General features: G+C 70.1%; 38 protein-coding genes and 2 tRNA genes (1 of these 40 running past the window's edge). 12 read left to right on the top strand and 28 right to left on the bottom strand.

Annotated features, from left to right (window positions below; translation table 11 throughout):
- The 4 genes from D7X12_RS02020 to D7X12_RS44910 form a co-directional block, all read right to left on the bottom strand.
- Positions 1–969, bottom strand: a 969-nt coding sequence (locus D7X12_RS02020; protein ID WP_120623579.1) for an efflux RND transporter periplasmic adaptor subunit, incomplete at its 3' end; no start/stop codon positions are given.
- A gap of 105 nt (positions 970–1,074) precedes the next feature.
- Complete coding sequence (locus D7X12_RS02025) at positions 1,075–1,350, bottom strand: hypothetical protein (RefSeq protein WP_147443486.1); 276 nt, start codon at positions 1,348–1,350, stop codon at positions 1,075–1,077.
- Positions 1,351–1,358: 8 nt separating this feature from the next.
- Positions 1,359–3,893 (bottom strand): cation-translocating P-type ATPase, encoded by a 2,535-nt coding sequence (locus D7X12_RS02030; RefSeq protein WP_120623581.1) that lies wholly within the window; start codon positions 3,891–3,893, stop codon positions 1,359–1,361.
- 63 nt (positions 3,894–3,956) lie between these two features.
- Positions 3,957–4,091, bottom strand: a complete 135-nt coding sequence (locus tag D7X12_RS44910) for a hypothetical protein (RefSeq protein WP_279637125.1) — start codon at positions 4,089–4,091, stop codon at positions 3,957–3,959.
- A 424-nt stretch (positions 4,092–4,515) separates the two neighbouring features.
- Here D7X12_RS44910 and D7X12_RS02040 point away from each other — a divergent pair, with 424 nt between their 5' ends.
- The 5 genes from D7X12_RS02040 to D7X12_RS02060 all read left to right on the top strand — a co-directional run bounded on the left by D7X12_RS02040 (position 4,516) and on the right by D7X12_RS02060 (position 24,818).
- Positions 4,516–14,691 (top strand): Tc toxin subunit A-related protein, encoded by a 10,176-nt coding sequence (locus tag D7X12_RS02040; protein WP_147443487.1) that lies wholly within the window; start codon positions 4,516–4,518, stop codon positions 14,689–14,691.
- 50 nt (positions 14,692–14,741) lie between these two features.
- Positions 14,742–15,737 carry a hypothetical protein gene (locus tag D7X12_RS02045; RefSeq protein ID WP_120623583.1) on the top strand — a complete coding sequence of 332 codons (996 nt, stop codon included), beginning with the start codon at positions 14,742–14,744 and terminating at the stop codon, positions 15,735–15,737.
- Positions 15,715–16,689 (top strand): methyltransferase domain-containing protein, encoded by a 975-nt coding sequence (locus tag D7X12_RS02050; RefSeq protein WP_120623584.1) that lies wholly within the window; start codon positions 15,715–15,717, stop codon positions 16,687–16,689. Before D7X12_RS02045 ends, D7X12_RS02050 begins: the two co-directional genes overlap by 23 nt.
- A 144-nt stretch (positions 16,690–16,833) precedes the next feature.
- Entirely contained in the window at positions 16,834–24,081 is a 7,248-nt protein-coding gene (locus tag D7X12_RS02055) for a SpvB/TcaC N-terminal domain-containing protein (RefSeq protein WP_158619925.1), read from the top strand.
- An 8-nt stretch (positions 24,082–24,089) separates the two neighbouring features.
- Complete coding sequence (locus tag D7X12_RS02060; RefSeq protein WP_120623586.1) at positions 24,090–24,818, top strand: hypothetical protein; 729 nt, start codon at positions 24,090–24,092, stop codon at positions 24,816–24,818.
- Between the two features lie 85 nt (positions 24,819–24,903).
- Here D7X12_RS02060 and D7X12_RS02065 read toward each other — a convergent pair.
- The 15 genes from D7X12_RS02065 to D7X12_RS02135 all read right to left on the bottom strand — a co-directional run bounded on the left by D7X12_RS02065 (position 24,904) and on the right by D7X12_RS02135 (position 37,828).
- Positions 24,904–24,980: transfer RNA gene (locus D7X12_RS02065), tRNA-Pro, on the bottom strand.
- 85 nt (positions 24,981–25,065) lie between these two features.
- Positions 25,066–25,452, bottom strand: a complete 387-nt coding sequence (locus tag D7X12_RS02070; protein WP_120613048.1) for an integration host factor subunit alpha — start codon at positions 25,450–25,452, stop codon at positions 25,066–25,068.
- A gap of 93 nt (positions 25,453–25,545) precedes the next feature.
- The gene (pheT, locus tag D7X12_RS02075; RefSeq protein WP_120623587.1) at positions 25,546–27,957 is read right to left on the bottom strand and encodes a phenylalanine--tRNA ligase subunit beta; all 2,412 of its coding nucleotides are present in this window, start codon (positions 27,955–27,957) and stop codon (positions 25,546–25,548) included.
- A gap of 30 nt (positions 27,958–27,987) precedes the next feature.
- Positions 27,988–29,037 (bottom strand): phenylalanine--tRNA ligase subunit alpha, encoded by a 1,050-nt coding sequence (pheS, locus tag D7X12_RS02080; RefSeq protein WP_120623588.1) that lies wholly within the window; start codon positions 29,035–29,037, stop codon positions 27,988–27,990.
- Between the two features lie 126 nt (positions 29,038–29,163).
- Entirely contained in the window at positions 29,164–29,511 is a 348-nt protein-coding gene (rplT, locus tag D7X12_RS02085) for a 50S ribosomal protein L20 (protein ID WP_120623589.1), read from the bottom strand.
- 92 nt (positions 29,512–29,603) lie between these two features.
- Entirely contained in the window at positions 29,604–29,810 is a 207-nt protein-coding gene (rpmI, locus tag D7X12_RS02090; protein ID WP_120543405.1) for a 50S ribosomal protein L35, read from the bottom strand.
- A gap of 196 nt (positions 29,811–30,006) precedes the next feature.
- On the bottom strand, positions 30,007–31,935 hold the full coding sequence (thrS, locus tag D7X12_RS02095; protein WP_120623590.1) for a threonine--tRNA ligase: 1,929 nt from the start codon (positions 31,933–31,935) through the stop codon (positions 30,007–30,009).
- Positions 31,936–32,021: 86 nt separating this feature from the next.
- A tRNA-Val gene (locus tag D7X12_RS02100) sits at positions 32,022–32,093 on the bottom strand.
- 98 nt (positions 32,094–32,191) lie between these two features.
- Positions 32,192–32,878, bottom strand: coding sequence for a uracil-DNA glycosylase (locus D7X12_RS02105; RefSeq protein ID WP_120623591.1), 687 nt, complete (start codon positions 32,876–32,878; stop codon positions 32,192–32,194).
- On the bottom strand, positions 32,875–34,026 hold the full coding sequence (locus tag D7X12_RS02110; protein WP_439329341.1) for an AI-2E family transporter: 1,152 nt from the start codon (positions 34,024–34,026) through the stop codon (positions 32,875–32,877). The genes D7X12_RS02105 and D7X12_RS02110 overlap by 4 nt, the downstream gene beginning before the upstream one ends.
- Positions 34,027–34,116: 90 nt before the next feature.
- Positions 34,117–34,866: a FecR family protein gene (locus tag D7X12_RS02115; RefSeq protein WP_158619926.1), complete on the bottom strand. Its 750-nt coding sequence runs from the start codon at positions 34,864–34,866 to the stop codon at positions 34,117–34,119.
- Complete coding sequence (locus D7X12_RS02120; RefSeq protein ID WP_120623594.1) at positions 34,863–35,249, bottom strand: PEGA domain-containing protein; 387 nt, start codon at positions 35,247–35,249, stop codon at positions 34,863–34,865. Before D7X12_RS02120 ends, D7X12_RS02115 begins: the two co-directional genes overlap by 4 nt.
- Positions 35,249–36,466 carry a hypothetical protein gene (locus D7X12_RS02125; RefSeq protein WP_120623595.1) on the bottom strand — a complete coding sequence of 406 codons (1,218 nt, stop codon included), beginning with the start codon at positions 36,464–36,466 and terminating at the stop codon, positions 35,249–35,251. The genes D7X12_RS02120 and D7X12_RS02125 overlap by 1 nt, the downstream gene beginning before the upstream one ends.
- A 22-nt stretch (positions 36,467–36,488) precedes the next feature.
- A complete protein-coding gene (locus D7X12_RS02130) occupies positions 36,489–37,307 on the bottom strand; it encodes an LPP20 family lipoprotein (RefSeq protein WP_120623596.1) in 819 nt (272 codons plus the stop codon).
- A 188-nt stretch (positions 37,308–37,495) separates the two neighbouring features.
- Positions 37,496–37,828 (bottom strand): PilZ domain-containing protein, encoded by a 333-nt coding sequence (locus tag D7X12_RS02135; protein WP_120610833.1) that lies wholly within the window; start codon positions 37,826–37,828, stop codon positions 37,496–37,498.
- Between the two features lie 238 nt (positions 37,829–38,066).
- On the opposite strand from D7X12_RS02135, the gene D7X12_RS02140 reads away from it, so the two are divergent.
- Positions 38,067–38,795 (top strand): FKBP-type peptidyl-prolyl cis-trans isomerase, encoded by a 729-nt coding sequence (locus D7X12_RS02140; RefSeq protein WP_120623624.1) that lies wholly within the window; start codon positions 38,067–38,069, stop codon positions 38,793–38,795.
- A gap of 51 nt (positions 38,796–38,846) precedes the next feature.
- Here the strand turns inward: D7X12_RS02140 and D7X12_RS02145 are convergent, their stop codons facing one another.
- The 6 genes from D7X12_RS02145 to D7X12_RS02170 all read right to left on the bottom strand — a co-directional run bounded on the left by D7X12_RS02145 (position 38,847) and on the right by D7X12_RS02170 (position 44,624).
- Positions 38,847–39,092, bottom strand: coding sequence for a hypothetical protein (locus D7X12_RS02145; protein ID WP_120623597.1), 246 nt, complete (start codon positions 39,090–39,092; stop codon positions 38,847–38,849).
- A complete protein-coding gene (locus tag D7X12_RS02150; RefSeq protein ID WP_120623598.1) occupies positions 39,089–39,730 on the bottom strand; it encodes a hypothetical protein in 642 nt (213 codons plus the stop codon). Before D7X12_RS02150 ends, D7X12_RS02145 begins: the two co-directional genes overlap by 4 nt.
- A gap of 36 nt (positions 39,731–39,766) precedes the next feature.
- Positions 39,767–41,884 carry a gluzincin family metallopeptidase gene (locus tag D7X12_RS02155; RefSeq protein WP_120623599.1) on the bottom strand — a complete coding sequence of 706 codons (2,118 nt, stop codon included), beginning with the start codon at positions 41,882–41,884 and terminating at the stop codon, positions 39,767–39,769.
- An 89-nt stretch (positions 41,885–41,973) separates the two neighbouring features.
- Positions 41,974–42,177: a cold-shock protein gene (locus D7X12_RS02160; protein ID WP_120610828.1), complete on the bottom strand. Its 204-nt coding sequence runs from the start codon at positions 42,175–42,177 to the stop codon at positions 41,974–41,976.
- A 246-nt stretch (positions 42,178–42,423) separates the two neighbouring features.
- Entirely contained in the window at positions 42,424–42,627 is a 204-nt protein-coding gene (locus D7X12_RS02165) for a cold-shock protein (RefSeq protein WP_120610827.1), read from the bottom strand.
- A gap of 125 nt (positions 42,628–42,752) precedes the next feature.
- Positions 42,753–44,624, bottom strand: a complete 1,872-nt coding sequence (locus tag D7X12_RS02170; protein ID WP_120623600.1) for a M2 family metallopeptidase — start codon at positions 44,622–44,624, stop codon at positions 42,753–42,755.
- Between the two features lie 417 nt (positions 44,625–45,041).
- Between D7X12_RS02170 and D7X12_RS02180 the strand changes: the two genes are divergently transcribed.
- The 4 genes from D7X12_RS02180 to D7X12_RS02195 all read left to right on the top strand — a co-directional run bounded on the left by D7X12_RS02180 (position 45,042) and on the right by D7X12_RS02195 (position 49,847).
- Positions 45,042–46,106 carry a hypothetical protein gene (locus tag D7X12_RS02180; protein ID WP_244224299.1) on the top strand — a complete coding sequence of 355 codons (1,065 nt, stop codon included), beginning with the start codon at positions 45,042–45,044 and terminating at the stop codon, positions 46,104–46,106.
- Between the two features lie 30 nt (positions 46,107–46,136).
- Complete coding sequence (locus tag D7X12_RS02185; RefSeq protein WP_244224300.1) at positions 46,137–46,685, top strand: thioredoxin-like domain-containing protein; 549 nt, start codon at positions 46,137–46,139, stop codon at positions 46,683–46,685.
- Between the two features lie 102 nt (positions 46,686–46,787).
- Entirely contained in the window at positions 46,788–48,656 is a 1,869-nt protein-coding gene (locus D7X12_RS02190; protein WP_120623603.1) for a hypothetical protein, read from the top strand.
- Between the two features lie 66 nt (positions 48,657–48,722).
- Positions 48,723–49,847 (top strand): heparan-alpha-glucosaminide N-acetyltransferase domain-containing protein, encoded by a 1,125-nt coding sequence (locus D7X12_RS02195; RefSeq protein ID WP_120623604.1) that lies wholly within the window; start codon positions 48,723–48,725, stop codon positions 49,845–49,847.
- On the opposite strand, the gene D7X12_RS02200 is transcribed toward D7X12_RS02195, so the two are convergent.
- Positions 49,807–50,295, bottom strand: a complete 489-nt coding sequence (locus D7X12_RS02200) for a VOC family protein (RefSeq protein WP_120623605.1) — start codon at positions 50,293–50,295, stop codon at positions 49,807–49,809. The two genes, D7X12_RS02195 and D7X12_RS02200, sit on opposite strands and share 41 nt — an antisense overlap.
- Before the next feature lie 140 nt (positions 50,296–50,435).
- On the opposite strand from D7X12_RS02200, the gene D7X12_RS02205 reads away from it, so the two are divergent.
- A complete protein-coding gene (locus D7X12_RS02205; RefSeq protein WP_120623606.1) occupies positions 50,436–52,280 on the top strand; it encodes a vWA domain-containing protein in 1,845 nt (614 codons plus the stop codon).
- Between the two features lie 90 nt (positions 52,281–52,370).
- On the opposite strand, the gene D7X12_RS02210 is transcribed toward D7X12_RS02205, so the two are convergent.
- Positions 52,371–52,973 carry a hypothetical protein gene (locus tag D7X12_RS02210; RefSeq protein ID WP_120623607.1) on the bottom strand — a complete coding sequence of 201 codons (603 nt, stop codon included), beginning with the start codon at positions 52,971–52,973 and terminating at the stop codon, positions 52,371–52,373.
- Between the two features lie 115 nt (positions 52,974–53,088).
- Between D7X12_RS02210 and D7X12_RS02215 the strand changes: the two genes are divergently transcribed.
- Complete coding sequence (locus tag D7X12_RS02215; protein ID WP_208718779.1) at positions 53,089–53,784, top strand: expansin EXLX1 family cellulose-binding protein; 696 nt, start codon at positions 53,089–53,091, stop codon at positions 53,782–53,784.
- A gap of 30 nt (positions 53,785–53,814) precedes the next feature.
- Here the strand turns inward: D7X12_RS02215 and D7X12_RS02220 are convergent, their stop codons facing one another.
- Positions 53,815–57,671 carry the 3' portion of a DNA repair ATPase gene (locus D7X12_RS02220; RefSeq protein ID WP_120623609.1) on the bottom strand. Its footprint extends 1,681 nt past the window's final position, so 3,857 of the gene's 5,538 nt are visible here — the last part of the coding sequence; its start codon lies off the right edge, out of view; its stop codon occupies positions 53,815–53,817.

The raw sequence follows: 57,671 nt of genomic DNA on the forward strand, positions 1-57,671 counted from the left end.
GGTGCCGTCGAAGGGCGCGCGCACCACGGTGTGCGACAGCTGGAGGCGGGCCCCCTCGAGGACGCGCCGGGCGACGACGAGCTGCGCCCGGGCGAGGTTGAGCGCCTCCAGGGCAGCCCGGCCTGCGAAGGCGCGCTTCGGGAAGGCGTCCAGGAAGATGAGGGCGGGCTGGTCCGCGTGGATGCGCGACAGCTGCTCCTCGCTGACCTCGGCTTCGACCTCCAGGGCGGTGAGGTCCACCAGTTCAACGATGCCGCCCAGGTTGGTGCCGGAGAGCGCCGCCGGCGCGAGCACCGCGCCCTCGTCCGCGAGCTTGCGCGCCACGGTGCCGTCGAAGGGCGCGCGCACCACGGTGTGCGACAGCTGGAGGCGGGCCCCCTCGAGGACGCGCCGGGCGACGACGAGCTGCGCCCGGGCGAGGTTGAGCGCCTCCAGGGCAGCGCGGCCTGCGGTCTCCACGTCGAGCAGCTGGGCCCGGGAGACCGCGCCCTGCCTCGCGAGGGTGCGCGTGCGCTCGGTGGTGCGCTCGGCGTTGAAGCCCTGGGCACGGGAGGCGGCGAGCCGGGCCTCGGCGGCCCGCACCTCCGCCTCGACGCGGTCCAGCACCACGCGGGCGTCCCGGTCATCCAGACGGGCAATCACCTGGCCCTGCTCCACGGGCTCGCCCTCCTCGACGGCGACCTCCACGAGCTGGCCGGCGATCATCGGCGCGATGACCGAGCGGCGCCGCGAGTCGACGTAGCCGGAGGCGGACAGCTCCGTCTGCTGCTCTCCGGGAAGCGGCTCGCGCACCTCCGCGACGCGCACGGTCAGAGCGCGGCGCGCCACGGAGACGCCCAGCAGGACGAGCACCGCGAACAGGAGCGCCGCGGGGATGAGCCAGCGCAGCCTGCGGCGGCGCTTCAGGGGAGCGGCGGAGCGGTCGATGCGCAGCGCGTTCAGCGCGGTCTGGGTCTGTGCGTCGGTCACGGCTCGCCCTTGAAGAAGACCCTGGGGCCCCCAGAATTGAGGGTAGGAAGGCGAAAGGCGGGGTGCCACGGGTCCCGTCTCCCGGGGAACCTGCGCATCCGTGGCTCAATCGGAGGGACGCAGGGGAGGCAGGAGGCACTCCAGACGCTGCCGGGCATCGTCCAGTTCCTCCTCTTCCGGTCCTCCGCGCATGGAGCGTCCCTGGGAGAGGAGCAGGGTGCTGGCGGTCAGCGCCCGCTGGTACTTCAAGGCCGCGGCGCCCTGCAACATGGCGAGCACGCGGCCCGTGGAACCCGGCGCGGTGGGCCGGCTGCGGGGGCGAGGGGACGTCCTCTTCCGTGCGGTGTGACGGAAGAGCTTCCGGACCCTGGAGGTCTTCATCAACGCCGTCATCGGCCCCCATCAAGACGGCCACACCCATACGCCCGACGACGCGGTGACGGCCGTGCAGGTGGAGCCTGCCTGAGCGGGAGCACCAGCGGCACCAGGGCGACGGCCACGCCCACGACGACCCGCGCCCAGTCATCCACGTGCAGCGGGTGCAGCCCCACCAGGGACGCCAGCGGCCGCACCTGGATGAGCAGCACCGAGGCCCCCAGGGACACCGCGCAGATCCACCGGGCCGGGCGCGTGCGCAGCCGGGTGAGCACGGCCGCGAAGCTGGCGCTCGCGAGCGTGAGCGCCGCCAGCGCCACGGCGCGCCCATGCTCCACGTCGCGGCCCGCCCCCAGGCTCCGGTCGTAGCTCCAGACGAGCCCCACCGTCATCAGCCCCCCCACTAGTGCGAGGGTGAGCCACTGCGCCGGGGAGAAGAAGCGCGCGGGCCCCTGGCGCCGGCTCCGCACCGTCCCCAGCCGCCCTGGATGCGCCGCCGCCTGGAAGGCCAGCATCGCCGTGGGGTGGATGATGAGCTCCAGCCAGACGATGTGGATGGGCAGGTACAGGAGCGGATAGCCCGCCAGCGGAAGCAGCGCCGCGGTGGTCACCAGCGGGATGTGGATGAGCAGCAGGTACATGAAGCAGCGCCGGAGGTTGCCAAAGAGCTGCCGGCCCTCCGCGATGGCCCGCACCAGCGTGCCGAAGTCGTCGTCGAGCAGGACGATGGAGGACGCCTCTCGCGCGCCGCGAGTGCCTCGCTCCCCCATGGCGATGCCCACGTCGGCGGCCTGGAGCGCGGGGACATCATTCACGCCATCCCCGGTGGCCGCCACGACCTCGCCCTGGCGCTTCAGCGCCATGACCAGCGCGTACTTCTGCGCCGGCATCGCACGGGCCACCACGTCCACGCGCGGCACCTGCCCGCCATCGTGCAGCCGCGCCTGGAGCTCGTCCCCTGTCAGCACCGTGGGCCACGCTCCACCGAGCCCCAGGCGCCGCGCCACCGCCAGGGCCGTGTCCGGGTGGTCGCCCGTCACCATCACCGTGCGCAGGCCCGCTTCATGGCACTCCCGCACCGCCTCCGGCACGCCCTGGCGCACCGGATCCTCGAAGGCCGCAAGACCCAGGAAGCGGAAGCCGCGCTCCGGCTCTCCGCCCCTCCACGAGCCGGAGTCCAGCACCTGGCTCGCGCACGCGATGACCTTGCTCCCCTCTCCCGCGAGCGCCGAGACGCGCCGCTCCCACTCCGCGCGGGCGCCGGGCTCCAGCGCGCACAAGCGCAGCACCCGCTCTGGCGCGCCCTTCACCGCGGCGAGCAGTCCCCCGGCCCCGTCCACCACCACCGCCGTCTCACGCTGGCGCTCCTCGGTGAAGGGGAAGGTGGCCTCGGTCCTCCCCCGGGCGCCAGCGGGCAGGGCTCGCGCGGCCGCTTCGAGCAGCGCGGCGTCGAGGGGGTCCCTCCCCTCCTCCCGCGAGGCCAGGGCCGCGGTCCGCAGCAGCGCGTCCGGGGTGACGTCCGGCGCGGGCAGCAGGCGGGCCAACCGCAGGCGGCCCTCCGTCAGGGTGCCCGTCTTGTCCGAGCAGATGCAGGTCACCCGGCCGATGTTCTCCACGGAGACAGCGCGCCGCACCAGGGCCTGCCGCCGGGCCAACCGGTACACGCCGGCCCCCAGGAAGAAGGTGAGCGCCACCGGGAACTCCTCGGGGATGGCCGCCACGCCGAGCGTGGCCGCGCTCAGCAGCGCATCCATCCACCCGAAGCCCTGGCGCCAGCGCACGAAGGCGAGCACCGTGCACAGCACCCCGGCCACGCCCAACAGCACGGCCACCAGGTGCGCCACGGCCTGCTGCAGCGGCGTGCGCGCGTGCTCGCCCCGCGCGGCCGAGCGGGCAATGCTCCCGTAGAGCGTGTCCGGCCCGGTGAAGACGACGCGCACCCAGGCCGTCCCGGTGAGCAGCCGGGTTCCCGCCATGCCCCAGTGCGGTCCCTCCACCAGGGGCTCCTGTCCCGTGGGAAGCCGGCCCAGCGGCCGCTTGCGCACGGGCAGCGACTCTCCGGTCAGCGAGGACTCCTCGGCCTGCAAGGCCTCGCCGCGCACCACCAGTCCATCCGCCGGGAAATGCCAGCCCGCCTCCACGCGCACCAGGTCGCCCACCACCACGTCCTCGGCGGGCACGTCCTGTTCGCCCCCCTCCCGCAGCACCGTGGCGCGCGCGGCCAGCCGGCTCTGCAGGCCCTCCGTGGAGGCCTGGGTCCGGTGGTGCAGGAAGGCGTCCATGCCCAGCAGCGGGGCCATGGCCACGAGCAGCACCACGCCCTCCGACAGCTCGCCCAGCACGAAGTAGAGCGTGCTCGCGCACACGAGGAACCAGAGCATCGGGTCCGCCGCGGACTCGCGCAGCGTCTGGAGCGCGGAGCGGCGGGACCGCGTCAGCACGTCGTTGCGCCCGTAGCGGGCGCGCCGCTCCAAGACCTCGCTGGCGGCGAGCCCGCGGGCCTCGTCGACAGGGCAGGGAAGGCGGTGGACGGGGACGGGGATTCGCATGGTCGGTGTACCCGGAACCTGGGGCTGCGCTCGGAGCCTGGCAATGCGGTCGGGCGCGCGACGTCAGGGCGCCGCACCGCCGGGCTGGCGCCGCCCGCGGTCCACCTCGAGCAGCCAAGCCAGCACGGCACCGTGGATGGCCCCCACCGCGGCACCCGCGAGGATGAGCAGCGCCACGGGGCCCGCCAGCCTGGCCACCGACAGGGGCCAGGGCGTGGAGCCCGTCGCCTGGAGCTGCTGGCACTGCTCCTCGTGGGCCTGGCCGTCCTCTCCTCGTCAGAGGCCTTCCAATCCTTCCTCCGCCGTCTCCTCGACGCGACCGCGCCCATCATCGCCAGGCACCCCTTCTGGGGCGCGGTGCTCTTCATCCTCTTGTCCGCGCTGTCGGCGATGCTGGCTTTCTTCTCCAGCGCGCTGCTGCTGCCGGTGGCGTTGAACACCTGGAGTCACCGCCTGCATTGGCGGGAACGACAGGGTTTGGACCTGCAACCAATTGCGTCAAATCAAACTCTCGGCTTCGAGCGCGCACCCTCACCTCTGGGCAACGCGTGGCAGCCCGTGCCTTACTCACCACGCGCTCAAGGGACATCATCCAGACAACATATCCTTGACGGAGGTTGTCATGGCCCCAACGCCACACACCGACGAAGGCCCCCCGGAGTTCCAATTCCTGGTGCGAGGCAACGTCACCTACCGCCACGGGCTCGCCATCACAGGCGCCACGGTGCGTGCCTTTGACAAGAGCCTGCGCGACGAGGCGCTGCTCGCGGAGGGGACCACCAACGAGTACGGCAACTTCGAGCTCTGGTACTCCCTCGAGCAGCTTCGCAAGCGGAACAAGCCGCAAGCCGATCTCATCGTTCGCGCCTACGCGCCCCCGGCTCCGGGTGGGCCCAGGGAGGCCGGAGAGCCGCTGGCCGAGTCGAGGATCATCTTCAAGGCCCAGACGGTGGAGAAGCTCCGCCTCCTGGTCAAGGGCGGTCCGGAGACCCTCTGGTCCGAGTACGAACAGCTCATGTCCGAGCTGAAGCCGCTGCTCGAGGGCGTCTCGCTCGCGGAGCTCTCCGAGGACGCCGACCGCAAGGACCTCACATTCCTGGCCGGACACACCGGGGTGCCTCCCAAGAAGATCGCGGCGCTGGTGGTGGCGCACAAGCTCGCGGCGAAGTCGGGGCTCGCGTCCCCGGAGATCTTCTACGGTCTGGTGCGCAAGGGGATGGGCACGAACCTCTCAGCGCTGATGGCCCAGGGCCCGGAGACGCTCCGCCGCGTGGTGGAGAACGCCGCCACCCGGCGGCTCATCCCCGGCAAGCTCAAGCTCAAACCCGACGAGGTCCAGGCACAGCTCCACCGCGCCGCCGTGCAACAGGCCGCGAGCCCGGGCCCCGAGGACGAAAGGCCAGGGTTTGGCGACCTGCTCGCCACCACGCTTCCCAATCAGGAGCAACGGGAGGCGTTCGTCTCCAGGTATCTGGAGCACAAGGGCCCGGCGACGGAGTTCTGGAAGGCCTTGGAGGCCGACCCGGCCCTCCAGCCCCGCATCCCGGAATTGCAACTGACGCTCCAGTTGGGCGCGCTGACCGACAACCACCCTCCCCTCGTGCGGGCGCTGCTGCGGATGCGCGCGGCGGGGGCGTTCAAGTCCTTCCAGGACCTGGCGAGCTTCGACCAGAAGCAGTGGCTGAAGATCATTGGCGGACTCAAGGAACCCGAAGCCCAGCGGATCCCCGCGTCGATCCCAGGGGACGACCTGCGCACCCGGACGCTCGTCTACGCCGACACCCTCCGGCGCATCCTCGATGACACGCTGCCAGAGCAGACCGTGGCCTGGCGCGCACGCGAGGACAAGAGCCTGCATGAGGATGTCCGCGCGTTCTTCGCCCACGTGACGGAGGACGGCACCGGGTTCGACCTGCGTCAGGGGGATGTGACCCAGGCGCTCGCCCGCACGCCGACCCTGATGAAGAGCATCAAGGACCCGGGGCTCGTGAAGGCGCGCGTCCAGGGCATGCAGCGGGTGTTCAAGCTCACCCCGCGTTACGACGGGATGAAGTCGCTGCTCGACGCCGGACTGGACTCGGCGCTCGCCATCTCCCAGGTCGACCGGGAAGCCTTCGCCGCGAGCTTCAAGGGCGCCTTCGGGACCCGGGCGCTGGCGCGGCACACCCACAACGTGGCGGGCCACGTCTCCGCCTCCGCGCTCCACCTGCTGGCCAACCATGGCGAGGAGTTCAACCGCGTGGAGGTGGCGGCCCTGGCCTCGGCGCTGCCCTCTGGCGTGCCCAACCTGGAGTCGCTGTTCGGCACGCTGGACCTGTGCAGGTGTGAGCACTGCCGCTCCGTCTATGGCCCCGCCGCCTACTACACCGAGGTGCTCGCGTTCCTGAAGGAGCGCAGGCAGACCCGCACGCTGCCGGGGGGCGGGACGGCCCTGACGAACGCGCGCGACCTCCTGTTCGACCGGCGGCCCGACCTGGGGGACATCGAGCTGACGTGCGACAACGCACAGCTCACGCTCCCGTACGTCGACCTGGTCAACGAGTTGCTGGAGAACGCCGTCTCTCCACCTCCCACGTTCACGATCGCGGCAACGCTGCAGGCGGACCTCGACAGCCGCACGCTGTCCAACGCGGTCCGCGCGGCCTTCACCCAGAATGGCGTGACCCTGGGCACGAGCCATCTGGTGGTGGTGGCGCAGGCGGGCTCCCGCTGGTTCGTCACCGACCATACGGACCTCTGGCCCCTCCAGAAGGACACGACCACCGGGCTGCTCAAGGTGGGCCCGGTGGCCTATCAAAGCAGTGGGAGCTCGGCGGAGCTGAGCGCGACACCACAGCACCGCAACGAGGCCGCGTACGATCGGCTCCGCGCGGCCGTGTTTCCCTGGACGCTCCCGCTGGACCTGGCGTGGGAGGAGGCGCGGCTGTACCTGGGCCACCTGGGAGTGCGGCGCGACGAGCTGATGCGGCGCGTGCGCATCCCGGACCCGTTGGCGGCCCTCACCCATCTGGACATCGCCTCCGAGTTGCTTGGCCTGCTCCCCGTCGAGCGGCAGCTCCTGTCGCGAGGACGGCCGGTGCGGCTGGTCGTCACCACCCCGCTCGCCTCGCTCTCCGGGACGCAGAGCGTGGGCGCCGTGGTGCTCGCGGCGGGTGACATCGTGCTGCTGACGGCCCAGACGGTGGCCGCGCAGAACGGCCTGTACACCGTGGCCACCGGCGCCTGGACCCGGGATCCCGCCCGCACCGCGTTCGTGCAGATCCTCCCCCCCGTGGCCGGCCTCCGCGTCCGGTGGTTGATGAGCCCGGTGGGCAGCGCCGCCTCCCAGGCGACCGCCGTGGACACCTGGGACGTCTGGGGGTTGAAGGAGACGGGCAACACCGTCAGCGTCTTCGACCCGACCTCCCCCACCAACCCCGTCGTGAAGTCCCTGGGCTGGCTGGAGGCGCTGGGCCAGGTGCGCGTGGTGCTCGACCGCGCGGCGCTGGAGTACGAGGAGCTGATCAGCCTGCTCCAGCTGAAGTTCATCCAGGCGAACCTCACGCTGCGGATCGAGTCCGCGGATCCCTCGGACCTGACGACCTGTGACACCGCGAAGCTCGTCCTGAAGGGACTGACCGCGGAGGTCGTCGACCGCCTGCACCGCTTCGTGCGGCTGTGGCGCCGGCTCGGCTGGAGCATGCGGGACCTGGACAACGCCATCGCCATCTTCAGCGGCGGCACCGCGGACGTGAACGCCCGCCTCGACGACGCGCTGTTCCTCAAGCTCTCGCACGTCCAGCGGCTGAACGAACAGCTGGGGCTGCCGGTGGAGTCGCTGCTGGCGTTCTGGGCCCCCATGGACATCCAGGGAGACGCGTCACTGTACAAGCGCGTCTTCCTGAACCCGGCGCTGAGCAAGCCCTCGGAGCCGGCCTTCCGCCTTTCGGGCTCGGAGCTGGCCATCGTCACCGAGGCGCCCGCCGAGGCGCTCATCTCCAAACAGGCGCCCGTCATCCTCGCCGCGCTGGGCATCGGCGCCGCGGGCCTGTCGGCGCTCACCGCCGAGGTGGTCGCCGACAACAAACTCAACCTCGCGAACCTCTCCAGACTCTACCGCTACACGCAGCTCGCGAAGGGCCTGGGCCTGGAGCTCCCCGACCTCCTCACGCTGCTGTCCCTGGCGGTCATCAACCCCTTCAATCCAGCGCAGACGGCGGACACGCTCCTGTTCGCGAGCCTGGTCGCGGACGTGCGCGCCTCCGGGTTCAGCATCCCCGAACTCGACTACCTGCTGCGCCACCGCTTCACCCAGGCGTCCGGGCTGGCCGCGTCGGACGAGGAGATCGCCGCGACGCTGGACACCCTCCGGGGCGACCTGCGGCAGATCCAGGATGAGACCACGCTCCGGGCGGACCCGACGGGCGCCCTCCCCCGCAGCCGGCTGGCCCAGCTCCAGTGGCCGACGGAGATCATCGAGGAGGTGGTCAACACGCTGAATGGCCAGGTCCTCTACGAGGCGCCCCTCGCCGCGCTGCCGGCGGGCCTCCAGTTCCCGGCGTCACTCCAGGGCCGGGCCACGTACGACGCCACCGGCGCCCGGCTGCGCGTCCTGGGGCCCCTCACCCAGGCCGAGCGGACGGACCTCCAGAGCGCGTCCACCGACGCGGCCTTCCGCACGGCGGTGGGCGTGCTCTTCGCACTGCCACGCAACGTGCTCGCAGCGAAGATGAAGGCCTTCACGCTGCCCACCTTCTCCACCGCCCTGGCGAACCTGCCTGCGGGACTGGTGTTCCCCCGGGAGCTGGGCGGGCGCATCTACCACGACGCCCCCGCGGGCCAGCTCCGCTTCGCCGGCATGATGACGAACACGGAGCGCGCGCTGCTCCGGGGGCTCTCCACGAACGCCGCGTACCTGACGGCCATCGACGCGCTCTTCGCCGCGCCCGCCAGCTACACGCCCCCGGCGGACAACACCTTCATCACCAGCACGGACACCGCCCTGCTCTTCGACACGGCGCAGACGCCCGAGCAGCGCTTCACCCTGGTCCTGGGCAAGCTGCTCACCTACCTGCGCACGGCCCTGAGCACCGGGAGGGTCATCCAGCGACTGGCGGGCGCGCTGGCCCTGGAGCCGCGGGCCACCGCCGAGCTGCTCACCCGTCAGCTCCCCTCGCTGTCCGTCGCCGGGCAGAAGGCCATCGCCGACTTCCTCGCGCCCGCGTACGCGGAGAGCAACGCGAACGTCGCCCTGAAGCCGGCCTCCTTCCCCAACCTCTTCAAGACCTTCATCCGGTTGCAGAAGGCCGCGCTGCTCGTCACCCGGCTGAAGATGACGACGCAGCAGATCACGTGGTTCTCCGACTTCGGCCCCACGGTCGTGCGCCGCCCGGTGGCCTGGGCCCACGATGCGGCGGTGATGGCGGGCTGGCTCCAGCCGGACGTGCTGCCCGTCACGCCCATCCTCACGCCCTCGCCGGTGCTCTTCGCGAGCTGGCTCCGCCTGGTCGCGCTGTGCCAGTTGCGCGACCGGCTCCCCCGGGGCGAGGCCGCGCTCAGCGCCCTGTTCGCGCTCGCGCGGCGCACCACGCCCGTCCCCACGCTCGACGAGTTCCTCCAGGAGGTGAGCACGCGGACCGGCTGGAACCGGGGCGAGCTGCTCGTCGCGTCCCCCGCGGTCATCCCCTCGTTCCCCAATGACTCCAAGGACGAGGTGGGGCTGTCGCGGCTGGAGGACTTCATGAAAGTCCTCCTGCAACTGGAGGTCCCCGCCGACCGGGCCCGCGAGTGGAGCCTGCCCGAGCTCACGCCGGACAACGCGCGCGCCGTGCTCAACGCGGTGAAGGCCCGCTACTCGGAGACGGAGTGGCCGGAGGTGGCGCGGAAGCTCCGGGACGTGCTGCGCGAGCGCCAGCGCGCGGCGCTGGTGGCGTATCTGGTCCCCCGTCCCAACGCGGCGCTCGGACAGAAGTGGGACGGCCCCAACAGCCTGTACGCGCACTACCTCATCGACGTGGAGATGACGCCCTGCTTCCTCACGTCGAGGATCAAGCAGGCCAGCAGCACCGCGCAGCTCTTCGTGCAGCGCTGCCTGATGGGGCTGGAGGCGGACCGGGGCATCATCGCGGATCAGCTCACCGACGCGGGCTGGCTCCAGTGGCAGTGGATGAAGAGCTACCGCGTCTGGGAGGCGAACCGGAAGGTCTTCCTGTACCCGGAGAACTGGCTGGAGCCCGAGCTGCGGGACGACAAGACGCCGCTTTTCGAGCAACTGGAGGGCGCGCTGCTCCAGGGGGACCTCAACTCCGAGAACGCCGACGACGCGTTCCTCGGCTACCTGGAGAAGCTCGACGAGGTCGCGCGGCTTGAGATCGTGGGCGTGTACCCGGAGCCCGCGCTGGAAGGGCTCCAGCCGGAGATCCTCCACGTCTTCGGGCGCACGCGGGGCGGCACTCCGGTCTACTTCTACCGGCAGCGCATTGGCGCGGGGCGCTGGACCCACTGGGAGCGGCTCGAGGCCGACATCAGCGGCGCGCAGATCATCCCGGTGGTCTGGAACTCCCGCATCCACGTCTTCTGGCCCATCATCTCGGAGGTCGCCGAGCCGGCGAACACGAGCACCACCCAGCCCACGGCGCCGACGAAGTACTTCGAGATCCAGCTCGCGTGGACCGAGCGCAGGCATGATCGCTGGACGACGAAGAAGCTCACCGACGACAAGGTGCGCTCCAACCTCGTCCCCGACGCGCGGCTGACGGATGGCGGCAGGAGCAGGCACACCTTCCGCGCCTCGCTCGAAGGCGCCGGGCTGCGCATCTGGTACGAGTACGAGAACCCGGAGCTGACGCGGACCATCCCCACCCCACCCACCTATTACGGGGGCCCGGGGGGGACGATCACGATCCACTACGCCCTCATCAAGGGGTTCCACTTCACCGGCTGCAACGGGCGGATCGACCTCTTCGAGAAGGAGGTCTACGGGGTGTTCCCCCCCAGGGGGACCCGCGTCGACGGCATGCAGTTCTCCTCGGTGACGAGGTCACCGCTCTACCTGCCGCGGACCCCGGACGGGAAGAACGAGAACGTGGCGCTGGGCCTGATGCCGGGCAGATACAGCCTCGCGTACGCCTACGACGACAACTCGATCAACGGCCACGGATCCTTCTTCTTCCAGGATGACGTCAAGACGTTCTTCGTCACGCCCGAACAGGTCACACAGACCGCGTGGGCGGCGGATGCGACCCGGGTGGCGCCCACGGTGATCGACACCGTGCGCACCACCTACTACGAGCCCCGTCGGCTCGCGCGCCCCGTGGACCGCGCACAGCGGATCGATCCCGTCCCCGTCCGGAAGCAGAAGCTCGTCGAGAAGGCACGGGCGCGCGCGGAGCAGCGCAAGCGCCTCCCGTCCGGCACGCCGAAGGAGGCCCGTGAGAAGCAGGAGGCCCCGGCCACTTCCGGCGCCATCGAGAAGCCCCGGACGAAGGCGCCCCTGCGCCGCCGGGAGGTCACCCTGGTGCTCGACCGGGGCGACCGCAAGCGCTTCACGCTCGCCAGCTACATCCAGGACTCGCGCCTGTTCGCGAAGGCCATCGTGGCCCCCCTGGCGTCCGTGGAGGTCCGCTACAGGTTCTGGACCTTCTACCACCCGTATGTCTGCAACTTCATCTCGCAGCTCAACTGGCGGGGCATGGACGGGCTCTTGCGGCGCAAGCTCCAGCTCCAGTCCGCGAAGATCTTCAAGACGCGCTACGCGCCGACGGGGTTGGTCAACCGGGGAGACGCCGTCAAGGAGGACAAGTACCCTGTCGAGGACGTCGACTTCACGCGGCTCGGTGCCTACTCCCAATACAACTGGGAGCTGTTCTTCCATGCGCCGCTGCTCATCGCCTCGCGGCTGTCGCAGAACCAGCGGTTCGAGGACGCCCAGCGCTGGTTCCACTTCATCTTCGATCCGACCAACACGGCCGACACCGCGGTCCCGCAGAAGTACTGGCGCCCCCGGCCCTTCTACGAGCAGACCCAGGCGGACTACGCGAAGCAGCGCATCGACAACCTGCTCATGCTGCTGGCCAAGGGGCTCTCGGACCCGGAGCTGGACCAGCAGGTCTCCGAGTGGAGGAGCCACCCGTTCGATCCGCACGCGATCGCGCGGCTGCGGCTGGCCGCCTACCAGAAGTCGGTGGTGATGAAGTACCTCGACAATCTCATCGCCTGGGGAGATCAGCTCTTCCGGCAGGACACCATCGAGTCGCTCAACGAGGCCACCCAGCTCTACGTGCTCGCCGCGGAGATCCTCGGGCGCCGGCCCAGGAGCATCCCGCCCCGCGCGCTGCCCCAGGTGCAGACGTACAACTCGCTGGCCCCCACGCTCACCAGCCTCTCCAACAAGCTGGTGGACCTGGAGCAGATCGTCCCGGCGCCACGCCCCGACAGCGTCATCGTCCCGCCGGGGGCGCCACCTCCCCTGCCCAAGCTGCTGTACTTCTGCGTGCCGGCGAACGACAAGCTGCTCGGGTACTGGGACACGGTCTCCGACCGGCTCTTCAAGATCCGCAACTGCATGAACATCGAAGGTGTCGTCCGGGAGCTGCCGCTCTTCGAACCGCCCATCGATCCGGGGTTGCTGGTGCGGGCCGCGGCGGCCGGGGTCGACATCTCCAGCGCGCTGAGCGACCTGGACACCGCCCAGCCCCACTACCGCTTCACCCTGCTCACCCAGAGGGCCACGGAGCTGGCGGTGGAGCTCAAGTCGCTCGGCACGGCCCTCCTGTCGGCGCTGGAGAAGCGGGATGGCGAGGAGCTGGCGATCCAGCGCGCGACCCAGGAGGCGACGCTCCTGTCGCTGGTGGAGAAGACCCGGCAGCAGCAGCACGCGGAGGCCACCCAGGCCCTGGTCGCGCTGCGCGCCTCACGCGAGATCGTGATCGAGCGCTGGAAGTACTACCAGCGGATGTTGGGGATCACGAGCCCCGTGGCCCCCGCCGAGGGAGCGGCACTCCCGGAGCAGGCGCCTCCCGACCTGGCCACCACCAGCCTGGAGGGGACCAAGCTGACCCTGCACGAGAAACAGGAGCTGGATCAGCTCAAGGTGTCCCACGACAAGCAGGGCACCGCGGCGGATTGGGAGTTCGTGGGCAGCCTGCTCGCCACCATTCCGAACGTCAGCCTCGCCGTGAAGCCCTGGGGTGTGGGCGCGGGGGTTTCTTTCGGAGGCTCGAACCTGGGCGCGGCCATGGGCGCGGCCGCCAACCGCTACCGCAGTGACTCGGCGGCCTCCGCCTACGGCGGCGGCCGCGCGGCCCGGCTCGCCCAGTTCATGATGCGCGAGAGCGACTGGTCCCTGCAGAGCAACCTGGCCGCGAAGGAACTCGTCCACATCGATCAGCAGATCGCCGCCGCCCTGCTGCGCGAGCAGATCACCCAGTCGGAGCTGGACAACCACCGCAAGCAGTTGGAGCACTCACGGAGCATCGTGGACTTCATGCGCTCGAAGTACACGAACCGCGAGCTCTTCGACTGGACGGTGGGCCAGGTGTCCTCGCTCTACTTCCAGGCCTACCAGCTCGCCTACGAGATGGCGAAGCGCACCGAGCGGGCCTTCCGCTTCGAGCTGGCGCTCCAGGAGTCGAACTTCATCCGGTTCGGCTACTGGGACAGCCTGAGAAAGGGGCTGCTCTCGGGCGAGCGCCTCTTCCAGGACCTGAAGCGGATGGAGAGCGCCTACCTGGATCAGAACCGGCGCGAGTATGAGATCTCCAAGCACGTGTCGCTCGCGGCGCTCCACCCGGAGGCGCTCGTCTCCCTCCAGGAGACGGGGAGCTGCTTCGTCCAGCTCCCCGAGGCGATCTTCGACGTGGATCACCCCGGGCACTACCTGCGCAGGCTCAAGTCGGTGAGCCTCACCCTTCCGTGCGTGGCGGGGCCCTACACCAGCATCAGCTGCAAGCTCACGCTGCTGGGAAACCGCATCCGCAAGGAGACGCGCACGACGCCGGCCCACGCCTGGTCGGGGCCCGACGACACGCGGTTCGTCTACAACAGCGGCGGCATCCAGTCCGTCGTCACCAGCTCCGGCCGGGAGGACAGCGGCCTCTTCGAGCTGAATCCCCGCGACGAGCGCTACCTGCCATTCGAGGGTGCGGGCGCCATCAGCTCCTGGCGTCTGGAGTTGCCCAACGCGTTCCGGCAGTTCGACTACCGCACCCTGACGGACGTGGTCCTGCACGTGCGCTACACGGCGCGCGACGGCGGAGAGCCGCTCAAGCAGGCGGCCCTGGCCCAGTTGGAGAACGCGCTCCGACAGATGGAGCTGGAGGAAGGCAGCAAGGGGCTCTACCGGCTCTTCAGCGCGCGCCACGAGTTCCCCGACGAATGGCACGGCTTCCTGTACCCGCCCGACGGGCAGACGGGGCCGCAGCGGCTGTCGCTCCCCGTCTCGCGCGACCTCTTCCCCGGTTCGTTGCAGGACCGGGCCCTGAAGATCGACGGGCTGAAGCTCTTCCTGAGCCTGAAGCCGGGGACGACGTATGACAACGTCAACAACGTCGTCCTCACGCTGAAGCCGCCGGGTGCCGCCCCCTCGCAGCCGGTGGAGCCCGGACGTGGCAATGCCCGGCTGGGTGGACTGCCGTATGACTCCATCAGCTTCGGCACGGGGGTGGGCGTGGCGGACGGCCCTGCGCAGACCTGGACGTTGGACGCCACCACCGTCCCCGCGACGCTGCTCATGGACGTGACGACGCCGGGTGGCACCGTGAAGCGCATCAACCCGGACCTGGTGCTCGATTTCGCCCTGCTATGCCATTACACGTTCTAGCGCCGGGGCGGGACGCGACAGTCCCCGCGTGGCCCACGCTCCGGGCCTGGATGGACGGGGCCGCCCGTCGTCTCCGCGCGCGGGCGCCCTCGGGGCACCTGGGCGAGCTGTTCGAGCGGACGTTCGCGCTGCCCGGCGGAGACCCGCGCTACGCCGGCAATGCGCTGGTGCCCGGAGCGCTGCCCCTCGAGGTGTCTTTCTCGGAGGGTGCGCCGGAGCAACTCCGGTTCGACGTGGAGCCGTTCGGGCCGCTGCTCGCCGCCAGGGAGCGGCTTGCCCAGGCGGAGCACACGTTGCGCGCGCAGGCACGACAGTCCTTCCCGCCCGCGACGACCACAGCGCTCGACGCGGTGTTCGAGCCCTGGCACGGACGGAGCCCGGGAGAGGCCGCGCGTTTTGGCGCGTTCTTCGGTGCCGTGCTCGATGGGACCGGGCTCGCGGAGCTCAAGCTGTATCGCGAGACGGGCCCCGTCGAGTCCCTTCCCTCGCACGTGAAGCAGGAGGCGCTCGCGGTCTCCACGCTGCTGCCAGGCGTCGAGCCGCACCTGCACTCGATCGCCGTGGGCAGGGGTGGCGTCGCCGAGCGCCTCTATCTGTTGTGCCGCCAGGGATTGCGCCTGCGCGGCCTGGAGCGCCTCGCGGCCGAAGCGGGAATGACCGGGTCGTTTCCCGCCTTCCTCCAGACCGTGACCCTGCTGACCGGGGGAAGGCTGGTGCTGCCACCGGACTCCGCCATCATCGGCGTGCGCCGGAAGCCGGACGGGTGGGAGCTCAAGCTGGAGCTGTTGCCGGGAGCGCTGGCCCCTTCGCACGTCGCGCGCCGCGCCGCGGTCGAGCAGGTCCTCGCCGGACGTCCCGAGGCGTGGCGTGCCTTCCGCCGCTGGATGGAGGCCGTGCGTCCCGAGGGCACCACCTCCGCGGGGGAGATCACCGTCGTCAGCGTGCGCGTGGCCCCCAGCACCCTTCCCGCCCTCAACGTCTACCTGTGTCCCAGCACGCCATTCCGGATGGAGGAGCGACCCGATGACGCCTTCGGCTTTCGATGAGCAGCGCATGGAGATCGCCCGGAGGGCGGCGGCGCTGCTGTACCAGCGAGGGGCTTCACGCGTGTGGGTCTTCGGGTCCCTGGGCCGGGGCGAGCCGCAGGATCGTCGCTCCGACCTGGACCTCGCCGTCGAAGGGCTCCCCCCGGCCCGGCTGCATGAGGCGGCCCGCGACGTCGCGCACCTGGTGGGCTTCCACTCCGACGTCCTCGACAGCCAGGCCCTCGAGCCCAACATCCGAGCCGGGTTCATGGTCTCCCGCCAGTTGATGGCGCGCGGCGCCGCGACGGAAGGTGGCATGGCCCGACGGCCCGTCACGTCAAGGCAGGAGCCCGGCCCCCTCGCGGCCGATCCCCGGGCCGGCCTGCAGCAGCAGCGCCTGGACGCGGTGAGCCGGATGCTCCAGGCAACGGGCGCGCGGCGGGTGCTGGACCTCGGGTGCGGCAGCGGCGGCCTGCTGTCGCTGCTCGCACGGGAGTCCCAATACGAGGTGCTCACGGGCGTCGATCTCTCCGAGGAGTCGCTGAGCGCGGCCCGCCGTCGGCTGTCGCTCCACCTCACCCCCGCGCAGCAGGGCCGCGTGCAGCTGTTCCTCGGCATCGTGACGCACCGGGATCCGCGACTGCTCGGCCATGATGCCGCGGCGGCCGTGGAGGTGATCGAGCACATGGACCCGCCCGTGCTCGCCGCCTTCGAGCACGTCGTCTTCACCTATGCGCGGCCCGCCACGCTCGTCATCACCACACCCAACGCCGAGTACAACGTGAAGTGGAGCTCCGGCCCGGGCAGGTCCTTCCGCCATCCGGATCACCGCTTCGAGTGGACCCGCGCCGAGTTCCACGCATGGATGGACGAGGTCGCGCGCCGCTCGGGTTATCAGGCCCGCTGGGCGGGCATCGGTCCCGAGGATCCGAGGTGGGGTCCCCCCACCCAGATGGCTGTGTTCTCACGCTGATCAAACCGTCGTCCGGACCGCGCCATGCCAAACGACGAAAAACCCAACCAAGAGGTTCGAGGGCAGGTGCAGACCGGCCAGCGCCCGACGACCGGTCCGGCCCCTTCCGGAGCGCCCGGCGAGTCTGGCGCGCCAAAGGCAGCCATGCTCCTCCCCGCGCTCACGCTCCCCAAGGGCGGCGGCGCGGTCCGCGGCATCGGAGAGAAGTTCTCCACCCATCCGGTCACCGGGACCGGCTCGCTGAGCATCCCGATCGCCACCTCCCCGGGACGGGCCGGCTTCGAAATGGCCCTCAGCCTCCGCTACGACTCAGGCTCGGGCAACGGGCCCTTCGGGTTGGGTTGGCAACTGTCGGTGCCGTCGATCGCCCGGAAGACAGACAAGGGGCTCCCGCGCTACCTCGACGCGGAGGACTCGGACGACTTCCTGCTCTCCGGCGCGGAGGACCTGGTTCCCGCCTTCGCGGCGGACGGGGGAACAATCCCTGACACCTTCGATTCCGGCGAGCACCGGGTGCAGCGCTACCGGCCCCGCAGCGAGGGCTTGTACGCGCGCATCGAGCGGTGGACCCAGCGACAGACGGGCGACGCGCACTGGCGCGTGATGACGCACGACAACGTCCTCAACATCTACGGCAGGAGCCCGGGCGCCCGGATGGTGGACCCGGCGCACCCGGCGCGGGTCTTCTCCTGGTTGCTGGAGGAGACGCGAGACGACCGCGGCAACGTCGCCCGATACACGTACAAGGCGGAGGATGCCGCCGGGGTCGACACGGGACGGCTCAGCGAAGCGAGCCGGTTCGAGCGCTCAGCGGACGGAACGCGCCGCTTCCTTGCCACGGCGCAGCGCTACCTGAAGCGGATCCAGTACGGGAACCTGGCCCCGGTGATGGACCGGGAGGCGCCCCTGCCCGCCCGCGACGAGGACTGGCTCCTGGAGATCATCCTCGACTACGGCGAGCACGACGACGCGGCACCGACCCCCGCCGAGGTGAGAGCGTGGCCGGTCCGCCAGGACGCCTTCTCCAGCTTCCGTGCCACGTTCGAGGTGAGGACGTATCGGCTGTGCCGTCGCGTCCTCATGTTTCACCGCTTCGAGGAGCTGGGGCCCGCGCCCTGCCTCGTGCGCTCCACCGACTTCGGCTACGGCGAGGATGCATCCGTCACCTACCTGGAGCACGCGACCCAGGCGGGCTACCGGCGGGCCGCGGAGGGCGTCGGCTACGAACGGGCGACCCTGCCGCCGCTCGAGCTGAGCTACGCGAGGCCGGTCGTTCATGGGGAACTCCGGACGGTGGACCCCGCCAGCCTGGAGGGCCTCCCCGGAGGCGTTCCTGGCGGGGGCGCGCAGTGGGTGGACCTTGACGGCGAGGGGCTTCCGGGCGCGCTGATCCCGACCCGGCAGGCCTGGCTGTACAAGGCGAACCTGGGAGGCGGACGTCTCGCTCCGCCCCGGTTGTTGCGCTCGCTGCCTTCCCCCTCGGAGCTGGCCCCGGGAGCGCAGCAGCTCGTCGATCTGGACGGGGATGGCCGGCTGGAGCTGGTGCAGTACACGCCGCCCCTGTCTGGATATTTCTCGCGGACCTCCGAGGGCGGCTGGACGCCGTTCATGGCGTTGCGCGACCTGCCCCGCATCGACTGGAACGATCCGAACCTGCGCTTCATCGACCTGGATGGCGATGGACACCCGGACGTCCTCATCACCGAGCAGGACGCATTCGTCTGGTACCGCTCCCTGGCGAAGGGCGGCTTCGAGCCCGCTGAGCGCGTCCGCAAGGCCACGGAGGAGCGACGGGGCCCGACCGTCGTCTTCGCGGACGGGACGGAGAGCATCCAGCTCGCGGACATGAGCGGGGATGGAATGGTGGACCTCGTCCGCGTCCGCAACAGCGAGGTCTGCTACTGGCCGAACCTGGGTCACGGCCGGTTCGGTCGCAAGGTGACGCTCGGCGGAAGCCCCACGTTCGACGCCCCGGATGAATTCGACCCCCGTCGCATCCGCTTCGCGGACATCGACGGCTCCGGGACCAGCGACCTGCTCTACTCCGGCCGGGACGGCGTGCGTCTGTATTTCAATCAGGCGGGCAACGCGCTCTCCGCGCCGACCCGGCTGGAGTCGCTGCCGCCCGTGGACTCGCTGACCCACCTGTCCGTGGTGGACCTGCTGGGAACGGGAACCGCGTGTCTCGTCTGGTCGTCCCCGCTGCAGCGGAACCAGGCCCGCCCGCTGGCCTATGTCGACTTGATGGGCGGCCAGAAGCCGCACCTGCTCCAGCGCGTCGCCAACAACCTCGGGGCCGAGACACGCATCTCGTACGCGCCGTCGACGAAGTTCTATCTGCAGGACAAGGCGGCCCGCAGGCCCTGGCTCACCCGCCTCGCCTTCCCGGTCCAGGTCGTTGAACGCGTCGAGCATGTCGACGGGGTCTCGAAGACGCGGAGCGTGACCCGCTTCGCGTACCACCACGGATACTTCGACGGACACGAGCGGGAGTTCCGGGGCTTCGCCTGCGTCGAGCAGTGGGACGCGGAGCAGCTGTCCGGCGAAGGCGGTGGGGGCGGAGTGCTCGACCTGCCGCCCGTCCGGACCGTCACCTGGTACCACACGGGAGCGTGGCTCGAGCGCGAGCGCATGGAGCGGGAGCTCGCGAAGGAATGGTACGCCGGGGATCCGGGCGCGCCGCTCCTCCCCGGCAGCCGCGTGCCCCTCGGCGTGACGGTGGACGCGCAGCGGGAGGCGGCGCGCGCCATGCGAGGCCTGGCCCTGCGCCAGGAGGTCTACGGGATGGACGGGACGGCGGACGCGTCGCGCCCGTACCTCGTCACGCAGAGCAACTTCCAGGTCCGGTGCCTCCAGTCCAGGGGCGCGAACCGGTATGGGGTGTTCGATGTCCATCCCCGCGAGACGCTCACCGTCCACACCGAGCGGAGGCTGGGCGATCCGCGCGTGGAGCACGAACTCGCGCTGGAGGTCGACCCGCGGGGGCACGTGCGGCGCTCGGCGCAGGTGGCGTACCCGCGTGTCAGTGAGGCCGAGCCCGAGCAGCGCCAGTTGCTGGCCACCTGCATTCGCTCCGAGCTGGCGCCTCCGCTCGGCACCGCCACCGACTTCCGGCACGGCGTTCCCACCGAGCGCGTGCACTACGAGCTCCCGCTGGGGACCGGCAGCGGGCTGCTCTCGTTCGAGGCGGTCGACGCGGCGATGCTCGAGGCGGCGGAGGTGGGCTTCGACGCCACTGTGACCGTCGGGCAGAAGCGCGTCCTGGCACGCAGCCGCCACCGCTACTACCGGGATGACCTGTCCGGCCCGCTGGGCATGGGCATCGCGGGGACGCGCGCGCTTCAATACGATCAGCACACGCTGACACTGCCGGCCACGCTCCAGGCGTCCGTCTTCGGCGTGCTCATTCCAGACAGCGAGTACACCGACGCGGCCGGCTATCTCCGGATCGATGGCGACCTGTGGACCGGCTCCAGCGTGCCGGTCTACGACCCGGCGCGGTTCTACCAGGCGGTCCAGGTCACGGACCTCTTCGGCAACACCTCCTCCGTCCGCTACGACCGGTACGCGCTCCACGCGGTCGAGCAACACACCTCGGACGCTCCCGCGTTCGACAGCGTCACCAGGGCCGAGGTCGACTACCGCACACGGATCCCGTGGCGCATCACCGACGCCCAGGGCAACCGCAATGCCGTTGCCTTCGACGCGCTGGGCATGGTGGTGGCCACCGCGGCGATGGGCCGCGACGGCGCGGCAGAGGGCGACACCCTCGCGGATCCAACGACGCGCATCGAGTACGACGTCTCCCGCTGGCAGCGGGAAGGACGGCCGGCGTTCGTCCACACCTTCGCGCGCGAACAGCACGGGGCCGCGAATCCGCGCTGGCTCGAGTCCTACAGCTACTCGGATGGCTCCGGCCGGGAGGTGCTCAAGAAAGCGCAGGCGGAGCCCGGGCCGGGCGGAGCGCCGCGCTGGGTGGGAACGGGGCGTACCGTCTTCGACAACAAGGGCAACCCCGTCAAGCGATACGAGCCGTACTTCTCCACCACCTTCGAGTACGAGGACGACCCGGCGCAGGTCATGACGGGCCACTCCTCGCTCTTCCGTTACGATCCGCTGTCACGGCTGATCCGCACCGACTTTCCGGACGGCACCTTCGCGACCGTCACCTTCGACGCCTGGAGCGAAACCCGCGCCGACGCCAGCGACAACGTGCTGGAGAGCGCCTGGTACGCGGAGCGGATCGCGCGCCCGCCAGGAGATCCCGATCGCCGCGCCGCCGAACTGGCTGCCGCGCACGCGCATACCCCCGCCGTTCACCTGGTCGATCCGCTGGGCCGGACGTTCCTCTCCATCGCGGACAACGGCTCGGACGGGAAGTACCTGACGCGCCTCAAGCTCGACATCCAGGGTGAACACCGCGAGGTGATGGACGCGCGCGGCATCACGGTGCTCCGGCAGACCTTCGACATGTCGGGGAACACCCTCCGCGTGGAGAGCAGCGATGCCGGCGTCACCCTCAACCTGTTCGACGGGATGGCCCGCCCGTACCGCACGTGGGACGGGCGAGGCTACGCGCACCGCAAGCACTACGACCGCCTCCGCCGGCTCACGCACGCCTACGTGACACCGCCCTCGCAGCCGGAGTTCCTGGCCGAGCGGCTGTTCTATGGCGAGGGCCTGCCTGGGCCCCACCTGCGGGGACGGCTGGTCCATCACTTCGACGGCGCCGGTGTCACCACCCACGAGGCGTATGACTTCGAGGGCCGCATCATCCGGACGTCGCGCCGCCTGGCGATCAGCTACCGGGCGGAGCCCCGCTGGGCGCCACTCGACGCGCTCACCGATCCGGGAGCGGCCCTCACCGCGGCCGCGCCGCTGCTTGAGGCGGACGTCCTCACCACGCGCACCGACTACGACGCGATGAGCCGGGCCATGCGTGTGATCACACCGGACGGCACGACGGCGGCGTTCGCGTACAACGAAGCCGCGTTGCTGGAGCGCGTCGACGTGGGCGTGCGCGGCGCACCGGCTTCCCGGTTCGTCGACACCATCGACTACAACGCCCGGGGCCAGCGCACCCGCGTCGTCTACGGCAACGGGGGTGTCACGTCGACGTTCGAGTACGACGAGCCCTCGACCATGCTGGTGCGGGTCCTCGCCGCGCGCGCGTCGGACGGGGCGGTGCTGCAGGACCTGCGGTACGTGCTGGATCCGGCGCACAACATCGTCGAGGCCCGCGACGGCGCGCAGCAGCGGGTGTACTTCAACGGCGGCTCGACCGACGGCACCCAGCGCTTCGAGTACGACGCCCTCTACCGCCTCAGGCGCGCGGAGGGCCGTGAGCATCCCGGGCAGGTGGGCTACGCGCTCGGGCCGAACGGCTACCCCGAGCCGCCCCTGGCGCAGCTCCCACACGCGAACAATCTGCAGGCCCTGCTGCGCTACGTCCAGCAGTACCGCTACGACACGGTCGGTAACCTCCAGGAGGTGAAGCACGCGATACCGCTCGCGCCGGGGAGCGGCTGGACGCGGGCCTACGAATACGCGCCCGACAGCAACCGCCTGGCGTGGACCAGCCTGCCCGGAGACGGCCCGCCAGGCCCGCACGCGCCGCGCTACCAATATGACGAGCGCGGCAACCTGGTCGCCATGCCGCACCTGTCGTCGCTGCGATGGGACCATGACGACCGGCTGGCGTCCGTCGAGCTGGGGGGAGGAGCGCGGGCCTATTACGTCTACGACAGCCAGGGACAGCGCGTCCGCAAGGTCGTCGAGGCGGGCGGCACAGCGCGCGAGCGCGTGTACGTCGGCAATTTCGAGCGCTACCGCGAGCGCACGGGCTCCACCGTGACGCTCGAGCGCCAGACGGTCCACGTGTACGACGGCCACGTGCGGATGGCGTTGGTCGAGACCGACGTGACGCAGGTGGCGTCCCCGGGAGCGACGCGCATCCGGCTGCAGTTCTCCAATCACCTCGGGACCGCGTCGGTGGAGAGCACGCTCGACGGCGTCCCCATCTCCTACGAGGAGTACCACCCGTTCGGCGGCAGCGCGTTCCGTTCGGGCGATCCCGACAAGCGCTACCGCTACACCGGCAAGGAGCGCGATGACGAGACGGGCTTCTACTACCACGGGGCGCGCTATTACGCGGCCTGGCTCGGCCGGTGGACGAGCCCCGACCCGGCCGGCCTGGTCGACGGGACCGACGTCTACTCCTACGCCGAGAACAACCCCATCAAGTTCAGCGACCCGACCGGCCTGTGGAAATGGCCGAGCCTCCGAACCGTCGCGGTGGTGGCGGCGGTGGTGGTGGTGGGCGCGGTGGTCACGGTCGCCACCGCCGGAGCCGCCGCGCCGCTGGTGGGAGCGGGAGTCGCCAGCATCGGCCTGACCGGGACCGCCGCCACCGTCGCGACAGGGGTCGTGGTGGGCGCGGTCGCCGGCACGACGGGAGCCGTGGCCAGCGAGGTGACGCGCACCGGCGTGGGCGAGGGGCGCCTGCCCACCGGGCGCGAGCTGGGGCACGCGGCGACCGTCGGGGCCGCGCTCGGCGTGGTCACCGGTGGCGTCGGCTCGTTCGCTTCCACGGCGCGTGGCGTACAGATGGCGAGCACCGCATCACAGGCGGTGTCACGGGTCCCCGGCGCCGCGGCCGTGGCCAGGGCCGCGAGCGCGACCGGCCGAGCCGCGTCGACGGTCGCGCAGGCACCAGGCATCTCACAAGCCGTGCGAGCCACGGCCACGGTCGCCCGCGTCACCGGGCATGGCCTCGGCACCATCGAAAGGGCGGCCGGAAGCGCGGGCGTTCGCGCGGCGCGCGGCGTCTTCACCAACGCCCAGGCGACGACATTCCTGGACGCCGTCCAGACTTCTCGCAGCGTCAGCGCCGCTTTCGGCGCGGCCCGATCCGCCACGCCGTTGCGCTCGGCCGCCGATCCGGCGGCCGACCTCTTTGGCCCGGGCGCCCAGTCGCATCCGGAGACCTGGGCTGAACACACCGCCACCGCGCGGGGCATGGGCGCCACCATCGAACCACGGCCCGGCACGCTCGCGTACATGCCCAGCTCCTCCCCCGGTCAGGCGGGAACGATGTATCTGGACCCGAACGCATCGTTGTCCGCGCTCAAGCACGAACTGCAGCACCTCGTGGACGATGCCGCCCGCGGATTCCCCGGTCAGGCGGCGCTCCTCGGCAATCCCTCCATTCGCTGGGCTTTCGAACGCTCCGCCTATGCGAAGGAGATAGCGCTCGCCCGCCGGATGCTCGGCGAACCCACGACCGCCGGCACCGCGGCCACGCGCGAGCAGATCCAACAGTTGATCACTTCGCTCCAACAGCTGCGCACCGCGGAATGGCGCAGGCTCTTCATGCCTCACGTGGGACGATGAACCCGCCAATGTCGAAATTCGATCAGATAGCCAGGGCGAAGACCGCCGAGTTGCTGCACGCGACGGAGCAAGCTCCGCGAACGCTGTACGAAATCCAGCAGCTCGCGGAGCTTGCGCGCCGCGCGGTCCGGGGCGAAGCGCCGCTCGAGGAGGTGGTCCGCCGGGTCATAGCGGCGTCCCATGATCGCGAGATGATCTTCGGCGCACCTCCCGGCTATCTGGCGGCGGGCGTGCTCGTAGGCGCCCCCGAGCCCCTCCGCACGCTCTTCTGGAGCACGGCGAGCCGCGAGTTGGACGCCAGGAGCCTCGCCACGCTGCGCTCGCAGTTCCGCGAGCCCGGCCCGCCGCCCACCCTCCTGGTGGATTCGGAGGAAGCAGGCGCTGGGGAACACGAGCAGTGGGCGGTGATGGTGTACGGCACCGCCGATGAAGCAACGGGGGTCTCGGCGGTACACCGTGTCGTGCCCGGCGCGAAGCTCGTGGATCACGAGGCCGGCTTCGAGCCAGCCCTCTGGATCTTCGAAATGCCAGCGGGGGCGGACGCCAACGTCGCGTTGAGCATCGCTTCGCAAGTCGCCCAGCAAACCGGAGCACCGGCGTCCTGCGACGTCCCCGCCGCGATGGGAGCGCTCGGCCCGGACATCGTCGCGTTCTGCCGGCCCGGTGGCGTGCCCGCGCTCGGCCGCGTGGAGGGTGAACCCATGGCGCCGGTCTTCACACCACTCGATTCGGCGTAACGGCGGGCGCGGCTGAAGTCCGGAGCCCAAAAAACAAAGGCCCTGGAGTCACCGGCTTGCACCGGAAACTCCAGGGCCTTCATTTTGGTCGGGGCGACAGGATTTGAACCTGCGACCACTTGCACCCCAAGCAAGTGCGCTACCAGGCTGCGCTACGCCCCGAAAACGGCCGTCGTGAAACGGTGCGCCCTTATGCCCTCGCCGGTTTCCTGGGTCAAGCGCGAGGTGAAGGGGACCGTGGGAAAACTCACTCCTCGCCTTCTTCCATTCCCTCGTCGAAGTCCTCGCCCCGGGCCTCGGCCGCATCCGCTGCGGCCTCCTCCTGGGCGTCGATCTCCGCGTGGTTCTCCGGCGGGGCCTCTCCGTTCAGCGCGCTCTTGAGCACCTGGCTCGGCCGGAAGGTCAGCACCCGGCGCGCGCTGATTTCAATCTCCTTGCCCGTCTGCGGATTGCGCCCCACGCGCGCCTTCTTCTGGCGCACCTGGAAGTTTCCGAACCCGGAGATCTTGATCTTGTCCCCGCGCTCCAGCGTCTCCTTCACGGTGTCGAACACGAGCTCGACGATCTCCGCCGACTCCTTCTTCGAGAAGCCGACCTTCTCGTAGACCCCCTCGATGATGTCCGCTTTCGTCATGCGAGCCCTCTGACACCCGTGCTGGCCGGTGAACGCGGGGCATGGTGTCAGCCTTCCCCGAATCCTGTCAACGTCCTGACTTCACTGAGGAATTCAGGCGCGCAGGGCGGCCCCCAGCCGCTGGTTCACCTCGGTGATGATGCGCTGGTGCGCCGTGGTGACCTCCACGTCGGTCAGCGTCCGCTCGGCCGACCGGTAGCTCAGCGCGTACGCCAGGTTCTTCTTCCCCTCGGGGATGGGCTTGCCCGTGTACACGTCGAACACCAACGCGTCCTCCACCAGCGGCGCCCCTACCTCCAGGATGACCCGGCGCACCTCCTCGTTGCGCAGTTCCACCGGCACCACCACCGCCAGGTCGCGCAGCACCGCCGGGTACTTCGGCAGCGCCTCTGCCTGCGGCACCAGCCGCGCCGCCGCGTACAGCGGGTCCGTGTCCAGCTCGAACACGAACACGCCCTCGGGCAGCCCCAGCGCCTTCGTCACCCGCGGGTGCACCTCGCCCACGTGCCCCAGCACCGTCCCGTCCGAAAGCGACACCTGCGCGCAGCTGCGCGGGTGGTACGCCGGCGGCTCGGCGGGCGCGAACGTCACGCCCTCCACGTGCAGCGCGTGCAGCAGCGCCTCCACCGCGCCCTTCGCGTCGTAGAAGTCCACGCGCGCGTCCTTCTGCGTCCAGCTCCTGCCTCCCCGGACACCCCACACCAGGCCCGCCACGCGCGGCACCTCGCGCGACGCCGGGCGCATCCCCTGCCCGCCCTCGGCGTCCCGGAAGTACGCCCGCCCCGTCTCGTACAGGCCCACCGACTCCACCTGGTGGCGCACGCTGCGCGACAGGTTCTCCAGCAGGCCCGGCAACAGGCTCGTGCGCATCACCGACTGCTCGACGCTCAGCGGGTTCATCAGCGCGATGGGCGCTTCCTTCCCACCCAGCACCTCCAGCGACTTCGGCGCGACGAACGAGTAGTTCACCACCTCGTTCAGCCCCACCCCGCCCAGCGAGTGACGGAGCCGACGCTCGGCCTCCATCTGCGGCGGCTCCGGCGCCAGCGTGTCCAGGCCGCGCGGCAACCGGGCCGGGATGTTGTCGTAGCCGAACACGCGGGCGACCTCCTCCATCAGGTCCTCCTCGCGCTCCACGTCCACGCGCGCCCGAGGCACCTCGAACGTCGTCTGGCCCGCGCCGTCCTCCACCGTCTTGAACCCGAGCGCCCCGAGGATGCGCCGGCACTCCGCCTCCGGCACCGCCACGCCCAGCACCTTCTCCACCCGCCCGTAGCGCAGCGTCACCCGACGCGGCGGCTTCGGCGCGGGCTGCACGTCCACCCGCCCCGGCGCCACCGTGCCGCCCGACAGCTCCGCGATGAGCTGCGCGGCCCGGTCCAACGCCGGCAGCACCGCGTCCAGGTCCGCCCCGCGCTCGAAGCGGTGCGACGCCTCCGTGTGCAGCGCGTACCGCTTCGCCGTCCGGCGCACGCTGGAGCCCAGGAAGTGCGCGGACTCGATGACGATGCGCTTCGTCCCTTGCGTCACCTCGCTGTCCCCGCCGCCCATCACGCCCGCCAGCGCCTGCGCCCGCTCGCGGTCCGCGATGACCAGGTCGTCCGCGTCCAGCGTGCGTTCCTTGTCGTCCAGCGTGCGCAGCTTCTCGCCCGCCTTCGCGGTGCGCACGACGATCTCCTGGCCCGCCACCTTGTCCAGGTCGAACGCGTGCAGCGGCTGGCCGTACTCCAGGAGCACGAAGTTCGTGACGTCCACCACGTTGTTGATGGCGCGCACGCCGCACGCCTTCAGCCGGTCCTGCATCCACTGCGGCGACGGCTGGATGGTGACGCCCTCCACCACCCGCGCCGCGTAGCGCGGACACCGGTCCGCCGCGTCGATGCGCACCTTCACCAGCTCCGCCACCGCGCGGCCGGACTCAGCGGGCTTCGGCTCCGGCACCTTGAGCGCCGCGCCCGTCACCACGCCCACCTCGCGCGCCACGCCCAGGTGGCTGAGCGCGTCCGGCCGGTTCGGGGTGACGTTCACCTCCAGCACCGAGTCATCCAGCCCCAGCGCCTCCGCGATGGGCACGCCCAGCTTCGTGTCCGCGGGCAGGATGAGCAGACCCGCCGAGTCCTCGGTGATGCCCAGCTCCTTCGCCGAGCAGAGCATGCCGAAGCTGTCCACGCCCCGGAGCGCGGCCTGCTTGATCTCCATGCCGTTGGGCAGCTTCGCGCCCACCGTGGCCAGCGGCACCTTGTCGCCGACCTTGAAGTTCTTCGCGCCGCACACCACCTGGAACAGCGCGGAGCCGCCGATGTCCACCTGCGTGACGGACAGCTTGTCCGCGTTGGGGTGCTGCACCGACTCGCGGATCTGCGCCACCACCACGCCGCGCAGGCCCTCGCCGGGGCGCTCCACCCCTTCAATCTCCAGCCCCGCCGCGGTCAGCTTGCGCGCCAGCTCGTCCACCGACGGCGGCAGCGCCACGTAATCACCCAGCCACTTCACCGAAATCTTCACAGGTCCACCCTCTTGCCCATCCGGCTGGAATCAGAACTGCTCGAGGAAGCGCGCGTCGTTCTCGAACATCATCCGCAAGTCGTCGATGCCGTAGCGCAGCATGGCCAGGCGCTCCACGCCCATGCCGAACGCGTAGCCCGTCACCTCGTTCGGGTCGTAGCCCGCGGCGGTGAAGACGTTCGGGTGCACCATGCCGCTGCCCAGCACCTCCAGCCACCCCGTCTGCTTGCACACGCGGCAGCCCTTGCCACCGCACGACGCACAGGTGACGTCCACCTCCGCCGACGGCTCGGTGAAGGGGAAGAACGACGGACGGAAGCGCGTGCGCGTCTCCGAACCGAAGAAGGCCCGCACGAACGCGTCCAGCGTCCCCTTCAGCTCCGCGAAGCTCACGTCCTTGTCCACCAGCAGCCCCTCCACCTGGTGGAACATCGGCGTGTGCGTGATGTCCGAATCACGCCGGTACACCCGCCCCGGCATCACCGCGCGGATGGGCGGCTTGCGCGACAGCATGTGCCGCACCTGCACCGGCGACGTGTGCGTGCGAAGCAGGGACGGGCTGTCCGCCCGCTTCGCGTGCCCCAGCGTGGGCTCGTCCACGTAGAACGTGTCCTGCATGTCCCGCGCGGGGTGGTCCTTGGGCAGGTTCAGCGCCTCGAAGTTGAAGTAGTCGAGTTCAATCTCCGGCCCGACAGCCACTTCGAACCCCAGCCGCGCGAACGTGCGGACGATGTCCTCCATCGTGCGCGACACCGGGTGACGGCCTCCGGGCAGCATCGCGCGGCCCGGCAGCGTCACGTCCAGCTTCGGGCCCTTCAGCTGGGCCTCCATCGCCGCGTCCTCGGCCCGGCGCACGGCGTCTGACAGGAGCTGCTCCAGCTCCGCCTTGACGGTGTTGGCCACCTCGCCCAGCGCCCGCCGCTCGTCCGGGGGCAGCTTGCCCATGCCGCCCAGGATGGCGGACAGCTCGCCCTTCTTGCCCAGGTAGCGGATGCGCAGCGCCTCCACCTGCGAGGGCTCCGACACGCCCGCGATCTCCTGGCGCGCCGCGTCCGCCAACGCCTGCAACCGGTCTCGCATGGTCCTCTTTCCGCCTTCCATTCACACCCCGGCCGCCTTCAAGGCACCGGGCAAAAAAAAGGGCCGCCCCCTACTGGAGGCAGCCCGTTTGGCTTCAGGGGGCCGGCTTCAAAAGCCGGCCGTGTCTCAGGCTGCCTTCGCGATTTTGGCGACGGCGGCAAAGCCCGCGGGGTCCGCGATGGCCATGTCGGACAGGACCTTGCGATCCAGGCCGATCTTCGCCTTCGACAGACCGGCGATCAGCTTCGAGTACGACAGACCCACTGTGCGAGCCGCCGCGTTGATGCGGACGATCCACAGCGAGCGGAAGTTGCGCTTGCGCACCGCGCGGTCGCGGGTGGCGTAGTCCAGGGCGCGCTCGACGGCCTGGTTGGCGCGCTTGTAGCAATTCTTGCGGCGGCCGCGGAAACCCTTGGCCAGCTTGAGAATGCGATTACGACGACGACGAGCCTTGAATCCCTTTTTGACGCGCATGACACACTCCTGACTTCTTGAAGGTGACCCTGGGGTGCCGGCATCACGCCGCTCCGCCAGGACTCACGGATGGTCCAAGCCCGAGGAAAAACTCAGGCCCCGTAGGGGAACAGCTCCTTGATGACCTTCTTCGCGTCCATGTCGCGCAGGTGACCGGTGCCCCGGTTACCGCGCTTCTGCTTGGGCGACTTGGAGAAGGTAAACAGGTGCTTGCTGAAGGCCTTGCCAAACTTCACCTGGCCGCTCTTCTTCACCTGGAAGCGCTTCTTCGCGCCACTGCGGGTCTTCAACTTGGGCATGGTCCCAATCCTTCCTTCTGCTTCCTGTCGGCACGGCAGCCATCGCGGCTGACGGCGGTCGCGAAACACGGTTCGCGACGCTTTGGCGGAAGCCTCTATCACTCTTTCGGGGCGATGGGGGTAGCGTTTCCTACAGGCACCGCCGAAACCACCGCCGCCCCCCACACTATTTTCACCTACATCTACCTACCCAAACTCAGGGCAGCGCGGCTTCCTTGGCCAGGAGCGCCTCGAAGTCGGCGAGCTTCATCGACTTGAGGTCCTCGCCGCCGTAGCGACGGGGGGACACGGCGCCGGCTTCGACCTCGTTGTCACCCACCACGAGGGTGAACGGGATCTTCTGGAGCTGCGCCTCGCGGATCTTCGCGTTGAGCGTGATGCCGCGCTCGTCCAGCTCCACCCGGTAGCCCTTGGCGCGCAGCTCGTCGCGCACCTTGCGGGCGTACTCCACCTGGCGGTCCGCCACGTACACCAGCGTCGCCTGCACCGGGGCGAGCCACGCCGGGAACGCGCCGGCGAAGTGCTCGATGAGGATGGCGGTGAAGCGCTCGAAGGAGCCGAAGATGGCGCGGTGGAGGACCACCGGGCGGTGCTCGGCGTTGTCTTCGCCCACGTACGTCAGGTCGAAGCGCTCCGGGGCCAGGTAGTCCAGCTGCATGGTGCCCAGCTGCCAGCGGCGCCCGATGCTGTCGGACACCGCGAAGTCGATCTTCGGGCCGTAGAAGGCGCCGTCGCCCGGGGCCAGCTCGTACTCGAGGTTCAGCGACTCCAGCGCCGCCTTGAGCCCCTCCTCCGCGCGATCCCAGAGGGAGTCATCCCCCAGGCGCTCCGCGGGGCGCGTGGACAGCTTCACCGCGTAGGTGAGGCCCACCGCCTTGTAGACGCGATCCAACAGCTTCACGAAGCGCCGCACCTCGTCGGTGATCTGGCTCTCCATGCAGTAGATGTGCGCGTCGTCCTGGGCGAACTGGCGCACGCGGGTGAGGCCACCCAGCGAGCCCGCGGCCTCGTTGCGGTGCAGCACGTCCTGCGTGTGCAGGCGCAGGGGCAGGTCGCGGTAGCTGTGCTTCTTGAAGCCGTAGTACAGGTGGTGCGACGGGCAGTTCATCGGCTTGAGCGAGAAGTCGTGTTCGCCGGACTCGTTGTCGAGCACCAGGAACATGTTCTCCTTGTACTTGCCCCAGTGGCCGCTGGTCTCCCACAGCCCCTTGTTGAACATCAGGGGCGTCTTGATCTCCACGTAGCCGTCACCGGCCGTGAGCCCGCGCATCCAGTCCGACAGCGTCTGGTACATCGCGGTGCCCTTGGGCGTCCAGAAGGCCGCGCCGGGGGCGTACGGGTGGAAGTGGAAGAGGTCCAGCTCCTTGCCCAGCTTGCGGTGGTCGCGCTTGCGGGCCTCTTCAATGCGCGTGAGGTACGCGTCCAGCGCCTTCTTGTCGAAGAAGGCCGTGCCGTAGACGCGCTGGAGCATCGGGTTGCGGTGGTCACCGCGCCAGTACGCGCCGCTGGAGGAGAGGATCTTGATGACGCCGATCTTCCCGGTGCTGGGCGCGTGGGGCCCCAGGCAGAAGTCCACCCAGTCGCCGTGGGTGTAGAGCGTGAGCGTCTTGGCGCCCTTGGCGGCGATGTCGCGGACGATCTCCACCTTGAACTTCTCGCCCTTCTCCTCGAAGAGACGCACCGCGTCCTCCATGGAGACTTCGGTGCGCACGAAGGGCATGTCCTGCTTGAGTTCGGCGTTGGCGGCCGCTTCGATCTTCTCCAGCTCCTCCGGCGTGAAGGGCTTCTCGCGGAAGAAGTCGTAGTAGAAGCCCTCCTCCGTCGCGGGACCGATGGTCACCTGCGTGCCGGGGAACAGGCGCTGCACGGCGCTGGCGACGACGTGCGCGGCGTCGTGGCGGATGAGGTCCAGGCCTTCGGGGCTCTTGGGCGTGAAGATCTGCAGCTTCGCGTCCTCGTCGAGCGTGCGCGTCAGGTCGACGTCCTGGCCGTTCACCCGCGCGAACAGGGCCGCCTTCGCGAGCCCCACGCCGATGCTGCCCTTCACGAAGTCCAGGATGGTCGTGCCCCGGGCGGTCTGCTTCTGACTGCCGTCGGGGAGCGTCACCGTGATGGATTCGGACATGGCTTGAAAACCCCTGCGCTGGAAAAGCCACGGGCGGCAGGCTTTTTGAAAAGCCGGCCGCCCGCGAGATGGAACGCTTACTGTGATGGGTCGTAGTGGGATCGAACCACTGACCCCTACCGTGTCAAGGTAGTGCTCTACCGCTGAGCTAACGACCCGTCGTGCGGATGGGCGCGGGGAATAACAGCGGGCTCCCACACCTGTCAAGGAAACACGAACGAGGGGGCCTTCTCTTCCCGACGTTCGTCACCCCCACCTACCCCGCTTCCTCCAACAACGCCCGGATGCGTTTCATCACCGCATCGAACATGGCGGGGGTCAGCCTCCCCGTCTGGGTGTTCTGCTGGCTGACGTGGTAGCTGCCCACGAGCCATCGGCCGTCCGGCAGCCGGAACTCCGCCCCGTGGCCGAACGCGGGCCGGGGGGCAGGCAGGACGTTGCCCACCCGCACCGCTGAGGCCAGCGCGGCGTTCCACCCGATGGCGCCCAGGGCGAGCAGCACCCGGCCCGGCAAGAGCGCCATCTCCCGGTCGAGGAAGGGCGCGCACCGGGCCAACTCCTCCGGCAGGGGCTTGTTGTCTGGCGGCGCACACCGGGCGGCGGCGACGATGAAGGCGTCCTTCAACTGGAGCCCATCGTCCCGGCGCTCGCTGTGGGGCTGGGAGGCGAAGCCCGCCCGGTGGAGGCCTGCGAAGAGGAAGTCGCCGGAGCGGTCCCCCGTGAACATCCGCCCCGTCCGATTGGCCCCGTGCGCGGCGGGCGCGAGCCCCACGATGATCAGCCGGGCCTTGGGGTCGCCGAAGCCGGGCACGGGCTTCCCCCAGTAGTCCCAGTCGCGGTAGGCCCGGCGCTTCACCCGGGCGACTTCTTCCCGCCATTCCACGAGCCGGGGGCAGGCCCGGCACACGACAATCTCCCGGTGCAGGGCTTCCAGCTTCGTCACGGCGCGCGGGCTCCCCCCTTGTAGAGGTCGGTGCGGCGGTAGCGCTGGATGACCACGCTGAGGACGACCTTGAGGATGGCGCTGGCCGGGACCGCCAGGATGATGCCCACGAAGCCGAACAGCTCCCCGAACGCGAGCACGGCGAGGATGACCGCCACCGGCGCCAGGCCCACCTTCTCACCCACGACGCGCGGGGTGATGACGAAGCCTTCCAGGAGCTGCCCCACGACGAAGGTCGTCACCACCACCGCGAGCTGCCACGGCCCCTGCCACGACAGCAGCACGCCCAGGAGCGCGAGCACCACGCCGATGCCCGTGCCCAGGTAGGGCACCATGTTGCCGAAGCCCGCGATGAGGCCAATGGCGATGGCCAGGTCGATGCGCGCCAGGGACAGCCCTACCGCGTAGATGACCGACAGGATGGCGCCCACGGTGAGCTGGCCCTGCACGAAGGCGGACAGCACCTCGTCCACCTCGCGGAAGCGCTGGGTCAACAGCCCCGCCGAGCGGCGCGGCAGCAGGTCCTGGATGCTTCCCATGAGGCGCGGGTAGTCCTGCAGGAAGAAGAACGCCAGCACCGGCACCACCGACAGGCCCAGCAGCGTGGTGGCGAAGCGCGCGGTGTTGCCGGCGAAGCTCGCCACCAGCCGCGCCGCCGTGGGGCCCGCGCTCTGGAGCAGCTCGGAGGCCTTCTCGCCCAGCTCCGCGGTGCGCTGGCTCACGAGCTCCGGCAGCGACACGCCCAGGAGCGACTCCACCTGCGGAACCACCTGGGTGCTGGCGCGCTGGAAGAAGCCGGGCAGCTTCGCCGCCTCGTCGCGGAACACCGGCACCAGGTACAGGCCCGCGCCCACCATCAGCAGCGTGCCCGCGAAGAACAGCACGGACGTGCCCAGCGTGCGGTCCAGGCCGCGCTTCTCCAGCAGCGTCACCAGGGGGTTGAACGCGTACGCGCCCGTCAGCGCCAGCAGCACCGGCACCGCCACCCCGCCGAACACGGACAGCAGCGCGAATACCAGCGCCAGCGAGCCCACCATCAGGCCGGACCACACGAAGTCCACCCGGCGGGCCTCCGCCTCGTCCAGGGCCCCGGGGTCACCGGCCGGTGGCACGGGCTCCGGGTTCACCACATGCAGCACCGGGAACACATCCGGGGACGCGGCGGGTTCCGGGGCCTTCACCGCGCGCTCACTGCCTCTCTTGCGACGTCCGATGACCGCCTCCTGTCCCCGCGCATCCTACGGCGTCTTGGGGTCCTGATTGCGCTGGACGAACTTGCCGAAGGCGTCGCCCGCCACCTTGCGGTCCAGGTCGCCGACCTGCGGCCGGCCGAGCTCCGCGTCCACCACGACCTGATCGTTCGCCTGGAGCTGGATGAACTTCTCCGTCCACTGCTCCAGCGTCACCTCGTGGGGTCCCGGCACCTCGGTGCGCTCGCCGGGTTTCGCCTTCTTCGCCTCGCCGGGCTTCACCGGCAGCCGCGCCGTCACCTGCACGTTGCCCTCCGACACCTGCACCAGCGTGCGCGGCGAGAGGGCGCCCATCACCTTGGGAGCGGCGGCGTCCACCCGGAAGCGCGTGCCCCGGACGCCCGCGACCGCGCGGTCCGTCTCCACCTCGAACTTCGCCTGGGAGCCCGCGAGCGCCTTCTTCACGCTCGCCCAGACCTTGCCCAGGCCCAGCTTCGCCACGAAGCCCTTGCGATCCTGGCCCTCGAAGTCCGCCTCGCTGATGAACAGCCGGCTGCCCTCGCCCACCATCAGCACGCTGCCGTCGTTGAGGGTCAGCTTGAGGTTGGACTTCGGACCGACCTCCAGCGTGTCCTTCACCTCCACGTCCGCGCCCACCGCCAGCGGCTGAGCCACACCGCCCTCGGGCAGGCGCGTCGCGGTGCCCTCCAGCACGTCCACCCGGCCAATGGCCCCGAACGCCAGCCCTGGCAACAGGCCCGCGAGGAGCACCGCCCACGTCGTGCGCTGTCGCTTCACGGAGCACCTCCGCCCGCCTCGGGCACGACGGGGCGAAGCTTGACCTTCAGCGTCACCCGCGCCCCGCTGGGCTCGTAGTAGGTCGTGTAGGGCCAGTACCCGCGCTTCTTGACCTCGACCTGGTGGAAACCCGCCTCGCCCAGGCGCAGGCTGCGGGACACGCCGGAGAAGTCGCTGCATGTGCCCTGCTGCACGCCGTCCAGCAGTACCTCGGCGTCCGCGGGTTCACACCGCATCACCAGGTCGCCGCGATTGCTCTCCGCGGAGGCCATCAGCTCGCGGGCCCGGGCCATCGTCGCGGGCTGATCCGCGTCCTGCTTCGCCGCACAGGCGCCCAGCAGCGCCGACGCCAGCGCGAGCACCGCTGCACACCGGAGTCGCATCACGGCGCCACGGTCAGCTCGACGGTGTTCGCCGTCACGCCCGTCACCAACACCTTGCGCTTCTGGAACGTCTTGCCCCCGAGCTGCCCGGCAAGCTCATCCGTGCCGCCCAGGAACGTGAGGTCGAAGCGCGTCGCCTCCTTGCCGAAGGTCGCCTTGCCGGGCTCGCCCTTGAGGCCCGTGAGCGACTCCGCCAGCACCTTGCGGAACGCCTGCACCGCCGCGTAGTCCTTCAGGCCCAGCACGGTCATCGACACGCGGTTGCCGTCCTGCTGCGAGGCGCGCACGTACTCGATGACGGGGGCCCGGACCTCGGTGACGATGCGCTGGCCGCGCCGACGGGCGATCTCATACGCGGTCCGGTCGTAGGAGATGACCGCCTTCGACGGCCCGCCCAGGTCGTCCGGCCCGGACGCGAACTTCCCCGCCACCTTCGCGAGCTGGCTGCCGTTGTCCGTCGCGAACACCGCGAGGTCGTACTCGCCGGACACGGAGAAGACGAGCTGACGGCCCTGCGCGTCCACCTCCGGGATGATGCCGTTGACCGTGGGCGGCTGCTGCCGGAACACCACCGTGCCGTAGAGGATGTAGTCCGCGCGGCTCAGGTCGCCAATCTCCTTGGCCTCCGTGGCCGACAGCGCCACGCCCGGCAGGAGCCGCACCTTGCCCGCGGCGAAGTGCGGGTCGATGATCGTCCACTGGTCCTGCTTGAAGGCCTCCGTCAGCACCGTGGCGAACAGGCCGCCGTTCGTGACGACGCCCTTCGGATCCACCGTCTGCTCCTGCGTCAGGATGACGAGCTTCGGGCTGCCCAGCCGGCGGATCAGCGCCTGCACCGCCTGGAGATCCTTGTCGAGCTGCTCCGTGCCCACCTCCGCGCGCACGGTCACCTTCGCGACGTCGGCCAGCACCTCGCGGCCCAGCACGTCGTAGCGGCGCACGTAGCCGGCGCTGTTCGTGAAGACGCGGTCGCTGATCAACTGGCTGTTCGCGGTGAGCGTGTCCGCGGAGACCATTACCCCGGCCACCTGCTCCACCGCCTCGCGCAGCGCGGCGGCCTTCGCCTCGTTGAACGCCTTGTCCACGTTGCCGCCCACGATGGCGGCCTCGCCCGAGGCCTCCTTCACCACCACACCGGGAGGCAGCGCGGGCTTGGGCGCGGCGGCCAGCGCCGTGGTCGCGAGGAACACGCAGAGCGCGGAGAGCTTCAGGGGCATGGTCGTTCCTCGGACCTTGGCGCTACTGCGTGACGATGGCGACCCGACCCTCGGCCAGGAAGCGCGTGTTCGCCTCGGTGAGCGCGCGAGCACCTTCCGCGTTCAGGACCAGGTCGGAGCCCTGCAGCTGCGCGGCCTTCACCACCAGCGGCTTGTCGCCCACCAGCGCGGCCTTCCGGGCAGCGTCCAGGCTCTCGTACCAGGCCGCCACGCCCGTCGCTCCGCGCGCCTCGTCCGTGAGCACCGTCGCGGCGTAGAGCGCCTTGCCGGCCGCGTCCACCAGTCGGGGCGCGAGCACCGGCTTCAGGCCCAGGCCGCGCGCGTCCACCACGAGGCCGGTGTACTTCTTCGCGCCCTCGGCATTGAGCACGATGGCCGCGTCCTGCGCGGGGATCAGCGCCGCGGAGAGCGCCGCGAGCGGCACCTCCACGTCCAGCTCCACGCCGCTGTCGGAGAAGTAGCGCTTGGCCACGACCTTGTAGCCGCGGATGGCACCCTCGACGCGGCCCTTCACCTCGTCGCGCGCCCACTCGTCGCCCACGGTGCGGCCCGCGCTCACCTGGATGCCCTTGGCCTGCTCCAGCAGGTTGCGGAACGCGTCCAGCTTCGCGGCGCGCTCGGCGCCCAGGCGGGCCTGTGCGGGGTTGGCGGCCTTGAGGTCCGGCGCACCGGAGCCCGTGGCGCGCAGGACCTGGCCTTCCCAGTTGATGCCCGGCGCGGTGGTGGCGCGCGGGGCTTCCACGGCAGCGGGTGTGGCGGGTGCGGCGCCCTTCGCGTCCTTGCCCTGGCCCAGCGCCGTCAGCGGCACGACCAGCAACAATCCCCACAGCGAACGCGTCACGGAGCACTCCTCCCGCGGTCGCCGTGGATCCGGCGAGCGCACAGGAAAACGTCTCCGGTCATTCAAGGGGGCCACTCCGCGCGAAGTCAAGGCGACCCGGGGGATGGGCCGATGTCGCTCGCGCTCACTGCGAACCGCCGGTGGCACCGCGTAATCGCGGTGGCACACGCGCGGGGTAACACCTCGCGTCAGTTCTCGTTCGCGTGACGGTCGACGTAGGCGTCGATCATCTTGCGGTGCCGCTCGGTGAGGAGCGTGAAGCGCACGCCCGACTGCTCGCGGCGGCCCAACTCCTTCCACTCGCGTACGACTTCACCCTCGGCGTAGATGATCTCCTCGGAGCCGGGGAGCTGGAACTGGAGGCCCACGCGACGCGCGTCGTTCTGGGGCTCGATGAGGCGGGACAGGCTCACGCCTTCCTGGCTGATGTCCGCAGCGCGGGTCATGTACGGCACGCCGCCCATGTACTTGTTGAGGTAGATGTCCAGGGGCGCCCGATTGGCCTTCCGCTTCTCGCTCATTGGCTCATGACCTCCAGCAGGTGCAACAGGCCGCTTCGGGGGTGAAGCGACCTGAAGGCACAGTACGGTCAGTCGTCATGCGCGCAAGAAAACGACGCCCGGCCACCGCGATAGGCGGGCCTGCAGGCGCCGCGTTTTTCCGCTCGCTGGATTCTTCGCATTGGCCTGTGCGTGCGAAGGATGATCGGCAGCGGATGAGGCACCCTATAGTCGCCCCATGTTCGTGAAAGGCGGAAGCATGCGTATGCAGTGGATGGCGGCCCTGGTGATCGCGCTCGGTGTCCCGGGCTTCGCCCAGGCCCAGGCCCCGACCAAGAACTCCAAGCCGGCCGCCGCGCCCGAGGCCGCCGCGAAGGCGCCCCCCGCGGAGCTCAAGTCAGAGGATCAGAAGCTGATCTATTCGCTCGGGTTGTCGCTGGGCCAGAACGTCACGGCGCTCGCCCTGACGCCCGAGGAGATCCAGCTCCTCCAGCGCGGCATCCAGGACGCGCTCTCCGGCACGCCGCCCATGGACCCCAAGGAGCTCACCCCGAAGCTCCAGGTCCTGGCCCGCTCGCGCCAGGCCCAGGTCAACGTCGCCACCCTGGACCGCGCATCCAAGGAGGCCGGCGCCACGCGGCTGCCCTCCGGCGTCATCTACCGCGAGCTCAAGGCCGGCACCGGCAAGGTCCCCCGCGCCTCCGACACCGTGAAGGTGCACTACCGGGGCACGCTCGTGGACGGCTCGGAGTTCGACAGCTCCTACTCGCGCGGCATGCCGGCGGAGTTCCCGCTCAACGGCGTCATCCCCTGCTGGACCCAGGGCGTGCAGAAGATGAAGGTCGGCGCCAAGGCGAAGCTCACCTGCCCCGCCAGCACCGCCTACGGCGAGCGGCCGCCCACCGGCTCGCGCATCCCGCCCAACGCCGTGCTCCAGTTCGACGTGGAGCTGGTGGACGTGCCCGGCAACACCGCCGTCAGCCCGTAGGCCCGGAGGCGACAACGGGGGCCCGCGCAACACGGGCCCCCGCAGCGAACGTCACAGCACCGACGAGCGCACCGACCGACCGTCGAAGGGCGGGTCGGCCATGATGGCCTGGGCCATCCGATCCGCGAAGGAGCGCCCCTCCTTCGCGAAGGAGGCGGTCTCCTCGTCGTTCAGGAGCACGCGCACCTCGAACTGGACGATGCCGCCCACCAGGACCTCGATGGACAGCGCCCCGTCCCTGCCGCGCAGCACGCGGTACAGGAGCGGGCTCTGGAGCACCACCTCTTCATCGCTCATGGGATCTCCGCCACCTGCGCATCCGCCACCGGGGCATTGATGACCATCACCTCCGGCACGCCGCCGGACGTGTAGCCGCCGAACTTGAAGCAGTCCTTCTCATCGGGCGTGGTGCACTTCCACACGCCCGGATCCGCCTCCACCGGCAGCCGCGTGCAGACCTTCTGCGCCCCCAGGTCCAGCGTCATCATCCGCAGCGGACCCTCGAAGTTCGCCGCCGGCAGGCCCAGCTCATGCCCCAGCACCGCGGGGTCGTGCTTGCCGTCCGGCGTCTTCGCCTTCTCCACCGCGCCCTGGATCCTGGCCGCCGGCGCCGCGAAGAGGTAGCAGGCCACGTCGTTGCAGCGGCCGAAGTTCTTCGCGCCCGTCTGCACCACGAACTTCTGGTACGCGCTGTCCGTCATCAGCCACGACACCTTGCGGTCAGCGAAGTTCTTCTCCACGTGCTGATCAATCCCGTAGGGGCTCGCCAGCGCGTCCGCCTCCTTCGAGATGCCCTTCTGCGTGTCGTCACAGTTCTCCACCAGCGACGCGGCCGGAGGAGGCGTCGGCTTCGTCCCACCCCTCATCGAGGCACAGCCGACCACGGTGGACAACGAGCCCAACAGCAATGCGCGGAAAACAGGATTCACGGTCATTCCTCCAGTAGACGTCAAAGAAGAAATGCCCGGATATCACAGCGCCTTGGCGGTGGCCTTCAACAAAGACTCCGCGCTGACGGGCGCCCCGGTGGCGTGGCGCATCCATTCGTCCGGCGTGACGGAGCCGAAGGTGGCCATGCGCTCGAATTCCGCGCCCAGCGGCCCGTGCTGCTTCAGGTGCTCTTCAATCTGGAACGCGATGAGGTGCCCGAGCGGGTAGTCCGGCAGGTACAGCGGGTAGCTGATCATGTGGCTGTAGATGCCGAGCAGCGGGCTGTCCTTCCGCCCCAGCACCGGCGCGTAGTACTGGTTCCACACGTCGCGCGACACCTGGCCCACCGCCTCGCGGAGCTGCTCGGGCGTGGCGTCCGGGTGCTCGTACATCCAGTGCCACGTGGCCATGTCCACCAGGGCCACGCCGGCGATCTCCCACGACTGCCAGAAGTCATTGAGCACGCGCTCGCGCTCGCTGGCCGCGTCAGGCTGGCCCAGGCCCAGCAGCTCCAGGTCGCGCGCCTGGAAGACGAAGGCCAGGGCCTCCGTGAACGCGTTGTTGGGGACGCCGGACAGGAGCGTGTGGTCCACCTGGTACAGGCTGAAGACCTGCTCCACGTTGTGCCCCAGCTCGTGCACCGCGATGTTGTAGCCCTTGTAGTCCATGCCCCCCTTCTCCACGCGCGTGCGCAGGCGGGGGAAGTCGCCCCGGCGCAGCGCCTGCTGGGCATGGCCCGCGCCCCGGGACGCGTCCACGCGGATGTACGAGGCGAGCGTGTCCGCCTTCTCCTTCGTGAAGCCCAGGCCCTGGAGGATGCGGGGGATGTCGCGCGCGAACGCGTCCGCCGTGGGGTAGCGCTTGCGCGTGAGGGCATCCAGCTGCGCCTCCGGCACCTTCGCGCCCGGACGGAAGCCGGGGTACCAGAGGTCCTGCGGCTCCAGTGGGCGGCCCAGCCGGGACTCGATGAGCTTCGCCACGCGCGGCACCAGCGGCGACGCGAGCAGCTCCGTCAAGAGCGCGCGCACCCGCTCCTCCGGCAGGCCCCGGTCCAATTCGAAGCTGCGCGCGATGCGCGTGGGGGCCACGGGCGAGTACGGATCCGCGCGCCGCGACGCCTGGAAGGTCGCGAGCAGCCGCGCGTAGCGCGTGTCCGGCTCCGGCGCGACGTCCGCCTTCACGCTGGAGCCAGACTCGCGCTCCGGCGCGTTCGGCTCCACCGACTCCGGCGGGGCCACCGTCACGGCGTTGGTGAACGGATCCCAGTCCACGCGCGGGTTGTTGATGACGGCGGCGGGGAGGGTCTGCGTGACGATGCGCTCCATCACCTGGACGATCATCCGCTGCTTCGCCAGCCCCTTCGCGTCGGTGTAGTCCGCCTTCAATTCGTCGCGCAGGTTCCAGTGGCTGATGAGCCGCAGGCCCTGCGGGAACAGGCGCTGGCCCTTCGCGTCCACCAGGTGGTGCATCCAGATGTTGTATTCGGCGATGTAGAGGTTCGCGTCCGCGATGGCGCGCGACACCTGCTGCTCCACCTCCGCGGGCACGCGCCGGTTGAAGCGCGACGCGAGCTTCGCCTCCGCCCACTGCCGCCGCGTCCACGTCGGGCCCGCCTTCGCGCGCTCGGCCAGCGTGGTGAGCGGGAAGTTGAGCAGCACGACGAAGCCCGGCTTCGCCTGGAACAGGTCCGACGTGACGTTGGAGGACGGGTCATACGCCGCGAGCAGCGACTCCACCGGCAGCAGCGGCCCCAGGTCCAGGTCCGTGAACCACTGGAGCTCCCGCCCCAGCTCGTTCATGTGACCGTCCAGCTGTTCGAACAGGCGCTCCAGGCGCCCGAACGTCGCGTCCAGCTGCGGGCCCCCGGGCAGGAACTGCTCGCGCGCGAAGGCCGCCAGGTCCCCGTCCTCCGGGCGCCACAGCGCGGCCACCTGCTCCACGCCGCGCTCGATGCGGGCCTTCTGGGACTCGCCGTGCTTCGCCACCAGCTCCAACTTCAGCGCGGCCAGGGCCTCCTTGGACACCTGCGCGGAAGGAGCGGCACTGACGCGGGCGGCCGAGGCAGCGGGCGCGGTGGGCGTGGAGGCGGTGGCGCAGCCGAGGCCGGCCACGAGCGGGAGGAGGCGCAGGCGCGAGAAGCGCGACGGACGGGCGGGCATGGGGGCTCCGGAAAATACAGAAGGCCCGACCCCGGAAAGGATCGGACCTTCTGGTGAATCACGTAGTCGTCAGGATGACGACGACGGGCTCAGATGGGGCGAACGTTCTGCGCCTGCAGGCCCTTGGGGCCCTTGGCGACGTCGAACTCCACCTTCTGGCCTTCGGCCAGCGAGCGGAAGCCGTCCGCCTGGATGGACGTGTGGTGGCAGAAGAGATCCTCGCCGCCGCCGTCCTGCGTGATGAAACCGAAGCCCTTCGCATCGTTGAACCACTTCACGGTACCGGTAGCCATAAGCCTGTTCTTCTTTCCATCGCGGACAGGAAAAGTCGCCGTCCGGCCCTACAGAGAGTCAACCCTACAAGACGGGCGCACAGTAGGCCCGTGCTCCGGGAGATGTCCACCCCCCTCTTTACCTTCCGTCACACTTTGTACCCTTGTCGGTAGGGCGGACGTGCGGCCGGAAACACAAAAGGCCCGACCCTGGAATGGATCGGACCTTCTGGCGAATCAAGAAGTCGTCAGGGTGACGACAGGTGTTCAGACGCCGCGAACGTTCTGCGCCTGCAGGCCCTTGGGGCCCTTGGTGACTTCGAACTCCACCTTCTGGCCCTCGGCCAGCGAGCGGAAGCCGTCCATGTTGATGGCGGTGTGGTGGCAGAACACGTCCTCGCCCCCGCCGTCCTGGGTGATGAAGCCGAAGCCCTTCGCATCGTTGAACCACTTCACGGTACCGGTCGCCATTGCCTTGTTCTTCTTTCCATCGCGGACAGGAAGAGTCGCCGTCCGGTCCCACAGAGAGGTTCGTCCCTACAAGACGGGCGGAAGCCTAGACGCCCCTCGCTGAACCTGTCTACTCCCCGGCCAGGCTACCAACCGCACTTCTGGCCCTTGTTCTGCTCCTGCAGCCAACGACGCAGCGGGGCGAAGTACTCGAGCATCGGCGTGGCATCCATCTGCTTGCCGCCCGTCATCGCGGCCATGGCCTCCGGCCACGGCTTGCTCGCGCCCAGCTCCAGCATCGCCTGGAGCCGCTGGCCCGCCGCCTTGTTGCCGTAGATGGAGCACTCGTTGAGCGGGCCCTTGATGCCGGCCGCCTCGCACAGCGACTTGTGGAACTGGAACTGGAGGATGCGCGCGAGGAAGTAGCGCGTGTACGGGACGTTGGCCGGCACGTGGTACTTGGCGCCCGCGTCGAAGTCCTGCTCCGTGCGGGCCACCGGCGCGCCGACGCCCTGGTACTTCTGGCGCAGCTCCCACCAGCTCTTGTTGTAGTCCGAAGGCTTCACCTTGCCGCTGAAGACGTCCCAGCGCCACTGGTCCACGAGCAGGCCGAAGGGCAGGAAGGCCACCTTCTCCAGCGCGTCCTTGAGCTGGAGGTTGATGACGTTCTTCTCGTTCTTCTCCACCGCGCTCAAGAGGCCCGCCTGCTGCAGGTAGCCCGGGGTGATGGAGAGCGTGAGCGCGTCGCCAATGGCCTCGTGGAAGCCGTCGTTGGCGCCGGCCTGAAAGAGGACGGGGAGCTTGTAGTAGTACGTGTAGTAGTAGTTGTGGCCCAGCTCGTGGTGGATGGTGACCAGGTCCTCCTCGGTGGGCTTGATGCACATCTTGATGCGCAGGTCGTTCTCGTACGTCACGTCCCACGCGGACGCGTGGCAGACGACGTCGCGGTCCTTCGGCTTGGTGAACTGCGAGCGCTCCCAGAAGGTCTGCGGCAGCGGCTTGAGGCCCAGCGAGGTGAAGAACTTCTCCCCCAGCTTCACCATCTTCTGCGGGTCATGGCCCTGCTTCACCAGCGTGGCGCCGACGTCCAGGTTGGCCTGGCCGGGGAACGGCTCCACCAGCGGGTAGATGTTGTTCCACTCCTGCGCCCACATGTTGCCCAAGAGGTGCGCGGGGATGGGCTTGCCAGCGGGGACCTTCGCCTCGCCGTACTGCTTCGCGAGCCGGCCGCGCACGTAGCAGTGCAGCTCGTCGTACATGGGCTTCACCTGGCCCCAGAGCCGCTGCGCCTCCTGCTCGAACTCCGCGGGCGGCATGTCGTACGACGAGCGCCAGAGCGTGCCCAGGTCGTTGAAGCCGATGTCCTTCGCGCCCGCGTTGGAGAGGTTGACCAGCTGCGAGTACAGCGGCCGCATGGGGCGGCTGATGGAGTGCCAGCCCTGCCACGCGTCGAGCAGCGCGTCCGCGTCACGGCTCTCCGCCATCACGTCGGACAGCTCCTCCAGGTCGCGGCACTTCCCCTTGCCGTCCTTGCCGCAGTACTTGCCCTTGCCATAGATGCCCTCGAGCTTCGCGGCGGTGGAGGCCAGCTCCGCGCGCTGCGTGGCGTTGGCCGGGGCGGGCAGCGTCTGGGAGACGCGCAAGAGGTGCAGCATGCGCGCGGTGTCCGCGTCCAGCTTCAGCCCGTCGAAGCGGCGCGACTCCTTGATGGCGCCGTTGACGTAGGCCATCACCTCTTCGTTGATGGACGCGGCGTTCCGCTCCGTGTCGTCGGTGATGTACGTGCTCTTGATCCACTCGGCGGTGGCCTGCCGGGTCCAGAGCTTCTTCAGGTCCGCGTTCAGCTTCGCGGCGAACTGCTTCGCCTCCGCGGGGGTGGCCTTGGCGGCGGGAGCAGGGGTGGCCGGAGCAGGCGTGGCCTTGGCGGGCGTCGCTTGCGCGCCCGCGGTGGTGGCCGCGAGCGACAGGGCGGCGAGGGCCGCGCGCATCAGGGGCTGCAGGAAGGGGGTGCGGGTCATGGGCGCGGACACTATGGGAAGTGCCCCGCGCTCGCACCCGCGAAGTCAGGGGGTCCGCGCGCCCTGCTCCCTGGGTGAACGGCGGGGCCCCGCGTTCTGACGCAGCGCAAAAACGGTTCCACCACGGCAGCGTGTTCACCGGGTGCGAGCCGAACGGGATGAGCGACGAGCCGATGCGGAAGACCTGGATGCCGTGGGCCTCGTTGAAGCGCAGCAGCTGCTCCAGCTCCTCCCATGCCCGAAAGGTCGCCCCGTCCGGGTGCGATGCCCGGCGTCTCGGTCCATTCCCAGCGGGCTGAACGGAGGGCAGGCGGCCACGACAGCCGCTCCCTGCCGCGCAGCTACAGGGAGTCACAGTTTTCAACCATGCTGCTGGGACACACCAGGGACCCGCTTTGGCCCGTGCCGGAGGCGGCTTTGACGGAGGCGCGGGCGTTCCTGGAGGGGTGCCGGGGCCGACCCGTCCTCGTCGTGCCGCACCCGGACGTGGATGGACTCGCCTCCGGGGTGCTGATGCTGCGCGCGCTCCAGTCGCTGGGATCCCGCCCGACGGCACGGCTGCCAGGCAAGGGGGAGGACCTGCACACCCCGTCCTTCCTGGAGCGGCTGGGCACGTTCCCGGCGGAGGCGCTGGTGGTGCTCAACACGGGCAGCCGCGGCGGAGGGCCGCTGCTCAAGGGCGTCCCCACGCTCGTCGTGGAGCGCGGCGACCGTTTCGCATCCGACGGGTATCCACCTGAAGCGAGGGTCCTGACGACGCGCGGCCACGAGCCCGTCGCCAACACCAGCCTGCTTACGTACGTCCTGACGTCCCCCTTCATCGTGCCCGGTCCGCTGGAGTGGCTGGCCGTGTTGGGAACGGTGGCGGCCCTGGGGGTGGATGCGCCGATGCCCTACCTCAAGGACGCGCTGCGGCGGGCGAAGCGCACGGCGACGCTGGAGGCGGTGTCGCTGCTGAACGCGGCGTGTCGCTCCCACCGTGTCGCGACCCCGCTGGCGATGCAGGTGTTGCTGCGGGCGGGCAGCGCGTCGGACATCCTCGAAAGCCGCGTGCTGGGCGTGGATGCGCTGCGCGACTGTCGCCTGGAGGTCCAACGCGAGGTCGCCCGGTGCGCGAAGACGCCGCCGCGCTTCGCGGGCAACCGCGTGCTCCTGATGTTCAGCTCCGAGGCGCAGGTGCATCCGCTGGTCGCGGTGCGCTGGTCGCAGCGCATGCCGGACCACGTCGTCATCGTCGCCAACACGGGCTACCAGCCGGACCGCGTGGACTTCACGCTGAGGAGCCGCGCGCCCATGGACCTGGGCGGCCTGATGCGGAGCGGTGAACCGGCGTCCCAGGAAGAGGTCTGCGAGGACGGCTCGTCGCGCCATGTCACGGGCGGCAGCCTGCCTCCCGCGGACTTCCTCCGACTGCTCGAAGGCATGGGCTTCCGGGGGCTGAGCGGCCTCGACGTGGAGCGGCGCGGCGTCGCACCGGGATGACGGGGAGATGATTGCGATATGACGCGGCGGATGCTTCGCGCCCTCCCCGCCCTCCTCCTCTCGCTGTGCCTCGCCTGCGGTTCGACGTCCGAGGATCCACCCACTCCCGGTGGCGAGCACTGCGCGCGGTTCGCGTTCACGCTGTCGGACGATTCGACAGCCAGCCACGTGAGTTCGTGCAGCAGCACCGCCTGCGGCAACGGCGAGAACCCGCCCAACTCCGGGCCGCACTGCAACACCTGGCTGTCGTGCCGCGGCTACACCACGGAGCAGCCGCGCTGCGCGTGGCTGCACAACCTGGAGCACGGGCACGCGGTGTTCCTCTACAACTGCCCGGAGGAAGGCGGCTGCCCGGACGAGGTCGCGAAGCTGGAGGCCGTGCGAGCCCAGGCCACCCCGACGAGCAACGGCATCCCCCGCGCCCTCGTCGCCCCGGACGCGCAGCTTCCCAAGCGCTTCGCCGCGCTGCTGTGGCGTCGCACGTACCTGATGGACACCGTGGATCCGGAAGCGCTCGAGTGCCTGCTCGCGCTCCAGGACAAGGACGCGCCCGAGCCGAACCTGGGCTGCCTTCCCTGAGCATGACGGGGGCTCGCGCCATGGCCCGGTGAGCTGCCGGCCAGGGGGGCGAAGCTGTCGAAGCCGGAAGGCATTGAGGAGGCGAAGCGTACTAGCGCCTCCATGACCAACCCCATTCGACGCGCCCTCGCGGCGCTGCTGACGCTGACGTGCCTTGGGGCGATGTCAGCCCACGCCGCGGGTGTGCAGGGCCCCGTGCCCCCCGTCTTCCAGAACCGCTTGATGGTGGGCCTCTTCGAGGAGGCCGGCCAGAACTGGATGCGTGACAGCGACGTCCCCTGGGATGCGCGCTACCGCTACTTCACCAAGGGCTGGGCGGACAACTGGGGCTACGGCGCCCGCGATGGCAGCTGGGCCGCCAGCTTCTTCACCGAGACGAAGGCGCAGGGCTATGTCCCCGTCGTCACCTACTACCAGCTCTTCGGAGAGCCCGGCGGCGGCGAGCAGGAGACGCTGGCGAAGCTGAAGAACGCCAGCACCATGCGCTCCTACTTCGAGGACGTGAAGCTGCTCCTCCAGCGCGCGAAGACCTACGGCGGTCCCGTCGTCGTGCACGTAGAGCCGGACGCCGTCGGCTTCCTCCAGTTCCAGACGGCCTCCAACCCCGGTGCGTACGCGGCGATCGCCGCCTCGGGGATGCCGGAGCTCGCGGGCCTGCCCAACACCGTGGCCGGCTGGAGCCTGGCGTTCCTCCAGCTGCGCAAGGCCGTGGGCGCGAACAACGTCGTGCTCGGCCTGCACATCTCCGCGTGGGCCAGCGGCAAGGACCTCGTCTACAACTCCCTCACGGATCCGCTCCAGCCGGAGGTCGACAAGGTCGTCAACTTCCTCAAGCCGATGGGGCTCGCCGCCAACGTGACGGGCTCCACCTACGACGTGCTCTTTGGCGACCCGTTGGATCGCGACGCGGACTTCTACCGGCTCACGCGCGGCGAGGACCACCTCTGGAGCATGAGCGACACGGCGTCCATCACGTCCAAGTCGTTCAACCGCTACGCGGAGTGGCTGCGCCTCTTCAACCAGACCTCCGGCAAGCGCTGGGTGCTGTGGCAGATCCCCCTGGGCAACTCCAACCACCTCAACATCAACAACGCGGGGGGCGCGCGCCAGGGCTACAAGGACAACCGCACCGAGTACTTCTTCGGCGCGGTCGGTGACCTGCACCGGCGCAAGTTCGCCAACGTGGGCGTGGTCGCCCTGCTGTTCGGCGCGGGCGCGGGTGGACAGAGCTCCTACCAGAACGACCTCGCCACCGACGGGCAGCCGTACCTGAAGCAGCGCGCGAAGACGTTCCTCCAGGTCGGTGGGCTGGCACTGCCCGCGATTGGCACCACGCTGCCGCTCCCGGGCAGCGGTTCGTCCGACGGTGGCACGTCCCCTGTCGACGCGGGCACCCCGCCGGTGGATGGCGGCACCGACGGCGGCGTGGACGGTGGCACGCGTCCGGATGGTGGAGTGGACGGTGGAGTGGACGGAGGCACGCGTCCTGACGCAGGCACCGGCACGTCTGACGCGGGCACTCCCACGGATCCGTCGAAGTACGGCTTCGAGTCCGGCACGCAGGGCTTTGTCGCGGGCGGCGCCGCGGTATCCGCCGTCAGCACCAGCACCACCCGGGCCTATGCGGGCACCCGTTCGCTGGCCGTGCCCTTCAACGGAACGTCCGGCGGCGGCACCGTGGCGGTGGCCAACGCGGCCGTGGGCTCCGGCAGGACGGTGACGTTCCGGCTGTGGCTCCCCACCGGGAGCAACATCACCGGCGTGCAGCCCTACGCCCTGGAAGGCGCGGCCTCCAACTGGCGCTGGACGGGCAACTGGGTGGCCGTGGGCAGCCTCAAGGCCGGGGCGTGGAACGCCATCACCGTGACGCTGCCCTCCGGGTCCACCACGCCGCTGTATCAACTGGGCCTGGAGTTCCAGACGGGCGGCACCTGGAAGGGGACGGCGTACCTCGACGCCGTCACCTGGTAGCCAAAGGAGCCCCGGTCCCGCGGGTGCGTGCAACCGCCCGCGGGACCGACATAGGGTAGCGCCGCCTTGAGCGCCCTGCCCCTTCCGACCCCCGCCTCCCGCGAGCGCGTCCGCGCCATCGACTGGCTGCGCGGACTCTCCGTCCTCTTCATGATCCAGTGCCACGCGCTCGCGCTGCTCACCCCCGAGCTGCGCAAGAGCGTGTGGACCGGCTGGCTGTTGCGGCTGGACGGGCTGGTGGCCCCGGCGTTCATCTTCTCCGCCGGCTTCGCCCTCTCCCTGCTGATGGTGCGCAGCGCCGCTGCGGGCGTGCTGGGTGACCGCGTGCGCCGCAACCTGCGCCGCATCGCGGAGGTGTTCGCGGTCGCCGCGCTCGTCAACGCGGCCTGGTTCCCGGTGCTGCGCGAGCCCGTGTGGCTGCTGCGCCTGGACATCCTCCACTGCGTGGGCCTGTGCCTGCTGCTCACCCTGCCCCTGGCCGCACTGCTGGCCGCGCGCCCGCGCGCCCTCGCGGCCACGGCGTTCGTGCTGGCCATGGTTGCGTTCGCCATCGCCCCCCTCTTCGACAACGCCGGGGAGCCCTGGGCGTCGTTCCTGCGCAAGTCCTCCTGGGCCACCTTCCCCCTGGTGCCCTGGGTGGGCTTCGCGTGGCTGGGCGCCTTCGCGGGCACCATCGCGGGCGCGTGGGGCCGCGCGGGACTGGCGCGGGCCCTGGCCTTCCTCATCGCGCTGGGGCTCGTCGGCTCGCTGACGCCCCACTTCCTGGCCAGCCTCTACCCCCCGCACCGCTTCTTCGTCACCAACCCGTCCAACTCCGCCACCCGGTTCATGTGGGTCTGCGCGGTGCTGCTCGTGATGCTCCAGGTGGAGGGGCGGATGGCGCCGGACGCGCAGCCCTCGCGCGCACGCCGCTTCCTGGAGGTGTTCGGGACCGCGTCGCTGTCCGCGTACTTCTTCCACGAGATGCTGCTGTTCTACCGGCTGGGAGGCGTCTTCTCGTTCCAGCGCGTCTGGGGCGACTCCAGCGGGTGGCTCCAGTACGCGGGGCTCGTGGTGCTGCTCATCGCGTGCACGTTCGTGCTGTGCGTCGCGGTGGATCCGGTGGAGCGCGCGCTCAAGCAGGGCTTCGCGCGCGCCCGCCAGCTCGCGCTCAGTGGCCCGTGGATGCGGCCTGCTCGAAGGCGCGGATGACGTCCGGCGGGGCCTGCACCAACTCAATCAGCACGCCCTCGCCGCTCAGCGGGAACTGATCACTCGCCTTCGGGTGGATGAAGCACACGTCGAAGCCCGCCGCGCCCTTGCGGATGCCGCCGGGGGTGAAGCGCATCCCCTGCCCCTCCAGCCACTTCACGGCCGTGGCCAGGTCATCCACCCACAGGCCCACGTGGTTGAGCGCCGGGTCGTGCACCTTCGGGCGGCCGTCCGGGTTGACGGGCTGCATCAGGTCCACCTCCACCTTGAAGGGGCCCGCGCCCGCGATGACGATGTCCTCGTCCACGTTCTCACGTTCGCTGCGGTAGGTGCCGTGGGCCTGAAGGCCCAGCGTGTCCACCCACAGCCTGCGCAGCGCGCCCTTGTCCAGCCCTCCGACGGCGATCTGCTGGATGCCCAGAATCCGGAACGGTCGTGTCGTCTCCATGGGCGGGCACCGTCGCAAAAGGGGTCAACCCACGCAAGCGCGGGCCACGTCCGGCGGCGGGAAAAATTCACCGGATAAACCCATTCCGGAAGTCGGCCGTTTTGAAGCCCACGCCGTCAACCGCCTGTCTGGGAGCCCGAATGTCCCCGTTCTTCTCGAAGCGCCGCGTGTCCTTCCTCAGTGGTGCCCTGCTCTCGGCGGGCCTCGTGGCCGCGTGCTCCACCTCGAGCCCCCAGGAGCAGCAGGCGAAGCAGGAAGTGTCCACCGCGCGCTACTTGAGCGCCCCCCGGAACGAGGTCAGGGACACCCCCGCCCCCGAGCCCACCGCGCTGGCCGCGGATGCCGTGCCCGAGGAGCGCGAGGCCGCCGGGAGCGGGAACGCGGAGTCCCTCATGGCCCCACCACCGCCGAGCCCGTCGGTCGCGCCCGCGCCGATGGCCCTCATGCGGCCGTCCACCGAGGCCGCGAAGCGAGCCATGCCCTCGAAGACCATGCCGTTGGCCCAGGGCGTGAGCGGCGGGCTCATGGGCAAGGTCGCCGGGGGAGCCCCGGGTGATGGGAGCCCCATCGAGGTGAAGGAGAAGGCGAAGGCGGACCTGGACGACAAGTCCCTGAACGAGGGCGGCAACACCTTCGAAACCTACAAGCCCAACGCCTTCACGGAGACGACGAAGGACGCGCTGTCCACCTTCGCGGCGGACGTGGACACGGCCTCCTACTCCCTGTCGCGGCGCTACCTGCAGCAGGGCCAGCTGCCGCCCACGCAGGCGGTGCGCGTGGAGGAGTTCGTCAACGCCTTCAAGTACCGCTACACCCCGCCGGAAGAAGGGGCCTTCACGGTCCACCTGGAGGGCGCGCCGTCACCGTTCAACGCACGCCGCCACTTCGTGCGCGTGGGCGTGCAGGGCAAGGTCGTCTCCCGCTCGCAGCGCAAGCCCGCGCACCTGGTGTTCCTGGTGGACACCAGCGGCTCCATGGCGTCGTCGGACAAGCTGCCCATGGCGCTGGAATCCATCAAGATCGCGGTGAGGAACCTCAACGAGAACGACACCGTGGCGCTCGTCACCTACGCGGGGGCCACGCGGGACGTGCTGGCGCCCACGCCCGCCACGGACGTGAAGAAGATCCACGCGGCGCTGGACACGCTGGCCGCGGGCGGCGGCACCGCGATGGGCTCCGGCATGGAGACGGCCTACAAGCACGCGGTGAAGAAGGCCTCCGGCAGCGTGGTGTCCCGCGTGGTGGTGCTCTCCGACGGCGACGCCAACATCGGTCCCAACCTGAGCGCGAAGGAGATGCTCGCCAGCGTGCAGAAGTACGTGTCCGAGGGCGTCACCCTCACCACGGTGGGCTTCGGCATGGGCAACTACCACGACTCGCTGATGGAGCAGATGGCCGACAAGGGCAACGGCAACAGCTTCTACGTGGACAGCATCAAGGAGGCGCGCAAGGTCTTCGAGACCCAGCTCACCGGCACGCTGGAAGTGATCGCGAAGGACGTGAAGTTCCAGGTGGAGTTCAACCCCAAGGCCGTGAGCCGCTACCGCCTGATGGGCTACGAGAACCGGGACATCGCGGACAAGGACTTCCGCGACGACAAGGTGGACGCGGGTGAGATTGGCGCGGGCCACACCGTGACGGCGCTGTACGAGGTGGAGCTGACGGGCGAGACGCAGGAGCTGGCCACGGTGCGCATCCGCGCCAAGGCGCCCAACGGCACCGAGGCCAAGGAGCAGGCCTTCCCGCTCACGCGCTCGCAGCTCAAGCCGTCCCTGGAGGCCGCGTCGCCCGACTTCCGCTTCGCCGTGGCCGTGGGCGCCACCGCGGACATCCTCCGCGCCGCTCCCGCCGCCGAGGGCTGGAGCCTCTCCACCACGCAGAAGCTCGCGGAGAGCGCCGCGGGCAGTGACTCCGATCGCCACGAGTTCGTGAAGCTCATCACCCAGGCCCGCGCGCTGAGCAGCGCGTCCGCCCGGGGCCGCTGACCCCAGCGAGGACACCTCTGGAATGTGCAGCAAGGGGACTCCGCCCGCCACCGGCATCCACCGGTGGCGGGCGGAGTGTTTTTCAGCGCTTCAATAGACGGTGAAGGTGGGCGGCGTGGTGCTGGTGAAGAAGTTCGTGAAGCTGGCCGTGTAGTAGTTCCCCGCCTGGCCATTGATCAGCCCCGTCTTGGTGCCGGAGACACTCACCCCCGTGCCTCCCCCGGAGAGGCTGACGGTGCCCGTGTAGATGTCACCCGTGCCGTGGTCGCAGAGGAAGTCCGCGTGGCGCACGGTTCCGAGCGTCGTCGGGTTCACGTGCCGGAGCGCGTACTTGTACCGCGCGGGCTCCAACGGGCCCGTCCGCATCACGAAGCCCACCGCGAGCCCCAGGCTGTTGCCCACGAGCGCGAGCGACGAGGGCCTGTCCTTCACGACGCGGGCGACCACCACCGAGGCGCCCGTCGGAAGGGAGCAGCCCGTGCCGCCCAGGCGGGTCAACACGACGTCATGCGCCGCGGGTGACTCCGTCACCAGGACCGTGGACACATCGTAGGTGCAGCCCTGCGAGGACGCCGTCGTCAGGCTCGCGGACTGCTGCCCCAACGCCTCGCCCTCCTCCACCGGCTCCGGCCCACCACAGGCCGAGAAGACCAGCGCCGAACCCAGACATACCGCGCGCGTGAATTTTTTCATTTCTGGATACCTTTCCTTGCGGGGAAAGAACGCACCCTATCAAACCCAACCAGCCCGACCAGGACGCGGAGCATGTCTGTCCTTGACGCAAGGCAGCGCGTGTATGCTGCGCGGCATGAACCGACCCTCCGCTTGGAAACCTTCGCTGCTGCTGGCCGTGGCCTCATTCGCCTGTGGAGGCTGCGGTGACTCCGCCTCCGGGGGCGGCGTGGCGCTGGGTTCGGAGCAGAAAGGGATTGCGACCTATTACGACGCCAACGGCGGCGGCAATTGCAGCTACGAGCCGGGCGGCGACCTGATGGTGGCGGCGATGAACCGCGAGCAGTACGACGACAGCGCCGCCTGCGGCCAGTGCGTGGACATTGACGGGCCCAAGGGCAGCGTGCGCGTGCGCATCGTCGACCAGTGCCCCGACTGCGACAAGGGCCACCTGGACCTGAGCCGCGAGGCCTTCGCCAAGGTGGCGGAGATGAAGGACGGCCGCGTGGACATCACCTGGACGCCGGTGTCCTGTGACGTCGCGGGCCCCGTGCAGTACCACTTCAAGGACGGCAGCAACCCGTGGTGGACCGCCATCCAGGTGCGCAACCACCGGCTGCCCATCCAGAAGCTCGAATGGCGGCGCGGCGGCGACTGGAAGGCCCTGAAGCGCGAGAGCTACAACTACTTCGTCACCGGTGACGGCGTGGGCGAAGGCAGCTTCCAGGTGCGCGTCACCGCCACCGACGGCCAGCAGCTCACCGACACGCTGGAGCAGGTGCTGGACGACGAGACGGTGGACGGGGCGGAGCAGTTCGCGCCCCAGAAGTAGGCGCGAACCGCTCCGAGGCCCAGGCGCTCCCTAGCGGCGCAGCATGCCGCGCAGCAGCTCCAGCGCCTCGGTGATGCCCTGCCAGACCTGGAGGGCCTTGATGCCCTCCCCTTCGCCCTGCACGTTGCGGCGGGCGGCGCGCTCCAGGGGCAGCAGCGCGCCCTCCACCAGCTCAATCTGCCGGCTCAGCTCCGCCGGAGTCGGGCCACTCGCCGCGCGCTGCAGGGACTCCGCCTGCGAAGGCATGGACACCGACACCGGCCGGTCCGCCAGCGCGGTGATGGCCTGGGAGAGCTGCGCCAGGTACGGCCCGAAGTCGGGGGCCTGGGCGGGCATGGGGGCATTCCTCAAGGTGGGCGGTTCGGCCTGGGCCGCCACCCGCTCCGTGAGGGCCTTGAGCAGCTGGGCCAGGTGCTTGAGGTACGGCGCCAGGTCCGTGGCCGGAGCCGCCGGGGCCGCGGGCGCCACCACCTGCACGGGGGCGGGCGTCTGCTTCGCGGCGGCCGTCTCGCGGCCCACCCGGGCCACCTCCAGGACGGCCTCGCGCAGGGCCTCCAGGTGCGGGGCCACCTCCGCCATCGGATCCACATCCGGGGCGCTGCCGGCCTGGGCCGCGGCCTGGACCACGGCGTCGCGCACCGCGCCCAGCTGCTCCTCGATGGCGCCCAGCTGCCCGGTGACGCGCGCCACGGGGTCGTCCTCCTTGCCCCCCATGCGCTTCACGCGGGCGAAGCCCTGCTTGATCTCCTCCCAGCGCTTCGCCTTCTCCGGCGTCAGGCGCCCGCGCATCTCCTGGAGCTTGAGCAGGTTCTGCTCCGCGGCGGTGGTGAGCGTCTGGGACTCGCCCTGGTAGTGGTCGTCAATGCGCCGCTCCAGCTCGTCGTCCGTCATCGCGGAGACGACCTTCTCCGCCATCTTGTTCATGTTGCGGTAGCTGCCCTGCAACTTGAACGGAGGCTCCACGCGGAAGCGCTCGTCCTGCGCGGCGGACGCGATGTACTGGAGGTTCACCTTCAGCAGCACCTGCTGCACGCGGAACAGCCGCTGGAAGACGGCGACGATCTCCTGGAGCTCCGCCGCCGCGTAGCCGTGCTTCAGCTCGCCCGCGGGCACTTCTTCGCCCTTCGCCATCCGGATGAGGCGGTGCACGTCCTGCGGGTCGCGCGTGGCCAGCGGCGCCAGCACCGGGTTGGAGGTGAGCGCGTTCTCCAGGTAGCTGAGCGAGAAGAGTTCCTCCTTGCCGTCCAGGATGTCGCCCAGGTTGTACGTGTCCGCGCGGTTGGCGAGCATGTCCGGGATGCGGAAGCGCTCGCCCGTCTCCGTGTACGGGTTGCCCGCCATCACCACGCAGAACTTCTTGCCGCGCAGATCGTACGTGCGCGTCTGGCCGTTCCAGACACCCTCCACGCGGCGCTGGCCGTCGCAGAGGGAGATGAACTTCTGGAGCAGCTCCGGATCCGTGTGCTGGATGTCGTCGAGGTAGAGCATCACGTTGTTGCCCATCTCGAAGGACAGGTTGATGCGCTCCACCTCCTGCCGCGCGGTGGCGTTGGGCGCCTCCGCCGGATCCAGCGACGTCACGGCGTGGCCCAGCGCCGGCCCGTTCACCTTCACGAAGGTGAGGCCCAGGCGGCTGGCCACGTACTCCATCAGCGTCGTCTTGCCGTAGCCCGGCGGCGACATGAGCAGCAGCATGCCCATGCGGTCCGTGCGCTTGCCCTCGCCCGCCGCGCCCAGCTGCTTGGCCAGGTTGGCGCCGATGAGCGGCAGGTACACCTCGTCGATGAGCCGGTTGCGCACGAAGCTCGTGAGCACCTTGGGCGTCAGCTCCTCCAGCCGCAGCTTGCGCCGCTCCTTGTCCAGCAGGTCGCGCAGGTACGCGCGGTAGGCCGTGTACGCGGGCACGCGCACCTGGCGGAACTCGCCCAGGCGCGACAGGAACTCGTCCAGGCGGAGCGCCAGCTTGCGGTCCTGCACGCGCGGGTGGCTGCCCAAGAGGCCCGTGGCCTCCGTGGACGTGATGGCGCCCGCCGTCTCGCGGTCCAGCTTGCGCTCGGTGACGAGCACGACGGCGGTCTCCAGCGCGACGTAGGCCGCCTCGCCCGCGCCGCCCTCGCGCTTCGCGAGGAACGCATCCACCCACGCCCGGGCAATGCGCAGGCGCTCGGGCAGGTTCTTCTCCAGGCCCCGCAGGTCCTCGTCGAAGGCGGTGCGTGAGCCGTGCCGGTCCAGGTGCGCCAGGAAGGCCTCCTGCACCGCCAGGGCCTCGCGACTGGTGGTGAAGCGCGGGTGCTCCACCGCCAGCTCCTCCACGAGGTAGCGGCCCGCCTGCCGGCCCTCCGCGGGCGACGCCTGGAGCCCGTGTCCCTGGAGGAACGCGAGCACCCGTCCGCCCAGCTCGTCCCCCAGCGCCACCAGGTCCGACGTGGTGTCGAACGCCTCACGCAGCCGCGCGAGGCTGCGCGCGCGCCGGTGGAACACACCCCGGAGCGTCTCGTCCGGATCAAACGCCCAGTAGAGCGCGGCCCAGGCGCGCGGCCCCGGAGCGAAGCGCAGCAGGCCCGCGCCCTGGTGCAGCGCGAGCAGCTTCTCCAGGAGGGTCACCGCGTCCGCGTCGTGTACGCCGCGCTCGTAGCCTTCATCGAAGCGCTCCGCCGTATACGCGCGCACGCGCTCCAGCAACTGGCCCTGCGCGCCGGCCTCGTACAGCGCCGCCAGGGTAACCCCGCCCTTGCCCTCCTCCGCGTCCATCAGCAGGGCGGCGGCCAGGTACTCCGCGCGGTACACGTCGCGCGTCTCGGAGACGAGGTGCTGCTCCCAGAGCTCGCGGTACTTGAGCAGCTCCGGGTCCTCCAGCTTCTGCGTGTAGTCGGAGCCGGTGAGCTGCAGGTACAGCGCGCCGTCGCGCGGCACCAGCGTCAGGTCCAGGGGCTGGGTGTTGACGTGGAAGCGGTAGGGCCCCAGCTTGATGAGCCCCTCGCCGCCCTCGAACAGGTCCTGCCGGTCGCGCAGCGCGCGCAGGGCGTCCTGCTTCGCGGACTTCACCCGCGATACCACCTCGTCCGCGCGCACGCTGTCCTGGAGCGCGAGCAGCTGCTCCGCCAGCTGCCGCAGCTTGAGGATCATCGCGTCGGACGCGAAGTAGGCGTTGAGTTCGTCGTCCGACTTGAACGACTTCGCCCGCCGCTGCACGCCCTGGAGGATGCGCTCCGCGGCGCTGAAGAGGCCGGACGCGCGGCGCTGGCGCTCGTCCACCAGCGACTGCTTGCGCGCGCCAAAGGCCTCCAGCAGCTCCTCGCGCTTGACGGTGATCTGCCCGAGGAACTCGTCGAACTCGCCGAAGCGGCCCTCCAGCTCCTCCAGCATCACGGTGAGCCGCGACAGCCCCTCGTCGCACTTCTCCGGCGAGTCCGCCTGCGACAGCGCGTTCTCGATGCTCTGGCCCAGCAGCTTGAACTGCGCGCCGAACTCCGCGCGCTTCTCCCTGCTGCTCAGCTCCTTGCGCCGCGCCTGGAGCCCCGCGCGCACGCGGTTCAAGCGGCTGAACAGCTCGGAGATGCCCTCCAGGATGCGCGCTCGCGCCAGGGGGTCGCCCACCTGGAGCGCGCCCACCACCTCGGCCAGCACCTCCAGGCCCTGGCCGGTGCGCTCCACGTCCTCCGCCAGCGGCGCCAGCTCCGCCGTCGTCGTCACCGGCTCCAGCCGCGTCAGCAGGTCGTCCAGCCGGGTGGCCAGCGGCTGCAGCGCCTCCCCCTTCTGGAGGAAGTCCACGGCCGCGCTGCTCACGGCGTCGGACGCGGCCACCACCGCCTGCTCCAGGGCGTCCAGGCGCCCCAGGTCCATGTAGCGGACGTCCTTCAGGGTGATGAGGTGTCCGCGGTGCCGGC

It is taken from the genome of Corallococcus sicarius (assembly GCF_003611735.1).
In the GTDB taxonomy this organism is placed as follows: Bacteria; Myxococcota; Myxococcia; order Myxococcales; family Myxococcaceae; genus Corallococcus; species Corallococcus sicarius.

Coding starts and splice junctions, on each gene's coding strand:
- D7X12_RS02070 (WP_120613048.1), bottom strand. CDS start 25,452: ATGACGAAAGCGGACATCATCGAGGGGGTCTACGAGAAGGTCGGCTTC.
- D7X12_RS02140 (WP_120623624.1), top strand. CDS start 38,067: ATGCGTATGCAGTGGATGGCGGCCCTGGTGATCGCGCTCGGTGTCCCG.
- D7X12_RS02160 (WP_120610828.1), bottom strand. CDS start 42,177: ATGGCTACCGGTACCGTGAAGTGGTTCAACGATGCGAAGGGCTTCGGT.
- D7X12_RS02190 (WP_120623603.1), top strand. CDS start 46,788: ATGACCAACCCCATTCGACGCGCCCTCGCGGCGCTGCTGACGCTGACG.
- D7X12_RS02155 (WP_120623599.1), bottom strand. CDS start 41,884: ATGCCCGCCCGTCCGTCGCGCTTCTCGCGCCTGCGCCTCCTCCCGCTC.
- D7X12_RS02145 (WP_120623597.1), bottom strand. CDS start 39,092: ATGAGCGATGAAGAGGTGGTGCTCCAGAGCCCGCTCCTGTACCGCGTG.
- D7X12_RS02125 (WP_120623595.1), bottom strand. CDS start 36,466: ATGCCCCTGAAGCTCTCCGCGCTCTGCGTGTTCCTCGCGACCACGGCG.
- D7X12_RS02030 (WP_120623581.1), bottom strand. CDS start 3,893: ATGCGAATCCCCGTCCCCGTCCACCGCCTTCCCTGCCCTGTCGACGAG.
- D7X12_RS02045 (WP_120623583.1), top strand. CDS start 14,742: ATGGACGGGGCCGCCCGTCGTCTCCGCGCGCGGGCGCCCTCGGGGCAC.
- D7X12_RS02025 (WP_147443486.1), bottom strand. CDS start 1,350: ATGAAGACCTCCAGGGTCCGGAAGCTCTTCCGTCACACCGCACGGAAG.
- pheS (WP_120623588.1), bottom strand. CDS start 29,037: ATGCGAGACCGGTTGCAGGCGTTGGCGGACGCGGCGCGCCAGGAGATC.
- D7X12_RS02040 (WP_147443487.1), top strand. CDS start 4,516: ATGGCCCCAACGCCACACACCGACGAAGGCCCCCCGGAGTTCCAATTC.
- D7X12_RS02150 (WP_120623598.1), bottom strand. CDS start 39,730: ATGACCGTGAATCCTGTTTTCCGCGCATTGCTGTTGGGCTCGTTGTCC.
- D7X12_RS02215 (WP_208718779.1), top strand. CDS start 53,089: ATGAACCGACCCTCCGCTTGGAAACCTTCGCTGCTGCTGGCCGTGGCC.
- D7X12_RS02185 (WP_244224300.1), top strand. CDS start 46,137: ATGCTTCGCGCCCTCCCCGCCCTCCTCCTCTCGCTGTGCCTCGCCTGC.
- D7X12_RS02200 (WP_120623605.1), bottom strand. CDS start 50,295: ATGGAGACGACACGACCGTTCCGGATTCTGGGCATCCAGCAGATCGCC.
- D7X12_RS02210 (WP_120623607.1), bottom strand. CDS start 52,973: ATGAAAAAATTCACGCGCGCGGTATGTCTGGGTTCGGCGCTGGTCTTC.
- D7X12_RS02165 (WP_120610827.1), bottom strand. CDS start 42,627: ATGGCGACCGGTACCGTGAAGTGGTTCAACGATGCGAAGGGCTTCGGC.
- D7X12_RS02050 (WP_120623584.1), top strand. CDS start 15,715: ATGACGCCTTCGGCTTTCGATGAGCAGCGCATGGAGATCGCCCGGAGG.
- thrS (WP_120623590.1), bottom strand. CDS start 31,935: ATGTCCGAATCCATCACGGTGACGCTCCCCGACGGCAGTCAGAAGCAG.
- D7X12_RS02135 (WP_120610833.1), bottom strand. CDS start 37,828: ATGAGCGAGAAGCGGAAGGCCAATCGGGCGCCCCTGGACATCTACCTC.
- D7X12_RS02055 (WP_158619925.1), top strand. CDS start 16,834: ATGCTCCTCCCCGCGCTCACGCTCCCCAAGGGCGGCGGCGCGGTCCGC.
- D7X12_RS02170 (WP_120623600.1), bottom strand. CDS start 44,624: ATGACCCGCACCCCCTTCCTGCAGCCCCTGATGCGCGCGGCCCTCGCC.
- D7X12_RS02060 (WP_120623586.1), top strand. CDS start 24,090: ATGTCGAAATTCGATCAGATAGCCAGGGCGAAGACCGCCGAGTTGCTG.
- rpmI (WP_120543405.1), bottom strand. CDS start 29,810: ATGCCCAAGTTGAAGACCCGCAGTGGCGCGAAGAAGCGCTTCCAGGTG.
- D7X12_RS02120 (WP_120623594.1), bottom strand. CDS start 35,249: ATGCGACTCCGGTGTGCAGCGGTGCTCGCGCTGGCGTCGGCGCTGCTG.
- D7X12_RS02205 (WP_120623606.1), top strand. CDS start 50,436: ATGTCCCCGTTCTTCTCGAAGCGCCGCGTGTCCTTCCTCAGTGGTGCC.
- rplT (WP_120623589.1), bottom strand. CDS start 29,511: ATGCGCGTCAAAAAGGGATTCAAGGCTCGTCGTCGTCGTAATCGCATT.